This is a genomic window from Haloprofundus sp. MHR1 (assembly GCF_005155585.1).
GTDB classification, from domain to species: Archaea; Halobacteriota; Halobacteria; order Halobacteriales; family Haloferacaceae; genus Haloprofundus; species Haloprofundus halophilus.
The window spans coordinates 618,539-673,251 of sequence record NZ_CP039833.1 but is presented as its reverse complement, the minus strand read 5'-3'; the positions used below and the strand labels follow the sequence as shown (position 1 = coordinate 673,251).

General features: G+C 66.3%; 59 protein-coding genes, 3 tRNA genes and 1 pseudogene. 27 read left to right on the top strand and 36 right to left on the bottom strand.

Translation table 11 applies throughout. From position 1 onward, the window contains the following. Positions 1–94 precede the first annotated feature (94 nt). Entirely contained in the window at positions 95–829 is a 735-nt protein-coding gene (locus tag FCF25_RS03310) for a molybdopterin-binding protein (protein WP_137047320.1), read from the top strand. 166 nt (positions 830–995) lie between these two features. Here the strand turns inward: FCF25_RS03310 and FCF25_RS03305 are convergent, their stop codons facing one another. Beyond that, on the bottom strand, positions 996–3,224 hold the full coding sequence (locus FCF25_RS03305; protein WP_117594751.1) for a CDC48 family AAA ATPase: 2,229 nt from the start codon (positions 3,222–3,224) through the stop codon (positions 996–998). 231 nt (positions 3,225–3,455) lie between these two features. Between FCF25_RS03305 and larC the strand changes: the two genes are divergently transcribed. After that, positions 3,456–4,919, top strand: a complete 1,464-nt coding sequence (gene larC / locus FCF25_RS03300) for a nickel pincer cofactor biosynthesis protein LarC (RefSeq protein ID WP_137047319.1) — start codon at positions 3,456–3,458, stop codon at positions 4,917–4,919. On the opposite strand, the gene FCF25_RS03295 is transcribed toward larC, so the two are convergent. After that, on the bottom strand, positions 4,920–5,693 hold the full coding sequence (locus tag FCF25_RS03295) for a hypothetical protein (RefSeq protein WP_137047318.1): 774 nt from the start codon (positions 5,691–5,693) through the stop codon (positions 4,920–4,922). Positions 5,694–5,858: 165 nt separating this feature from the next. Between FCF25_RS03295 and radB the strand changes: the two genes are divergently transcribed. Continuing rightward, positions 5,859–6,560, top strand: a complete 702-nt coding sequence (gene radB / locus FCF25_RS03290; protein WP_137047317.1) for a DNA repair and recombination protein RadB — start codon at positions 5,859–5,861, stop codon at positions 6,558–6,560. Between the two features lie 426 nt (positions 6,561–6,986). On the opposite strand, the gene FCF25_RS03285 is transcribed toward radB, so the two are convergent. Further along, positions 6,987–8,129, bottom strand: coding sequence for a CBS domain-containing protein (locus tag FCF25_RS03285; RefSeq protein WP_137047316.1), 1,143 nt, complete (start codon positions 8,127–8,129; stop codon positions 6,987–6,989). Between the two features lie 83 nt (positions 8,130–8,212). On the opposite strand from FCF25_RS03285, the gene FCF25_RS03280 reads away from it, so the two are divergent. Together FCF25_RS03280 and FCF25_RS03275 are read left to right on the top strand one after the other, a co-directional pair. Next, the gene (locus tag FCF25_RS03280) at positions 8,213–8,587 is read left to right on the top strand and encodes a lycopene cyclase domain-containing protein (protein WP_198665717.1); all 375 of its coding nucleotides are present in this window, start codon (positions 8,213–8,215) and stop codon (positions 8,585–8,587) included. A 167-nt stretch (positions 8,588–8,754) separates the two neighbouring features. Continuing rightward, entirely contained in the window at positions 8,755–9,282 is a 528-nt protein-coding gene (locus FCF25_RS03275; protein ID WP_137047315.1) for a hypothetical protein, read from the top strand. A gap of 10 nt (positions 9,283–9,292) precedes the next feature. On the opposite strand, the gene FCF25_RS03270 is transcribed toward FCF25_RS03275, so the two are convergent. Further along, positions 9,293–10,411 carry a GNAT family N-acetyltransferase gene (locus FCF25_RS03270; protein ID WP_137047314.1) on the bottom strand — a complete coding sequence of 373 codons (1,119 nt, stop codon included), beginning with the start codon at positions 10,409–10,411 and terminating at the stop codon, positions 9,293–9,295. 281 nt (positions 10,412–10,692) lie between these two features. After that, positions 10,693–10,767, bottom strand: a tRNA-Val gene (locus FCF25_RS03265). Between the two features lie 209 nt (positions 10,768–10,976). On the opposite strand from FCF25_RS03265, the gene trpD reads away from it, so the two are divergent. Genes trpD through trpG form a run of 4 tightly spaced genes read left to right on the top strand, consistent with a single transcriptional unit; the run spans position 10,977 to position 14,903 of the window. Beyond that, on the top strand, positions 10,977–11,996 hold the full coding sequence (trpD, locus tag FCF25_RS03260) for an anthranilate phosphoribosyltransferase (RefSeq protein WP_137047313.1): 1,020 nt from the start codon (positions 10,977–10,979) through the stop codon (positions 11,994–11,996). Beyond that, positions 11,996–12,658, top strand: coding sequence for a phosphoribosylanthranilate isomerase (locus FCF25_RS03255; RefSeq protein ID WP_117594740.1), 663 nt, complete (start codon positions 11,996–11,998; stop codon positions 12,656–12,658). Before trpD ends, FCF25_RS03255 begins: the two co-directional genes overlap by 1 nt. After that, positions 12,655–14,271 (top strand): anthranilate synthase component I, encoded by a 1,617-nt coding sequence (trpE, locus tag FCF25_RS03250; protein ID WP_137047312.1) that lies wholly within the window; start codon positions 12,655–12,657, stop codon positions 14,269–14,271. The genes FCF25_RS03255 and trpE overlap by 4 nt, the downstream gene beginning before the upstream one ends. Then, positions 14,268–14,903, top strand: a complete 636-nt coding sequence (gene trpG / locus FCF25_RS03245) for an anthranilate synthase component II (RefSeq protein ID WP_137047311.1) — start codon at positions 14,268–14,270, stop codon at positions 14,901–14,903. The genes trpE and trpG overlap by 4 nt, the downstream gene beginning before the upstream one ends. Before the next feature lie 14 nt (positions 14,904–14,917). On the opposite strand, the gene FCF25_RS03240 is transcribed toward trpG, so the two are convergent. Then, positions 14,918–15,127, bottom strand: coding sequence for a hypothetical protein (locus FCF25_RS03240; protein ID WP_137047310.1), 210 nt, complete (start codon positions 15,125–15,127; stop codon positions 14,918–14,920). 398 nt (positions 15,128–15,525) lie between these two features. Here FCF25_RS03240 and FCF25_RS03235 point away from each other — a divergent pair, with 398 nt between their 5' ends. Further along, entirely contained in the window at positions 15,526–18,651 is a 3,126-nt protein-coding gene (locus FCF25_RS03235) for an adenosylcobalamin-dependent ribonucleoside-diphosphate reductase (RefSeq protein ID WP_137047309.1), read from the top strand. 286 nt (positions 18,652–18,937) lie between these two features. Here FCF25_RS03235 and FCF25_RS03230 read toward each other — a convergent pair whose 3' ends face one another. After that, positions 18,938–20,392: a Cdc6/Cdc18 family protein gene (locus FCF25_RS03230; protein ID WP_217353090.1), complete on the bottom strand. Its 1,455-nt coding sequence runs from the start codon at positions 20,390–20,392 to the stop codon at positions 18,938–18,940. 815 nt (positions 20,393–21,207) lie between these two features. Here FCF25_RS03230 and secY point away from each other — a divergent pair. The 4 genes from secY to FCF25_RS03210 all read left to right on the top strand — a co-directional run bounded on the left by secY (position 21,208) and on the right by FCF25_RS03210 (position 25,943). After that, entirely contained in the window at positions 21,208–22,713 is a 1,506-nt protein-coding gene (gene secY / locus FCF25_RS03225) for a preprotein translocase subunit SecY (RefSeq protein WP_137047308.1), read from the top strand. A 247-nt stretch (positions 22,714–22,960) separates the two neighbouring features. Then, positions 22,961–24,004 (top strand): metal ABC transporter substrate-binding protein, encoded by a 1,044-nt coding sequence (locus tag FCF25_RS03220; protein WP_137047307.1) that lies wholly within the window; start codon positions 22,961–22,963, stop codon positions 24,002–24,004. Between the two features lie 140 nt (positions 24,005–24,144). Then, the gene (locus tag FCF25_RS03215; protein WP_137047306.1) at positions 24,145–24,945 is read left to right on the top strand and encodes a metal ABC transporter ATP-binding protein; all 801 of its coding nucleotides are present in this window, start codon (positions 24,145–24,147) and stop codon (positions 24,943–24,945) included. Then, positions 24,942–25,943, top strand: a complete 1,002-nt coding sequence (locus FCF25_RS03210) for a metal ABC transporter permease (RefSeq protein WP_137047305.1) — start codon at positions 24,942–24,944, stop codon at positions 25,941–25,943. The genes FCF25_RS03215 and FCF25_RS03210 overlap by 4 nt, the downstream gene beginning before the upstream one ends. A 78-nt stretch (positions 25,944–26,021) precedes the next feature. Here the strand turns inward: FCF25_RS03210 and FCF25_RS03205 are convergent, their stop codons facing one another. Then, positions 26,022–26,450: a CopG family ribbon-helix-helix protein gene (locus FCF25_RS03205; protein WP_117594730.1), complete on the bottom strand. Its 429-nt coding sequence runs from the start codon at positions 26,448–26,450 to the stop codon at positions 26,022–26,024. Positions 26,451–26,656: 206 nt separating this feature from the next. Here FCF25_RS03205 and FCF25_RS03200 point away from each other — a divergent pair, with 206 nt between their 5' ends. The 7 genes from FCF25_RS03200 (at position 26,657) to FCF25_RS03170 (ending at position 33,452) form a co-directional block, all read left to right on the top strand. Continuing rightward, on the top strand, positions 26,657–28,732 hold the full coding sequence (locus tag FCF25_RS03200) for a prolyl oligopeptidase family protein (protein WP_137047304.1): 2,076 nt from the start codon (positions 26,657–26,659) through the stop codon (positions 28,730–28,732). A gap of 76 nt (positions 28,733–28,808) precedes the next feature. Further along, on the top strand, positions 28,809–29,192 hold the full coding sequence (locus FCF25_RS03195) for a hypothetical protein (protein ID WP_117594729.1): 384 nt from the start codon (positions 28,809–28,811) through the stop codon (positions 29,190–29,192). Continuing rightward, entirely contained in the window at positions 29,189–30,166 is a 978-nt protein-coding gene (locus FCF25_RS03190) for an alpha/beta hydrolase (protein WP_137047303.1), read from the top strand. Before FCF25_RS03195 ends, FCF25_RS03190 begins: the two co-directional genes overlap by 4 nt. 176 nt (positions 30,167–30,342) lie before the next feature. Next, complete coding sequence (locus tag FCF25_RS03185) at positions 30,343–31,587, top strand: TIGR00300 family protein (RefSeq protein WP_137047302.1); 1,245 nt, start codon at positions 30,343–30,345, stop codon at positions 31,585–31,587. A gap of 165 nt (positions 31,588–31,752) precedes the next feature. Then, a complete protein-coding gene (locus FCF25_RS03180; protein ID WP_137047301.1) occupies positions 31,753–32,766 on the top strand; it encodes a PGF-CTERM sorting domain-containing protein in 1,014 nt (337 codons plus the stop codon). A 29-nt stretch (positions 32,767–32,795) separates the two neighbouring features. Continuing rightward, positions 32,796–33,098: a hypothetical protein gene (locus FCF25_RS03175; RefSeq protein WP_137047300.1), complete on the top strand. Its 303-nt coding sequence runs from the start codon at positions 32,796–32,798 to the stop codon at positions 33,096–33,098. Between the two features lie 87 nt (positions 33,099–33,185). Next, positions 33,186–33,452: a hypothetical protein gene (locus FCF25_RS03170; RefSeq protein WP_117594724.1), complete on the top strand. Its 267-nt coding sequence runs from the start codon at positions 33,186–33,188 to the stop codon at positions 33,450–33,452. Positions 33,453–33,458: 6 nt separating this feature from the next. Here the strand turns inward: FCF25_RS03170 and FCF25_RS03165 are convergent, their stop codons facing one another. Beyond that, entirely contained in the window at positions 33,459–34,283 is an 825-nt protein-coding gene (locus FCF25_RS03165) for a ZIP family metal transporter (RefSeq protein ID WP_137047299.1), read from the bottom strand. A gap of 97 nt (positions 34,284–34,380) precedes the next feature. Next, entirely contained in the window at positions 34,381–35,073 is a 693-nt protein-coding gene (locus FCF25_RS03160) for an SDR family NAD(P)-dependent oxidoreductase (RefSeq protein WP_137047298.1), read from the bottom strand. Between the two features lie 92 nt (positions 35,074–35,165). Here FCF25_RS03160 and FCF25_RS03155 point away from each other — a divergent pair, with 92 nt between their 5' ends. From FCF25_RS03155 to cruF, 4 genes and pseudogenes are all read left to right on the top strand, one after another. Further along, positions 35,166–35,600 (top strand): hypothetical protein, encoded by a 435-nt coding sequence (locus tag FCF25_RS03155; RefSeq protein ID WP_117594721.1) that lies wholly within the window; start codon positions 35,166–35,168, stop codon positions 35,598–35,600. A gap of 99 nt (positions 35,601–35,699) precedes the next feature. Then, a pseudogene (locus tag FCF25_RS03150) lies at positions 35,700–37,304 on the top strand (phytoene desaturase family protein); the annotation flags it as partial. A gap of 131 nt (positions 37,305–37,435) precedes the next feature. Beyond that, positions 37,436–38,269 carry a prenyltransferase gene (locus FCF25_RS03145; RefSeq protein WP_137047296.1) on the top strand — a complete coding sequence of 278 codons (834 nt, stop codon included), beginning with the start codon at positions 37,436–37,438 and terminating at the stop codon, positions 38,267–38,269. Between the two features lie 4 nt (positions 38,270–38,273). Further along, the gene (gene cruF / locus FCF25_RS03140; protein ID WP_137049346.1) at positions 38,274–39,134 is read left to right on the top strand and encodes a bisanhydrobacterioruberin hydratase; all 861 of its coding nucleotides are present in this window, start codon (positions 38,274–38,276) and stop codon (positions 39,132–39,134) included. Between the two features lie 37 nt (positions 39,135–39,171). Here the strand turns inward: cruF and FCF25_RS03135 are convergent, their stop codons facing one another. The 26 genes from FCF25_RS03135 to FCF25_RS03015 all read right to left on the bottom strand — a co-directional run bounded on the left by FCF25_RS03135 (position 39,172) and on the right by FCF25_RS03015 (position 53,618). Next, entirely contained in the window at positions 39,172–40,125 is a 954-nt protein-coding gene (locus FCF25_RS03135) for a phytoene/squalene synthase family protein (RefSeq protein WP_137049345.1), read from the bottom strand. Positions 40,126–40,302: 177 nt separating this feature from the next. Continuing rightward, positions 40,303–40,476, bottom strand: coding sequence for an HVO_2523 family zinc finger protein (locus FCF25_RS15485; RefSeq protein WP_168191196.1), 174 nt, complete (start codon positions 40,474–40,476; stop codon positions 40,303–40,305). Positions 40,477–40,587: 111 nt separating this feature from the next. Beyond that, on the bottom strand, positions 40,588–41,091 hold the full coding sequence (locus FCF25_RS03130; protein ID WP_137047295.1) for an uL15m family ribosomal protein: 504 nt from the start codon (positions 41,089–41,091) through the stop codon (positions 40,588–40,590). Further along, positions 41,091–41,555: a 50S ribosomal protein L30 gene (locus FCF25_RS03125; protein WP_117594715.1), complete on the bottom strand. Its 465-nt coding sequence runs from the start codon at positions 41,553–41,555 to the stop codon at positions 41,091–41,093. Before FCF25_RS03125 ends, FCF25_RS03130 begins: the two co-directional genes overlap by 1 nt. Continuing rightward, entirely contained in the window at positions 41,555–42,199 is a 645-nt protein-coding gene (locus tag FCF25_RS03120) for a 30S ribosomal protein S5 (RefSeq protein WP_117594714.1), read from the bottom strand. The genes FCF25_RS03125 and FCF25_RS03120 overlap by 1 nt, the downstream gene beginning before the upstream one ends. Next, complete coding sequence (locus FCF25_RS03115; protein WP_117594713.1) at positions 42,196–42,750, bottom strand: 50S ribosomal protein L18; 555 nt, start codon at positions 42,748–42,750, stop codon at positions 42,196–42,198. Before FCF25_RS03115 ends, FCF25_RS03120 begins: the two co-directional genes overlap by 4 nt. Then, positions 42,751–43,212 carry a 50S ribosomal protein L19e gene (locus FCF25_RS03110; RefSeq protein ID WP_117594712.1) on the bottom strand — a complete coding sequence of 154 codons (462 nt, stop codon included), beginning with the start codon at positions 43,210–43,212 and terminating at the stop codon, positions 42,751–42,753. After that, on the bottom strand, positions 43,209–43,916 hold the full coding sequence (locus tag FCF25_RS03105) for a 50S ribosomal protein L32e (protein ID WP_117594711.1): 708 nt from the start codon (positions 43,914–43,916) through the stop codon (positions 43,209–43,211). Before FCF25_RS03105 ends, FCF25_RS03110 begins: the two co-directional genes overlap by 4 nt. Next, entirely contained in the window at positions 43,917–44,453 is a 537-nt protein-coding gene (locus tag FCF25_RS03100; RefSeq protein WP_117594710.1) for a 50S ribosomal protein L6, read from the bottom strand. Between the two features lies 1 nt (position 44,454). Next, a complete protein-coding gene (locus FCF25_RS03095) occupies positions 44,455–44,847 on the bottom strand; it encodes a 30S ribosomal protein S8 (protein WP_117594709.1) in 393 nt (130 codons plus the stop codon). Positions 44,848–44,849: 2 nt separating this feature from the next. Further along, the gene (locus FCF25_RS03090; RefSeq protein WP_117594708.1) at positions 44,850–45,026 is read right to left on the bottom strand and encodes a 30S ribosomal protein S14; all 177 of its coding nucleotides are present in this window, start codon (positions 45,024–45,026) and stop codon (positions 44,850–44,852) included. Beyond that, positions 45,023–45,538, bottom strand: a complete 516-nt coding sequence (locus FCF25_RS03085) for a 50S ribosomal protein L5 (RefSeq protein ID WP_117594707.1) — start codon at positions 45,536–45,538, stop codon at positions 45,023–45,025. The genes FCF25_RS03090 and FCF25_RS03085 overlap by 4 nt, the downstream gene beginning before the upstream one ends. Beyond that, positions 45,535–46,269 (bottom strand): 30S ribosomal protein S4e, encoded by a 735-nt coding sequence (locus tag FCF25_RS03080; RefSeq protein ID WP_137047294.1) that lies wholly within the window; start codon positions 46,267–46,269, stop codon positions 45,535–45,537. Before FCF25_RS03080 ends, FCF25_RS03085 begins: the two co-directional genes overlap by 4 nt. Continuing rightward, positions 46,266–46,619 carry a 50S ribosomal protein L24 gene (rplX, locus tag FCF25_RS03075; RefSeq protein WP_117594705.1) on the bottom strand — a complete coding sequence of 118 codons (354 nt, stop codon included), beginning with the start codon at positions 46,617–46,619 and terminating at the stop codon, positions 46,266–46,268. Before rplX ends, FCF25_RS03080 begins: the two co-directional genes overlap by 4 nt. Position 46,620: 1 nt before the next feature. Then, positions 46,621–47,019 carry a 50S ribosomal protein L14 gene (locus FCF25_RS03070; RefSeq protein ID WP_117594704.1) on the bottom strand — a complete coding sequence of 133 codons (399 nt, stop codon included), beginning with the start codon at positions 47,017–47,019 and terminating at the stop codon, positions 46,621–46,623. Next, positions 47,019–47,408 carry a 30S ribosomal protein S17 gene (locus tag FCF25_RS03065; protein WP_137047293.1) on the bottom strand — a complete coding sequence of 130 codons (390 nt, stop codon included), beginning with the start codon at positions 47,406–47,408 and terminating at the stop codon, positions 47,019–47,021. The genes FCF25_RS03070 and FCF25_RS03065 overlap by 1 nt, the downstream gene beginning before the upstream one ends. Further along, entirely contained in the window at positions 47,399–47,953 is a 555-nt protein-coding gene (locus tag FCF25_RS03060) for a ribonuclease P protein subunit (RefSeq protein WP_137047292.1), read from the bottom strand. The genes FCF25_RS03065 and FCF25_RS03060 overlap by 10 nt, the downstream gene beginning before the upstream one ends. 1 nt (position 47,954) lies before the next feature. Further along, positions 47,955–48,161: a 50S ribosomal protein L29 gene (rpmC, locus tag FCF25_RS03055; RefSeq protein ID WP_117594701.1), complete on the bottom strand. Its 207-nt coding sequence runs from the start codon at positions 48,159–48,161 to the stop codon at positions 47,955–47,957. Further along, positions 48,162–49,136: a 30S ribosomal protein S3 gene (locus tag FCF25_RS03050; RefSeq protein WP_137047291.1), complete on the bottom strand. Its 975-nt coding sequence runs from the start codon at positions 49,134–49,136 to the stop codon at positions 48,162–48,164. Next, entirely contained in the window at positions 49,136–49,597 is a 462-nt protein-coding gene (locus FCF25_RS03045) for a 50S ribosomal protein L22 (protein WP_137047290.1), read from the bottom strand. The genes FCF25_RS03050 and FCF25_RS03045 overlap by 1 nt, the downstream gene beginning before the upstream one ends. 4 nt (positions 49,598–49,601) lie before the next feature. Next, positions 49,602–50,024, bottom strand: a complete 423-nt coding sequence (locus tag FCF25_RS03040) for a 30S ribosomal protein S19 (RefSeq protein ID WP_117594698.1) — start codon at positions 50,022–50,024, stop codon at positions 49,602–49,604. Further along, complete coding sequence (locus tag FCF25_RS03035) at positions 50,021–50,746, bottom strand: 50S ribosomal protein L2 (protein ID WP_117594697.1); 726 nt, start codon at positions 50,744–50,746, stop codon at positions 50,021–50,023. The genes FCF25_RS03040 and FCF25_RS03035 overlap by 4 nt, the downstream gene beginning before the upstream one ends. Further along, a complete protein-coding gene (locus tag FCF25_RS03030) occupies positions 50,747–50,998 on the bottom strand; it encodes a 50S ribosomal protein L23 (RefSeq protein WP_117594696.1) in 252 nt (83 codons plus the stop codon). Beyond that, positions 50,995–51,738, bottom strand: coding sequence for a 50S ribosomal protein L4 (gene rpl4p / locus FCF25_RS03025; protein WP_117594695.1), 744 nt, complete (start codon positions 51,736–51,738; stop codon positions 50,995–50,997). The genes FCF25_RS03030 and rpl4p overlap by 4 nt, the downstream gene beginning before the upstream one ends. A 7-nt stretch (positions 51,739–51,745) precedes the next feature. Next, a complete protein-coding gene (locus FCF25_RS03020; protein WP_117594694.1) occupies positions 51,746–52,762 on the bottom strand; it encodes a 50S ribosomal protein L3 in 1,017 nt (338 codons plus the stop codon). 4 nt (positions 52,763–52,766) lie between these two features. Further along, positions 52,767–53,618, bottom strand: coding sequence for a putative RNA uridine N3 methyltransferase (locus tag FCF25_RS03015; protein WP_117594693.1), 852 nt, complete (start codon positions 53,616–53,618; stop codon positions 52,767–52,769). A 222-nt stretch (positions 53,619–53,840) separates the two neighbouring features. Between FCF25_RS03015 and FCF25_RS03010 the strand changes: the two genes are divergently transcribed. Beyond that, positions 53,841–53,911 (top strand) — tRNA-Gly (locus FCF25_RS03010). Between the two features lie 260 nt (positions 53,912–54,171). Next, positions 54,172–54,245, top strand: a tRNA-OTHER gene (locus tag FCF25_RS03005). Positions 54,246–54,713 lie beyond the last annotated feature (468 nt).

Genomic DNA, 54,713 nt, shown 5'->3' with positions numbered 1-54,713 from the left:
GAACACATGCGCACCGTACAGCACCGCCCCGCGACTGCACTACCCCGCCTGCCGCCGGACCAACGCTTAATCGGCCGTAGCCCACAGTACGGACATGGACGTGGCGATTCTCACGGTCGGCGACGAACTGCTGGCCGGAGATACGGAGAACACGAACGCGACGTGGTTAGCGCGGCAGTTGACCGAGCGAGGCGCGACGGTGACGCGCATACTCACCGTCCCCGACGTGGAGTCGGTCATCGCCGACGCCGTCAGGAGGTGGAGCGACGACTACGACGCCGTCGTCGTAACCGGCGGCCTCGGCGGCACCCACGACGATTTGACGATGGACGGCGTCGCCGAGGCGTTCGGTGTCTCGCTCGTCGTCGACGAGGAGGCGAGAGAGGATATCTTAGAGACCGTCGCCGCGTTCCGCGAGGCGAATCCGGAACTCGCCGAGAACTACGACCTCCGGATAGACGCCGACGCACAGGCGTCGATCCCCGACGGCGCGCGACCGCTTCTCAACCCCGCCGGGCTCTCGCCGGGCTGCGTGATGGAGAACGTCTACGTCCTCCCCGGTATCCCGGACGAGATGCGCGCGATGTTCGACCGCGTCGCCGACGAGTTCGGCGGCGACGTCACCTCCGAGACGCTCCGGACACCCGCCCCCGAGGGCGCGGTGACCTCACAGCTCGCGCAGGTCCGCGACCAGTACGACGTCGCCGTCGGCAGCTACCCCTCTCGCGGCGAGGAGTACAACCGAATCAAAGTCACGAGTCAGGACCCCGGGGCCGTCGACGCGGCGGTGACGTGGCTTCGCGAACACGTGGGAATCGTCGAAGAGTAGCGGCGTTAGCGCTGTTACAAGCTGTTGTACCGCGAGCGAACGCAGCGAGCGAGCGGGCCGAGGAGAGAATGGAGCGAGTGAAACGAGCGAAATGAGCGACGAGTGCTTTTGGTGAAGCTTTTGCCGAGGGTGCGCGCCTACGGCGCGCGCCCGTAGCGCAAAAGCTTCATTGGAAGCCGATACGACCGCCGCCGCGTTCGGCGAACTGGTCGCCGCGGCCGCCGCCCTTGAACTGGTCCTGCATCTGCTCGTAGTAGTCCATCAGGTCGTCGGTGATGGTCGGGCGAACGTTCTCCATCGCCTTGCGGAAGTGCCGCATCTCGATCTCGTCGGCGTCGTCGTCCTCGCGGAGCGCCTCGATAGCCGCCTCGCGGGCGATGCTCTCGAGGTCGGAGCCGACGTAGCCGTCGGTTATCTCGGCGATCTCGCGGAGGCTCACGTCGGGCGCGAGCGGGCTGTTCTGCGTGTGAATCTTCAGAATCTGCTCGCGGCCCTCCTCGTCCGGTTCGCCGATGAGCACGAGGCGGTCGAACCGCCCCGAGCGGATGAGCGCCGGGTCGATCATGTCCGGCCGGTTCGTCGCGCCGATGACCATCACGTCGCCCATCTCTTCGAGGCCGTCGAGCTCCGTCAGGAGCTGGTTGACGACGCGCTCGGAGACGTTGTTGCCCATCTCCTGCCCTCTGCTGGGCGCGAGGCTGTCGAGCTCGTCGAAGAAGATGACCGTCGGGTTCACCTGCCGCGCCTTGCGGAAGGTCTGGCGGATGGCTTTCTCGGACTCGCCGACCCACTTCGACAGCAGCTGCGGGCCGCGCACCGAGATGAAGTTCGCGTTCGTCTCGTTGGCGACCGCTTTCGCCATCAGCGTCTTTCCGGTCCCGGGCGGGCCGTACAGCAGCACGCCTTTCGGCGCTTCGATGCCCATCCGGTCGAACTTCTCGGGCGTCGTCAGCGGCCACTCGACGGACTCCTTGACCGACTGCTTGGCGTCGGAGAGGCCGCCGACGTCGTCCCACGATATCTTGGGCAGTTCGACGAGCACCTCGCGCATCGCACTCGGTTCGACTTCGCCGAGCGCGCCGCCGAAGTCCTGGCGCTTGACGATCATCCGGTCGATGAGACTCGGCGGGATGTCCTCCTCGTCGAGGTCGATCTCGGGGAGGTATCTGCGGAGGGCTTTCATCGCCGCCTCCTTCGTGAGGCTCTCGATGTCCGCGCCGACGAAGCCGTGGGTCTCGTCGGCGAGGTGGTCGAGGTTCACGTCGTCGGACAGCGGCATGCCGCGCGTGTGAATCTGGAGTATCTCCTTGCGGCCGACTTCGTCCGGCACGCCGATTTCGATCTCGCGGTCGAACCGGCCGGGGCGGCGAAGCGCCGGGTCGACGGAGTCGACGCGGTTCGTCGCCGCGATGACGATGACCTGACCCCGCGCTTCGAGGCCGTCCATCATCGTCAGCAGTTGGGCGACGACGCGGCGTTCGACCTCGCCGGTGACGTCCTCGCGTTTGGGCGCGATGGAGTCGAGTTCGTCGATGAAGATGATGGCCGGCGACTCCTCTTTGGCGTCCTCGAAGATTTCGCGGAGCTGTTGTTCGCTTTCGCCGTAGTACTTCGAGATAATCTCGGGACCGGCGATAGAGAAGAAACTCGCGGAGGTCTCGTTGGCGACTGCCTTCGCCAGCAGGGTCTTCCCCGTCCCCGGCGGACCGTGCAGGAGCACCCCTTGCGGCGGTTCGATGCCGAGTTTCTTGAAGATCTGCGGGTGCTTCATCGGCAGTTCGACCATCTCGCGGACGCGCTGAATCTCGCCCTGGAGGCCGCCGATATCCTCGTAGGTGATGCCGCCCTGGGCGCGCTCGAAGCCCGAAATCGGCTCCTCGCGGAGTTCGACCTCGGTGTCCTCGGTGATGAGACAGACGCCAGACGGGTCGGTCTCGACGGCGATGAGCGGGATCGCCTGTCCGGGCGAACGCATGAACGGGTGGTTCGTACTCGACATCACGGGGACGATGTCGCGTTCGACGACCGGCCGTTTCAGAATCTGGCGTTTGACCATCCCGGCGGCGTCGGAACCGAACTGGACGCTCGCCTCTTCGGGCGGTGCGAGTACCAGTTTGTTCGCCTTCTTGGCTTCGGCTTTCCGGATCGTCACGCGTTCGCCGATACCGACGTCGGCGTTCTGTCGGGTGAAACCGTCGATGCGGACGGTGTCGGTGTTCCAGTCCTGGCGGTCGGCGCGCCAGACCTTCGCGGCGGTCGTCTCACCTCCTTCGATTTCGATGATGTCGCCCGGTGAGAGCTTCAGGTGGAGAAGCGTGTCCGGGTCGAGACGGGCGATGCCGCGCCCCGAGTCGTTCGGGTACGCTTTCGCCACTTCGAGTTGGACTTCGTTCATAATGTACTCGCGGGGATACGTGCAATTCGGCGGTCACACGGGATAAGTTCTTTGCTCCCGGGGGTTTCGGCCGTACTCAGCCGAACCGAACGTACCAATGTCATTGTGTGTCACGGTACTACGTCGTCGTACAAATCGCTACCGCCTGAACAGGTCGTCTGTCGCCTCGGAGACGGCGAGCGAGCCGCCGGACGACGGGAGGTTTTTCTCTCTCCGAGAGGCTCACTCTGCATGGACACACTCGCGTTCGACGGCCGGATGGGTGCCAGCGGCGACATGATTCTCGCCGCGTTGGTAGCCGCTGGCGCAGATCCCGCGGCGCTGTCGCCCGTCGAGGCGGCGCTGGACGTTCGGTACGAAATCGGGGAGACGGTGAAAAACGGCATCAGTTCGACCACGGTCGACGTGTTGCTCGTCGGTGACAACGGAAACGAGGACGGAGACCAGAGCAGTGACGGTTCGCGCGACACCGAGGACCCTCACCAGCACGAACACGACGATGGTGACCACCATCACCACGACCACGGCGACGGACCCAGCGGACATCATCACGACCACAGCGACGGCGAAAACGGCGAACACCACCACCACCACCACGATGAACACCACCACCACGATGAACACCACCACCACCACGATGAACACCACCACGAACACGACGACGGACACCACGAACACACCCACGCCGAGGGAGCGGGGCCGCACCGCAAGTACACCGAAGTCGTTGACATCGTGGAGTCGATGGACCTCCCGAGCGACGTGGAAGCCGACGCGTTGGCGGTCTTCCGCATCCTCGGCGAGGCGGAGGCGGCGGTTCACGACACCGACCTCGGCGAGACGCACTTCCACGAGGTCGGCGCCGACGACGCCATCGCCGACATCGTCGGCGCGTGTCTGTTGATACACGATTTGGGCGTCGAACGGGCGGTCACGACGCCGCTTTCGACCGGCGGCGGCGAGGCGTCGATGAGCCACGGTGTCTACCCCGTGCCGACGCCCGCCGTGGTCGAAATCGCCGAGCGCGCCGACTGGTCGCTGAAGGGCGGCCCCGTCGAGGCCGAACTGCTGACGCCGACGGGGGCGGCGATTCTCGCCCACTACGCCGAGGGCGTCGACCACTTGCCGCCGATTCGGGTTCGAGCGTCGGGCTACGGGGCGGGCGGATACGACTTCCCGGAGCACCCGAACGTGCTCCGCGCGCTCGTCGGCGACGGCGGCGGCCGACTCACGCGAGAGGAGATCACCGTCTTGGAGACGAATCTCGACGACGCGCCGCCCGAGGTTCTGGGCGGTCTGCAGGAGACGCTCGCCGACGCGGGCGCGCGAGACGTTTCCATCCTCCCGGCGACGATGAAGAAGTCGCGTCCCGGACATCTGGTGAAGGTCATCGTCCGTCCCGCCGACGCCGAGCGCGTCGCCCGTAAATTGGCTGAAGAGACGGGGACGCTCGGCGTGCGCGAACACGGCGCGGGTCACCGCTGGGTCGCTTCCAGAGCATTCGAGACGGCGACGCTCGAGATCGGCGGCGAGGCGTACGAGGTGAGCGTGAAGGTCGCAAGCGACGCCGACGGCGTCGTCTACGACCGGAGCACCGAGTTCGACGACGCGCTGGCGGTGGCGCGAGAGACGGATTTGGCCGTTCGAGAGGTGATGCGGCGCGCGGAGAACGCGGTGTCCGAACGGTCCGAGGAGTAGTCAGTTCTCGTCGTCGGCGACCGATTCGGCGTCGTCGGCCCCGCCGGTTCGGTGCTCCTCTAACGCCTCCTCGACGCTCAGTTCGCCGGCCGCGACGCGGCGCGCCAGCGACTCGTCGATGCTCCGATTCTCGGGCGACTGTTCGCGCGAGCGGTCCTTGATGATCTGCAGTTCGCCGGCCGTCGGCTCTATCTCCCGGGAGTCGACGCGTTCGCCCTCCAGATGGGCGATGTTGACCGCCGCGAGCACGTCGCCCATGCCGCGAGCGCCCGACCCGAGGTACGGCGTCGTCCCCGTCTCGTCGACGAGTTCCACCGGCACGTCTTCGAGGTCGTTGACGATCTGGGCGCTCTGGAGGCGCGCCCCGTCGCCGACGCGGACGAGCGGGTCGACGGCGTCGTCGGCCTCGCGGCGAATCGCCTCCACCGCCTCCGAGAGCGGGACCTGAAACGCCGCGACGACCATCTCGCCGGAGAGGACGGCGATTCCGGGCCGCGTGCCGGGGTCGACGCCGATGACCGTCCGTCGGTCGCCGCCGCGGAGGACGGCGAGCGCCTCTTCGACGGCTTTCCGGACGTCGTCGGCGGTCGTCCGAATGTGGGTCACCTCGGCCGGGAGCTCGCCGACGGCGTCGTCCGACGCTGTGACGAGGACGTTCGTAGCGCCCGGGAGTTCCTCGCCCGGTCGGACCGTGGTGAACGTCACGCCGCGCTCGCGCAGCGCGGAGACCGCCTCGTGGTACAGCTCGAAATCCTCCGTCGCGACGACTATCACGGGTCTCGTTGGACCGCGAGGGAGTAAAAAGTGCAGTTCCGGGTCTGCATCGAGGCGCTCTGGAGAACGCGGTTCGCCCCAGTCGGCCGCCTCGTCGGACACCGTATATCGCGTGTCTCGGGGCCGGACCGGGGTCTTTTTCCGGGGACCGCGCCAACGCCGAGTGTGACCGAAACACTCTCGACGGGGTGTGCGCCGCTCGACGACCTGCTCGGGGGCGGTCTCGAACGCGGGACCGTGACGCAGGTGTACGGCGCACCGGCGGCGGGGAAGACGAACGTCGCCCTGTCGGCGGCCGTCGACGTCGCCGCCGCCGGCGGCACCGTCGTCTACATCGACACCGAGGGGCTCTCCATCGACCGATTTCGCCAATTAGTCGAGGCCCGAACGGACGACGAGCAAGCGTTCGAGGACGTCGCCTCCCGCGTCATCGTCACCGAGGCGTACGACTTCGCCGAACAGGAGGAGGCCGTCCGCGACGCCGAGGAGTTCGCCGACAGAGCCGACCTCGTCGTCCTCGACAGCGCCACCGGGTTCTACCGCCTCGAACGTACTATCGAGGGCGGAGAGAGCGGTGAGTCGCTCCGTCGCGTCGCCCGGCAGGTGACGCATCTGCTCTCTCTGGCACGGAAACACGACATCGCCGTCGTGCTGACGAACCAGGTGTTCACCGACCCCGACACCGACCGGACGCGGGCGCTCGGCGGCAACACGCTCGAACACTGGACCGGCGTCGTCGTCCGCCTCGACCGCTTCCGCGGCGGCAACCGCCGGGCGACGCTGGAGAAACACCGAGCGAAAGCCGCCGGTGAGAGCGTGACGTTCCGGATTACGGGAACCGGGTTAGAGGCGACAGAGGAGTTCTGAGGCGGCTGTTCGACGCTGTTTGGCTTTGTCAAAACCTTCAATCGACGATAGGTTTCGGCGGTCGTGCTGAATAGAAGGCGCGACCTTTTTCCGCCTCGGGTTCGCCTTCGGCGAACCACTCGGCGCAAAAACGTCGATGAAAAAGGCGGACTGCTCGGCCTTCGGCCTCGCCGTCCGAGAACCGCGCTCGCTCTGCTCGCGCGGATACTGGTGCTGAATACACTCTCTGTATCCATCACGGCGTTTCTGTTACCAATTGAGGGTTTCGAGGGAGCCCAACTGTTCTACCGCGAGCGAACGAAGTGAGCGAGCGGGCCGACGACTAAGTGGAGGTGCGAAGCACCGAAACGAAGGAGGAGTGCTTTTGGTCGAGCTTTTACCGAGTGAAGGCGGCGAAGCCGCCTTCACGCAGCGTAAAAGGTCGTTTTATAGCTCGCCGAGCTTCCGCAGCAACTGGCCGCGGTACTGCTCGTCGGCGTTGATGCCCTTCAGTTCTAGGACGTTGCGTTCGAGCTTGTCGAGGGCGACGCGGAAGGCGTGTTCGGCACCGTAGCCCTCTCCGGAGCCCGCGACCTGTCCGTGGCTCGTCCGGAGCCTGATCTGCGCCTGGATGAGCGGCGTCCCGCGGAGCTTCTCCTTGTGTTCGTGGAACCGGAGGTGCGCGTGGTGGACCTGCATCTCCTGGTACTTGTCGACGACCTGCGTGAGGCTCTCGACCAGTTCGGTCCGAGAGGCGGTGTCGAGCAGGTCGACGTTCGTGATCTGGACGTCCATCTGCTCTTCCTCGGTGTAGGTGAGCGCTCGGAGCACGTCCGTCTTCGTGAGGACGCCGAGCACCTCCGAGTCGCTGTCCGACGGCGTGACGACCAGCCCGGCGATGTCGTTCTCGAACATCCGGGAGACGGCGTCTTTGACCGACTCGCCGGGGTTCGTCGTGAACACCGGGCTCGTCATCAGGTCGTACACCGGCAGGTCGAGCATCCGTTCGAGGTCGCCGCTCCGGTCCCCGGTTCCCTGACGGGCCTCGTTGCGGACGACGAACTCGGTGATGTCGTGCGTCGTCAGCACGCCGGTGAGTTGGCCGTTCTCGTTGAGGACGGGCAGTCGAGAGATACCGTTCTCGCGGAGGCGGTTTATCGCCTGCCCGTTGCGGTCCTCCTCCCGAATCGTCACCACGTCCTCGGTGTAGATCTGCTCGACGGTGAGCGCGTCCAGGTTGTCGTGGACGGCTTCGAGAATCGCGTCGCTCGTGATGATGCCCCAGAGCTTCTCGCCCTCGTAGACGGGGGCGATCTGGGTGTCACCCTCGATGAGCATCCGCGACGCCTCGCGGACATCCTCGTGACGGTCGATGCGCGGCGCGGAGCGCATCAACGCGGCGGCCTTCGTGTTGTCTTCGATGTGCGACTGAATCAACTGCTTCTCGCCGACCACCCCGACGTAGTCGCCGTCGTCGGTGATGATGATACCCTTCGGGTTCTCGCGCTCGAACGCAGACCGGACCTTCCCGAGTCGGGTGTCGGCCTCCAGCTCCACGAAGTCCTGGAGTACTATGTCAGTAATGTCCATGGTCCAATTTTTACGTACACCGTCGGAGGGCTTGAAGGTTGTTCACCCCCCGCTGCTTTCCGATACCGCGTCGTATAGTAGGTATGGTGTGCTATAGCATGGGGATACGGGCGGTCGGCGGTGCTCGGCTGGTCGGTACGACACTTCCGGATATCGGCGTCTTCGGACCGTACACGTACTTACTAACCGAAGTGTTGTTCGGAAGCTTCGCGGCCGTCCTCCTCTGGCGGGCGAACGCGTTCCGCCGGGCGGGCAAGACCGTCGCCGTGCTCTACCCCATCGCCTACGTCTGGGACTGGTACACGCTCGAAGTGGGCGTCTTCTCGATTCCGCTGCGGACGGGCGTCGAACTGCTCGGCATCCCCCTGGAGGAACACATCTTCATCGTCGTCGTGCCGTCACTCGTCGTCGGTATCCACGAACTCGTGCACGGACCGCCGAGCGAAGAGACCGAGTGAACGCGGGCGAGGCGGTCGTCTCCCGTCGGTTCGACTCCCGTCGAGGCCGTCGGAAGGCGGAGCAAACCATCCGGTAACGAGTGGCTATGGTCTCGGTAGGCGGCGTATGTCGATAAGGGAGGCCGTTTTACGAGGGAGTACGCGGCGGCGACGCCGCAGGATCTCCAATGGCTCTCGACGTAGATGTGAACGCGACGAACGCGCCGGCGCCGGGCGAACAGACGCTCGTGCGCACTGCCGACCCCTTTCCCGCGGCGGCACTACCACGAACCGACAGACTCCTCGTCGTCAGCGCCCGTCTCCACCCGCAGCGGCTCGAACGCCTGCTGCGCGAGTCGGGGTTCGACCCCGCGAGCGCGACGCTGCTGTCGGTCTGGCCCGTCGAACTCGACTACGACGGACCCGTGAGTCTCTCGGGCGTCGTCCACCCCGGCGACGTGACGGGTGTCGGGATGCGTCTCGTCGACGCGCTCTCGACGCTCTCGGAGGGCGATTGCGTAGTCACCGACGCGCTCGGCGTCTTAGAGATGTACTGTGAACCGGACATCGTCTCTCGGTTCTTCTCGGCGGTACTGCAGAAGACGGCGGGTCGACGGCTCCACGGCGTCCACGCGGTCCAGCCGGGCGTCGCTGTCGACGGGGCACTGAAGGCGCAGTTCGACCGAGTGGTCGACGAACCGGCGCGGTCGTTCTGAGGCGGTCGTCTCAGTACGTCGGGTCCCGTTCACTGAGCATGAGTTCCCAACTGTCCGGGTCGGTGAGCGGTAATCCGTTCAGCCGCCACGGCCGACCGGTCGTCGAGACCGGACGGGCCACCATCTTCGTCGACGGTTTCCGGACCTTCGAGAGCGGGAGTTCGTCGTCGGGGAGGTAACCCGAACGCAGCGCCGCCCCGCGAGGAAGCGTCGCCTTCGTCGCCCGTATCAGGTCGCTCTCGGGGTGGTCGGCCGCTATCGCGTCCAGTAGCCGCTCGAACGCCGGATCTCTGTCGTCGACGCCCATCGGCTGCGCCTCCATCACGTTGGTGAGAACGAGTCCGTTCGACGTCCGCTCGGTGCACGTGATGGCGCCTGCGACCGGTTCGTCGCGCCGAGCGACGTAGACGCAGTAGTCGCGCTCCGGCGCGTCGTAGCGCCAGCGATAGAACGCGGCGTCACGAGCGACGTGAATCGCGTTCGGGATGTTCTCGGCGTACAGCGACTCGAACTCCTCCGCCGGTACCGTCGAGTGATGGGTGACGGTCACACCGGATTCGTCGGCTCTAAACTGCCGGCTGCAGGAGAGGTGAACTTTCGAGAGCGCGTCCAGCGCCACGTCTCCGAGGGCACCGAGTTCTCGGCCGCGCGCGCGCAAGAGCGCGTTCGGGTGTTGGACGCGGAAGTACGAGGTCAGCGAGAGTATCTCCCTCCATCCCAGTTTCTGGAGACCCGGACTGATGGCCTCGTTCGGGAAGTTGAACAACACCGATGCCTCGGTCCCTTCGTAGGTCTCGAACAGCCAGGTCGCGAGTTTGGTCAACAGTCCGCGCCTTCGGTGGTTCGCGTCGATGACGACGCCCGCAGGTTGGAGCGCGAGCGTTCGTTCGCCGTTCGCCCGGAGCGGAAAGACCATACACGGGAAGAACCCGACCGGTTTCCCGTTCGCCGTGGCGACGGCGATCGCCTTCTCGTCGAGGTACGGACTCGAATACCGCCACTCGAACCACTGTTCGTCTATCTCGAACCACTCCTCGCCGAAGAGGTCACAGAACGTCTTCCGGTCGGACTCGGCGTACCCTCGGACCCGATACGTCTCCTGTGTTTGACCCATCCCGTCCAGTGTCACTCCGCAACTACTTTGTTTTTCATCGGTTGAACTTTTGAATTGTGACGTTTATCGGAGAAACATAACGTTCGTGCGGTATGTGTCTCTCGGCTGTCAGTCAGCGGATTCGGAGAGAAAGGGCGGGAGGCCGGGCCGCGAACGACGGGCGCAGAGGGACGATACGCTGTCGAGGCGGTCGTCGGGCGTCGTTTTACTCCGTCGTTTCTCGGTCGAACGGCGGATTGGAGAACTGACTGTCGTATCAGTTCAGAGCAGAGACGCGGGGAGTTCGAAAACGGTAGTGGGTTTGGGCAGATTTGAACTGCCGGCCTCCTCCATGTCAAGGAGGTGTCATAACCAGACTAGACCACAAACCCAGTCCGGCGCTCACCTGCTGAACGCACTATCACGTATCCCCGCCGAGTAATTGAAGGTTTCGGAACGCGGTTCCGTCGGCGACTTTCGACGCCCTCAAATAGGAGCGCTCGGCGTGCGATGGACCCGCTGGCCGCGGTTCTCGGCGACAGGCTTATGCCGATGTACTGATTTGTACACTATAACACGAATACGTACATTGGTGTCCACCATGCAGGAATACATCGAACGCGTCACGGAGGGGGAGAGTCTGAGCGTCGAGGAGGCCCACGGAGCCGCCAGCGCGGTTTTCGAGGGTGCAACGGAGGCACAGATCGGTGCGCTGCTGGCCGCACTCAGAGCGAAAGGCGAGACGGAAGCCGAAATCGCCGGGTTCGCGCGGGGGATGCGCGACGCCGCGCGGACGATTTCGCCCGACCGAACGCCGCTGGTCGACACCTGCGGTACCGGCGGCGACGACTACGACACGATCAACGTCTCGACGACGAGCGCCATCGTCGCGGCCGGTGCGGACGTCGCCGTCGCCAAACACGGGAACTACTCCGTGTCGTCCTCGTCGGGGAGCGCCGACGTGCTCGAAGTCGCCGGCGTGGAGATCGACGCCGAACCGCCGGCGATCGAACGCGCCATCGAACGCGACGGCATCGGGTTCATGCTCGCGCCGGTGTTCCACCCGGCGATGAAAGCCGTCATCGGCCCGCGGAAGGAACTCGGGATGCGGACGCTGTTCAACGTGCTCGGCCCGCTGACGAACCCCGCAGGGGCCGACGCGCAGGTGCTCGGCGTCTACGACGCGGAGCTCGTCCCGGTCATCGCACGCGCGGTGTCGCACATGCCCGTCGAGCGAGCGCTCGTCGTCCACGGCGACGGCCTCGACGAGATCGCGCTCCACGGCGAGACGACCGTCGCCGAAGTCGACGGCGACGACATCACCGAGTACGCGCTCACGCCCGAGGAGATGGGGCTCGACTCGGCACCAATCGCGGCCGTCTCCGGCGGTACCCCCCAGGAGAACGCCGCCGACCTCCGCGGTATCGTCGAAGGCGACGTGACCGGTGCGAAGCGCGACATCGTCCTCGCGAACGCGGGCGCGGCCGTCTACGTCGCCGGCCTCGCCGACAGCATCGAAGACGGTGTCGACAGAGCGCGCGAGGCTATCGACTCGGGCGCCGCCGCCGAGAAACTCCGACGGCTTACGGAGTCACCGGCCGAACCCGCCCGGAGCAACTGATGACGCGCGTCAAACTCTGCGGCTTCACCCGCGCCGCAGACCTCCGAGTGGCCGCCGACGCCGGCGTCGACGCCGTCGGCGTCATCACCGAACTCCCGTCGGACGTCGAGAGCCCGCGGGAGGTCACGCCCTCCTCGGCGGCTGACCTCGTCGCCGCCACGCCGCCGTTCGTCACGACTGTCCTCGTGCTCATGCCCGAGACGCCGGAGCGTGCCGTCGAACTCTCGCGTCTGGTCGACCCCGACGTGCTCCAGCTGTACGGCGAGTTCACCGTCGACGAACTCCAGTACGTCCGCGCCGAGGCGGAGACGAAGCTCGTCACCGCGGTCGACGCCGAAGAGCCCGAACGGGCGCGGGAACTCGACCCCGTCGTCGACGCGGTGCTCCTGGATTCGGTGACCGACGAGGGCGCGGGCGGAACCGGCGAGACTCACGACTGGGAGGCGACCGCCGAACTCGCGAAGCGGCTCTGCTCGCCGGTCGTCCTCGCCGGCGGGCTGACGCCGGAGAACGTCGAGGCGGCCGTCGAGACGGTCGACCCGTACGGCGTCGACGCCGCCAGCGGTGTCGAACTCGCCGGAGGTATCAAGGACCGCGACGCGGTTCGTGAGTTCGTCTACCGGGCGAAGGCGGCGACGTTCCGCGAGGAGGTGTCGGCGTGAGTTCGCTCGACCGGACTCGGGCGTCCTTCGCGTCGCTGTTCGACGGCGTCGACGGCCCCGCGGTGGCCCGAATCACGGCGACGCTCGACCTCCCGTCGACCGCCCCGCTGTCGGCGTACGCGGCGCTGTCGGACGAGAACGACTACGGCTTCCTGTTGGAGAGCGCCGAGAAGACGCCGTCGAGCGACCCCGACGGGGCGTTCTCGCCCGGGACGGCGACCGACCGCCACGCCCGCTACTCGTTCGTCGGCTACGACCCGGAGGCCGTCGTCACCGTCGACGCCGACGGGGCGACGGTCGAGTCGCTCGGCGGGCGCGCGTCGGACTACGTCACGCCCGACGACGGCGACGTGCTCGACGCGCTCCGCGGCGCGCTCCCGGACGTCGAACGCGTCGGGTTCGACGAGGGCGAGGGGACTGCCCGCCAGCGCCTCGACGGCGGCCTGGTTGGCTTTCTGGCGTACGACGCCGTCTACGACCTCTGGTTGGAGGAAGTCGGCGTCGAACGGCCCGCGGCCCGCGCCGAGGAGTCTTCGACGCCCGACGCGCAGTTCGTCCTGACGACGAAGACGCTCGTCTTCGACCACGCCACCGACTCGGTGTCGCTCGTCTTCACGCCCGTCGTCGGCCCCGACGACGACCCCGAGGCGGTCTACGACGAACTCGAGGCGGAGGCAACGCGCCTGCGCGAGAAGCTCGCCGGGGCCGAGACGCCCGACCACGGCGGGTTCGAGAAGCGCCGCGAGACGGCAGAATCGCGGGAGGCGTACGAGGCGGCGGTCCGCGAGACGAAACAGCACGTCCTCGACGGCGACATCTACCAGGGCGTCATCTCCCGAACCCGAGAGCTCAGCGGAGAGATCGATCCGCTCGGCCTCTACGCGTCGCTGCGCGAGGTGAACCCCTCGCCGTACATGTACCTGCTCCGCCACGGCGACCGAACCGTCGTGGGCGCGAGTCCGGAAACGCTCGTCTCGGTGCGCGGCGACCGGGTCGTCGCGAACCCCATCGCGGGGACCTGTCCGCGCGGGAACAGCCCCGTCGAGGACCGTCGACTCGCGGGCGAGATGCTCGCCGACGCCAAGGAGCGCTCCGAGCACACGATGCTCGTCGACCTGGCGCGAAACGACGTGCGCCGCGTCTCCGAAGCCGGCAGCGTCCGCGTCGAGGAGTTCATGAACGTCCTCAAGTACAGCCACGTCCAGCACATCGAGTCGACTGTCTCGGGCACTCTCGACGGCGAATCGGACGCGTTCGACGCCACCCGGGCGTCGTTCCCGGCGGGGACGCTCTCGGGGGCACCGAAGGTCCGCGCGATGGAGATTATCGACGCGCTGGAGACCACTCCTCGGGGACTGTACGGCGGCGGCGTCGGCTACTACTCGTGGACCGGCGACGCCGACGTGGCTATCGTCATCCGGACGGCGACTATCGAACGCGACGGCGACGAGGACACGGTCCGTGTTCGGGCGGGAGCGGGCATCGTCGCCGACAGCGACCCGGCCGCCGAGTACGAGGAGACCGAACAGAAGATGGGCGGCGTGCTCGACGCGCTCGAACGCATCGAACGCGGAGCGAACGACGAGAAAGCGCCAGCGGAGGCGACGCGATGAAGGCGCTCGTCGTCGACAACTTCGACTCGTTCACCTACAACCTCGTCGAGTACCTCTCGGAGGCGCGGGTCGAACGCGGAGGGACTTCCGAGAGAGTCGACGTGGAGGTACTGAAGAACACGGCGTCGCTCAACGAGATTCGCGGCGTCGGCGCCGACGCCATCGTCCTGAGTCCGGGACCGGGCCACCCCGAGAACGACCGCGACGTCGGCGTGACGCTCGACGTGCTCCGGGAACTGAGCCCCGAGGTGCCGACGCTCGGCGTCTGTCTCGGGCTCGAAGCGGCGGTGTACGCCTACGGCGGCGAGATCGGCCACGCCCCCGACCCCGTCCACGGGAAAGCGTTCGCGGTCGACCACGACGGACGAGGCGTCTACGCGGAACTCGAACAGGGGTTTCCGGCCGGGCGGTATCACTCGCTCGTGGCGACGGACGTACCGGACTGCTTCGAGGTCACGGCGACGACCGACCACGACGGGACGGAACTCGTCATGGGCGTTCGCCACTGCGAACACCCCATCGAGTGCGTCCAGTTCCACCCCGAGAGCGTGCTGACGGCCGTCGGTCACGACGTCGTCGAGAACTTCTTGCGGAACTGCGTCGCCGACGCGCCGCGGTCCGCGGCCGACTGAGACTGAGAGCGCTCTTACAGCAGTCCCGGTGCGACCATCGAGACGACGACCAGCAAGCCGACGACGACGATTGCGATGGTTACGAGTCGCCACGCGAGACGCAGGAGGACGCGGCCGACGAGGACGACCGCACCGAGCGTCAGCAGTCCGACGAACAGCGAGCCGTACGGCGTCTCGCTGAGTGCGGTCTGGAGCAGCAGTTCGGCGACGGGGAGGGCGTCCATACACCCCGATAGCATCTCCGACCTCATAAGCCTGTGTCGGACACTAATTCGAGAGCCGACAGGTCTCCGCCGCGGACGGCGGGAGGCGACGCCCGAAACCCCCCTTCTGTTCCGCTGGACATCGCCGCGCCCGCTGGTGGTTCGGAGCACCTGATAATCACTTTCACCACACTCTGCACATCGTTATGTCGTCGCCGACTCGATAGGCGAGTGAAGGCGAGTCGAGCCGACGGAACACTCACATATCACATAAGTCATTTAGTTGGTAATACCCGGCTTCGAAAGCATTAATGGGTCACTGCCGTATCAAACGTTCCGTCATAGATGACGAGCCGGAGTCGACAACATGCCCTATACGCAGCCACTTACACGCCCACGAACGGAGGAGAGAGCGACAGATGAGTAACGCCAACTTGAGCGCGGACGAACTCGTACTTCCGGTCAAACGCACCGAGGGCGACACCCTCGAAGCGCGGATGACCTCGAACGCGTACAACAACATCCTGCCAGCGCGGTATCTCCGCAAGGACGCCGACGGCAACCTCACCGAGACGCAGGGGGAACTGTTCGCCCGCGTCGCGAAGAACATCGCGCTCGCGGAGGCCGTCTACGAGGCCGAGCGGGCAGGCGAGTCGGTGACGGTCACGCCCGACCAGTTGAAGCCGGACCACCCGCGCCGCGACGAACTCGCCGCCGAGGTGTTCGGCAAGGGCGTCACCGCCGACAGCGACGCGGAGACGACGCTCTCCGTCTACAACGTCAACAAGTTCGCCTACGACACCGTCGTTCCCGAACTCCCCGAGGCGGTTCGGTCGACCGTCGAAGCTCGGCGCGAGCAGTTCCAGAGCCTGATGGAGCAGCTCTCCTTCATCCCGAACTCGCCGACGCTGATGAACGCCGGCGACGAGCTCCAGCAGCTCTCGGCGTGTTTCGTCGACTCGCCGGGCGACGACATCACCGACATCCACCAGACGATGAAGGAAGCCGCCGAGGTGTTCCAATCCGGCGGCGGGATGGGCTACGCGTTCTGGAAGCTCCGCCCGTACGGCGACGCGGTCGGCTCCACCGGCGGCATCGCCTCCGGCCCCATCACGTTCATGCGGACGTACGACCAGATGTGCGAGACCATCGCGCAGGGCGGCGCGCGCCGCGGCGCGCAGATGGGCGTCATGCGCGTCAGCCACCCCGACGTTATCCAGTTCATCCACGCGAAGAACAAGGACGTCTCGCTGGCGCACTCGCTCCGCCTCAACGACCCCGACGACTACACGCACACGAAGTTCGCCGACGCGCTCGACGAGGCGCGCGAGCTCATCGACGAGGAGGGTCGGGTTCCCAAACACCTCCGCAACGCCGTCGAGGGCCACCTCTCGAACTTCAACATCTCCGTCGGCGTCACCGACGACTTCATGGAGGCGCTGTACGACGACGAGGAGTTCGTCTTCACCAATCCTCGAACCGAGGAACCGCACGTCGCCACGCCCGAGACGAAGGAGCTGTACGAGATGTTCGGCCTCGGCGAGCACGTCGAAGTCGGCGAGGTGCTCTCGATTCCGGCCGCCGAGCTCTGGGACCACATCGTCTCCGGCGCCCACGAGAACGGCGAACCGGGCATCATCTACCTCGAACGCGTCAACAAACAGCACTCCTTCGACGTCGAGAAACACCCCGACCACCGCATCCTCGCGACGAACCCGTGCGGCGAGCAGCCGCTCGAGGAGTACGAGGCGTGCAACCTCGGCCACATCAACCTCTCGACGCTGGCGTCGCTCGATGCGCCCGACTGGCGCGTCTGGTCCGACGAGCACCTCGACGAGTACGACTCCCACCAGGAAGCCGTCGAGGCGTTCCTCGCGGAGGCCATCGACTTCGAGGAGTTCGACCGCCGCATCGACCTCGGGACGCGCTTCCTCGAGAACGTCGTCACGATGTCTGACTTCCCCGTCGAGAAGATCGAGCAGAAGGTGCGCGAGATGCGCAAGATCGGCCTCGGCGTCATGGGCCTCGCCCAGTTGTACATCCAACTCGGCATCCGCTACGGCTCCGACGCGGGCAACGAGGTCGCGAGCCAGCTGATGACCCACATGAACCACCAGTCGAAGTGGGCGTCGCACGAACTCGCCGAGGAGCGCGGTTCGTTCGACGACTGGGACGACTCGAAGTACGCCGACCCGACCGAGTACCGCCAGTGGTTCGAGCACCACACGGGCCTCGACGCCGACGAGTGGGCAGACGGCTTCCCCGTCCGCAACCACAACACGACGACCATCGCCCCGACGGGCACCACGTCGATGGTCGGCAACACGACCGGCGGCTGCGAGCCCATCTACAACGTCGCCTACTACAAGAACGTCTCCGACGACGTCCAGGGCGACGAGATGCTCGTCGAGTTCGACGACTACTTCCTGCGCGTGCTCGAGGCAAACGACATCGACGTCGACGAAGTTAAACGCGAGGCGCAAGAGCAGATGGCGAACAACGAGTTCGACGGCGTCGACTCGCTGTCGACGGTTCCGGACGCCATCTCCGAACTGTTCGTCGTCACCGCCGACCTCTCCGGCAAGGACCACGCCGCGGTTCAGTGCGCCTGCCAGCAGGGCGTCGACTCCGCCATCTCGAAGACCTGCAACTTCCCGAACTCCGCGTCGAAGGAGGACATGGACGAAGTCTACAGGTACATCTACGACCACGGCGGGAAGGGCGTCACCGTCTACCGCGACGGCACCCGCTCGAAGCAGGTGCTGACGACGCGCGCCGACAACGCGGAGTTCGCCGACGAGGACGAAGCCGCGGAGGTCATCGCCGACCAGATTCGGGAGGCGTTCGGTGGACTCGACGCGTTCCTCGAAAACGAGGGCGTCCGCGAGGCCCTCGGCGGGGACGTCGAGGCGTTCGTGGAGGCGACCCGCGAGGGTCGCGCCTACGCGCAGGAGCGTCCGCGTCCGGACGTGCTCCACGGCATCACCCAGCGCATCGACACCGGCTACGGGAAACTCTACGTCAACATCAACGAGGACGAGGACGGCGAACCGTTCGAACTGTTCGCCACCATCGGAAACTCCGGCGGCTTCACCAACTCCTTCACCGAGGCGTTGGCGAAAGTCATCAGCTACTCGCTGCGCTCGGGCGTCGACCCGCGCGAGATCGCCGCCGATCTGCAGGGCATCCGCAGTCCGAAAGTCGCCTGGGACAAAGGCGAGCAGATCAACTCCATCCCGGACGCCATCGGCGTGGCGATGCGGCGCTACCTCGACGGCGAGATCGAGAAGCCGTACCCCAAGCAGAAGAGCCTCACCGAGATCGAAGAAGAGGCGACGGACGCCGACGCGAAAGCGGACGCCGAAGAGGCTCCCGAACCGGACGGCGGCGCGTCGGTTTCACCTTCCGACGGTTCGAAGTCGGACGCGATGGACGACCTCTTGGCCGCGGGCGAGAGCCCCGAGTGCCCCGAGTGCGGCAACCTGACGCTGTACTTCTCGGAAGGCTGCAAGACGTGCGAGTCCTGCGGCTGGTCGGAGTGCTGAGATAGCAGCGCCGTAGCGACTCTCCGATTCTTCTCTTCGTCTCGTTTCTTCTTTTCTCGCTCCCTCTTTTCTCGTTTCGTTCGACGCCGCGAGGTTCGCCGGAGCGAAGCGGCGGTACCGGAGCAGAGCGTCGGAACAAAGCGTCAGAACTGAGGCAAACTGCTAGTACTGGAACAGAGCGTTAGTATCGAGGCAAACTACCAGTACTGGAACAGAACGCCAGTACCGAAACGGAGCGGCGACGCCAACACGCTTCGTTTCGGTGCGGGAGCGACGAAGCGTCCGACTACAGTTCAGAGCCCGAGTCTAGTGCCTTCAGTACGATTTCGGGATCGCGGTTCAACGAGTGGACGCGGTAACTTCCCTTCTCGTAGCCGCCGCCGGTGTGGCGACTCTCGGTGATGCCGAGAAACGACTGCTCTTTCAGCAGGCGGGAGACGCGGTCCCACGAGATGGGGTCGGAGCCCTCGTTCGCGCAGACCCGCTTGTACGTCGAGTAGATGTCCTGTTTGGCGAACTCCTCCTCGTCGCGGTGTATCGTCAGCGACGCGAGCGCGACGAGGATGAACTTCACGTGGGGCGTGCTGCCGGAGACGAGTTCGGCGAATCGGTCGGCCTCCGCGCGCTCCATCGCGCTGTCGATGTGCTCTTCGAGCACCTGCGCACTGTCGGACTCCTCGGCTATCGCGCCCGCGTAGCGGAGGATGTCGATCGCCTTCCGCGCGTCGCCGTGTTCGCGGGCGGCCAGCGCGGCGACCTTCGGGATGACGTCCGCCGAGAGCACGTCCGGTTGGAAAGCGTCGCGCCGGTTTTCGAGTATCTGTCGCAGTTGCGTCGCGTCGTAGGGGTGGAAGACGAACTCGCGGTCCTGCAGCGAGGAGTCGACGCGCTCGCCCATGGACTCGCGGTACTGGATCTTGTTGCTGATAGCGATGATGCCGACGTACGAGTCGGTCTTACCCGACTCCTCGGCGCGCGAGAGCGTCATCAGGATGTCGTCGTCGCCGTCGAGTTTGTCCACCTCGTCCAAGATGACGATGAGCGAGCGCACGTCGTGGTCGTCGAGCAGGTCCCAGACGTGTCTGAAGTACTCGGCCGCGCCGATTCCCTTCCGCGGAATCGAGAGGTCCGGTTCGAGCGTGTCGCGCACGCCGAGCGCGAGTTCGCGGGCCGCCCGCGTCTCGGTGTCGTCGTTCGAGCAGTCGACGTACTGGTAGATGAGGTCGACGCCGTTCTCGCCGGCGCGCGCGCCCGCCTCGCGGGCCATGTGCTTGGAGACGAGCGACTTTCCGGTGCCCGTCTTGCCGTAGAGGAGGAGGTTTCGCGGCGGACCGCCCCTGACGGCCGGACCGAGCGCCTTCCCGACCGCGCGAATCTCGTCGTCGCGGCCGATGATGCGGTCCCGGTCGGGAACGTAGCCGACGCGGAGCAGTTCCTCGCGCGCGAAGATGGAACCGACTGCGAACGGGTCCCCGTACGAGTCGTCGTCTCGACGCGGGTCCCCGCCGTCGGTCGTCACTGCGGTGGGTGTGTCAGTTCTAGCGGTTTCTACACCTTTGCTCGTCTCCGTATCTTCGCTCGTCTCCGTATCTTCGCTCGTCTCCGTATCTTCGCTCGTCTCCGTATCTTCGCTCGTCTCCGTATCTTCGCTCGTCGCGTACGACCGGAGGTCGGCGTCGTACTCACCGCCTCGTCGTCTCCGGTCACGACGCTCTCGTCCTCCGGCCTCCGAGTCGGTCATCGACTCACGTAGCTACACGGCAGTGAGATAAAACTGCCGACCTCGTACCGAGTGAAGTTCGACCCATTCCAAACGACGGCACGGGAACGCCGTCCGAGTCGGAAGCCGCGGGAGCGGTAATCCCCCACCCCCCGTACCGAGTGAAATGGTGGGTGAGGGGGGTGGGAGAGTCGTCGAGAACCCGAGCGAACGCCGTTCGTATATATACTCCGTGCCCCACACTGTCACGGTGATGAGAAAAACCTCTGTTTTGCGGTTCGAGTCGGCGAACTGTGAAAATTTCTGTTGTTGTTTTTGCTTGTATAGATAAATATATAGTATACGCGAGAACCCGGTACTGTTTCGGCTACAGTCGTGGTGCGCTCGTGAAGCGTTTCACTCGGTTCGAGGGGTGACGGCGGTCGCAGAGCCTGAGCGTCACCGAGGTCGTCGCCGTTCGTCGACGCGGTCGCGAAACCGCGCTCCGAGTACGGTGTTCCGGACGTGGTGTTCCGGACGTGGTGTTCCAATTGCAGTATTTCGAATGTAGAGTTCCGAATGTAACGCCCCGAGTGCAGTACTCTCGGTAGGAGACACCGGTACATCCCGCCGAGCGCAGACGACGACTACCGTTCGGTCGAATTCACTCGGTATCGGGGGCGTGCGTCGCTGACGGGTCGACTCGCCTCCCGTAGTTCGGCGAACGACTCGGCGAACGGCTTCCAGTCTACCGATTTCGGCGTCTGATTCTCGTTACTCGGCCGATGATACCAGTCCACAACCGACCGGCAACAAAAGCGAAGAACATACAAATCCCGATGCGAAGTAGCCGGTATATGGGTTGGAAAGAGACGGCCGAACCAGTTTTAACGCGGATGCCCGCAGTCGAGCGTCCGGAGGGGCACGTACCCTTCCGGCGCAAGCTCGGCTGGACCGCCGGGATTCTCGTGTTGTACTTCTTCCTCACGAACGTCACCCTCTTCGGGTTAGACGTTTCGACGCAAAGCGACCTGTTCGGACGCTTCCGGTCTATCCTCGCCGGGGCGCAGGGGTCGATTCTACAGTTGGGTATCGGTCCCATCGTCACCGCGAGCATCGTCCTCCAGTTGCTCGGTGGTGCGGACCTGCTGGGACTCGACACGAACGACCCGCGCGACCAGATCCTCTATCAGGGACTGCAGAAGTTCCTCGTCGTCGTGATGATCTGTCTGACGGGCATCCCGATGGTGTTCGCCGGGAACTTCCTCCCGCCGAGTCAGGCCGTCGCCGAGGCGCTCGGAATCTCGGCGACCGGCGTGAGAACGCTGCTGTTCGCCCAGATCTTCGTCGGCGGCGTCCTCATCCTGTTCATGGACGAGATCGTGAGCAAGTGGGGCGTCGGCTCCGGTGTCGGGCTGTTCATCATCGCCGGCGTGAGCCAGCAGCTCGTCGGCGGGCTGTTCGCGTGGCCGTCGCTCGGCGGCGCGCCCGGCTTCATCCCGACGTGGATCGGTATCCTCACCGGCTCGCAGCAACTGGCCGACGGTCAGTTACTCACCGGTGCGGGTATCCAGGCGCTACTGTTCCAACCGGGACAGATTCTCGCCTTGTTCACGACGGTGCTCATCTTCGCCATCGTCGTCTACGCCGAATCCGTCCGCGTCGAGATTCCGCTCAGCCACGCCCGCGTGAAGGGCGCTCGCGGGCGCTTCCCCGTGAAGCTCATCTACGCGTCCGTCCTGCCGATGATTCTCGTCCGCGCGCTGCAGGCGAACATCCAGTTCCTCGGCCGCATCCTCTACTCGCAGAGTCCCGCCGGCGCTAACGCGATTACGCTGTTCGGGACGTCGATGCCGTGGCTCGGTCAGTACGGCTCCGACGGACAGCCCGTAGGCGGACTGTTCTACTACTTCGCGCCGATTCAGGCCCCGCAGGACTGGCTCTGGTTCCTCGCCGGGACGGCGGCGGAGCCGTGGCAGATTCTCATCCGGGTCGCCATCGACCTGACGTTCATGGTCATCGGCGGCGCGATATTCGCCATCTTCTGGGTCGAGACGACCGGGATGGGCCCGGAGTCGACGGCGCGACAGATTCAGAACTCCGGGATGCAGATTCCCGGCTTCCGTCGTAACCCGCAGGTCATAGAGAAAGTGATGGAGCGCTACATCCCGCAGGTGACGGTCATCGGCGGCGCGCTCGTCGGCCTGCTCGCCGTCATGGCGAACATGCTCGGTACCATCGGCCAGGTCTCCGGGACGGGTCTGCTGCTGACGGTCTCCATCACGTACAAACTGTACGAGGAGATCGCCGAGGAGCAGCTCATGGAGATGCATCCGATGATGCGCCAGATGTTCGGTCGGTAGACGAGCGGCTCCTCCTCTTCGACTCCCTCTCGTGTGTGCACTCCTCTCGGTAGTTACCTCCGGATGTCTCGCTGGTCACCGAGAGTCCGTCGCCGGTGTCGATTCTTTCCCGCCCAACAGTGTCGGCTCGGTCCTCGTCGCGTCGTTCTCCGCCCCTCTTCTCATACACTTTCGCCACCAGCTAACAACAGTTCACAACTGGATAGTAGAACTTATTAACCAGAGAGGGCGGATTAGTAACCAGAGCATGAGTCTTCACAACCGCAGAGATGTCCTGGGGATGGGCGCCGGGCTCCTGACCGCGGCACTCGCCGGGTGTACGGATACGAACGCGAGCGGGGGGTCCAGCGGGGCGAACGGGGAGGACGAGCCGACGGCGCAGGCGTCTTTCTTCGTCCTCTCGGATTTCGCGTCGAGCGTCGCCGGCGACGCGGCCGCCGTCGAGAACCTCGTTCCGTTCGGCCAGCACGGCCACGGATGGGAACCCGGACCGGACCTCCAGCGAACGGTGTTGCAGTCGGACGCGTTCGTCTACATGGGCGAGGGGTTCCAGCCGTGGGCGGACAACGTCGTCACGAACCTCGAAGACGCAGAGAGCGACGTGGCTGTCATCGAAGCGCGTCATGGGGTCGACTTGCTCGGTGCTCCGAGCGACGGCGACGACCACGGCGACGAAGCGCATCAGAACGAAACTCACGAAGAGGAGCATCACAACGAGTCCGAGGACAGTGGCGGCCGCGAACACGAGCACAGCGATGCGGACCCCCACTTCTGGCTGGACCCCACGCGCGCGGCGACTGCAGTCGAGACCATCAGAGACGGCTTCGCCGAGTTCGACGAGTCGAACGCCAACGTCTACGCCGAGAACGCCGACGCTTACGTTCAGACGCTCGAAGAACTCGACGCGACGTTCGAGGAGAGGCTGTCGGGACGACAGCGCGACGACGTCCTCGTCGCCGGACACAACGCGCTCCAGTATCTCGACGACCGCTACGGGTTCCACGTCCACGCGCTGACCGGCCTCTCGCCCGACGACCAACCGTCGGCGCAGGACATCACACGGGCACAGGGGCTCGTCGAGGAGCACGGTATCACGCACGTCTTCGCGCCCGTGTTCGAGTCCGACCGCGCCGCTCGACAGCTGGTCGAAGAGACCGACGCCGAGGATACCCTCCCGGTCACGTCGATTCCGGGCGTGACCGAGGAGTGGAACGAGAAGGGGTGGGGGTACGTCGAGGTGATGCGAGAGGTGAACCTCGGAAGCCTCGAGACCGCACTCGGGGCAGAATGAACGCCGGTCGACACGGCCGTTCCGTCAGACGCCTCACCCGCGGCACCGTCGGAGCGGACGGAGAGACGGGTGAACGCAGAGATGGAGAGACGGGTGAACGCAGAGACGATTGCCACCGAGGGGACGGACGCCAGTAACGTATGACCGCAATCGAGCTATCCGACGTCACGTTCGGCTACACCGACACGCCGGTCGTCGAAGACGTGTCGCTCAGCGTCGAGGAGGGCGAGTTCCTCGGCCTCGTCGGGCCGAACGGCTCCGGTAAGAGCACGCTCCTGCGACTGATGCTCGGACTCGCCAGCCCCGACGCGGGGACCGTCGAACTGTTCGGCGAGTCCGCGCGGTCGTTCGACGCGGGGGAGCGCCTCGGCTACGTCGCCCAGGACGTCGCCAACGCCGCGACGGAGATGCCCATCACCGTCCGCGAAGTCGTCGAGATGGGTCGCTACCCCCACGTCGGCTTCGGTCGACTCGGCGCGGAAGACCGCCGCATCGTCGCCGACGCGCTCGACACCGTCGGCGTCGCCGAGCTCGCCGACCGCCGTCTCGCGCACCTCTCGGGCGGGCAGCGACAGCGCGTGTTCATCGCTCGCGCGCTCGCGGGAGAGGCGGACCTGCTCGCGCTGGACGAACCCGCCGTCGGCGTCGACGCCGACTCCAGAGAGGCGTTCTACGACCTCCTCCGGGACCTTAACGATGACGGCCTGACCGTCGTGCTCATCGAACACGACATCGGCGTCGTCACCGAGCACGCGACCACCGTCGCCTGCCTGAACCGTCGGCTGTTCTTCCACGGCGAGCCTTCGGGCTTCGCCGAGAGCGACGCACTCTCGCGGGCGTACGGCGCGAACCAGCGGATGCTGGAACACGACCACAGCCACGACCACGCCCACGACAGCACCCACGACCACAGCCACGACAGCACCCGCTTGCAACCATGACCGCCGCGCTGCTCCCACAGAGTTCGACCGTGCTCCTCTTGGAGTTCGTGAACCGGTTAGTGCAGCTGTTCGGCGACGGGATGTGCGCGGCGACGCGACCGCTCGGTTTCGAGATTCTCTGCTATCAGTTCATGCAACAGGCGTTCGTCGCCGGCCTCTGCGTCGGCGTCGTCGCGCCGCTCGTCGGCAGTTTCCTCGTCCACCGCGAGATGGCGTTCATCGGCGACACGCTGGCGCACACCGCCTTCGCGGGCGTCGCTATCGGGCTGTTTCTCGGGTCGGCGTTCGAAATCGGCGTCTCGCCGTACGTGACGGCGCTCGTCGTCGCCGTCCTCTCGGCGCTACTCATCGAACTCATCGCCGACTACACCGACGCTTACGGCGACGTCTCGATGGCCATCGTCCTCTCGGGCGGCTTCGCGCTCGGAACGGTCGTCATCAGCCTCACCGACGGCGGTATCGCCGTCGGTATCAGCCAGTACCTCTTCGGCAGTCTCTCGACGGTGACGCTGGAGAACGCCTCGGTGCTGCTGTTGCTCAGCGCGCTCGTCGTCGGCGTCGTCGGCCTGACGTACAAACAGCTCCTGTTCGTCACGTTCGACGAGACGGCCGCACGCGTCGCCCGGGTGAACGTCCCGCTGTACAACCGCCTGATGGTGATGCTGACGGCGCTCGTGGTCGTCGCCGCCATGCAGATTATGGGCGTCATCCTCGTCGCGGCGATGCTCGTCGTCCCCGTCGCCGCCGCGGCGCAGGTCGCCCGCAGCTTCCGCGAGTCGGTGCTCGTCGCCGTCGTCGTCGGCGAACTGGCCGTCCTCCTCGGCCTCGCGGCCTCCTACCAGTACGGCGTCGCCGCCGGCGGGGCCATCGTCCTCGTCGCCATCGGCCTCTACGCTGTCGCCGTCGTCGGCGACCGGGTCGCCCCCCGGCGCTCCGAGACGGCGACCGAGGCCACCGCCGACGGCGGGGACGTCAGAAACGCAGAGGGCCGGCCGTAACATCGCTGCGACGCGGTCGGCTCTCTACCGCAACCGCCTCACTACCGCGACCGGACACCGCGCAGGAAAGCGACCGCCTCACTCGACGTCGGCCAGCGGGCCGAACTTGTCGACGGGCATCACCGAGTAGTCGACGGAGAGCGTGTCTCTGGTCGCGCGGACCTTGCCGACGAACGTCGAAATCTCTTCGAGCGTCCCTTCGAGGACGAACAGTTCCATGCAGTAGTGCGCGCCGACGTGGCTGTGGAAGTTCGAGGCGACGAGACTCTCGTGTTCGTGGCGCAGATGCATCATCCGCTCTTCGACGCTCGTCGTCTCGTAGTCGAAGACGACGGTGACGACGCCCATGAGTTCGCGGTCTTCCAAGCGCGTGTCCTCGAACTCGCCGAGGAGGTTGCGGGAGGCTTCGCGGACGACCTCGCTGCGACCGGTGTAGCCGTGGTCCTCGGCGAACGCGTCGATGCGTGCCAACAGTTCCTCCGGCATGGAGACGCTGACGACGGTCATGTATTAACTCACTGCCCTTGAGCTATTAATCGTTATTATTCGAAGGCCGCCCGCCGTCGAACGAGTTGCCGACGAGCCGCCGACGGGCCGCCGACGAGGGCGCGACGAAACGGCCGCTCGAACGCGTCGAACCGCAGTACGCGCCGGCCCCGGCGGAGAATCACCGACGCCCACAGTTATATAACGAGCGTCCGCAACCGCGAAGTATGCACGAACCTCCGCAGACGCCGCGCCGTGAGGTGGTCGACACCCTCCACGGCGAGGAGGTTACCGACCCCTACCGCTGGTTGGAAGCCGAGTCTGCCGAAGTCAGCGAGTGGGTCGAACGACAGAACGCCTACGCCGAGTCTATGCTGGACGTTCCGGCGAGACGCGTTCTCGAAGCGCGGTTCGACGAACTCGCTCGCGTCACCGACTACGAGGCGGTGCGGCCCGCGGCCGGCCGCTACTTCCAGCGCGTGAAAGCCCACGACGACGAACAGCCGGTGTTGTGCGTCCGGGACTCGCTCGACGGCGACCGACGGACGCTCGTCGACCCCAACGAGTGGTCCGACGACGGCACCGTCTCGATGGACTGGTTCGTCCCGCACCCCGACGGCGAGTTCCTCGCCTACGGCGTCGCTACCGGCGGCGACGAGCAGTACGACGTTCGTATCATCGACGTCGTCTCCGGCGACCTGGTCGACGAACTCGTCGGCGTCGGGCGCATCTCCGCGACCGGTTTCGCGTGGACCGCCGACGGCTTCTACTACGTCTCTACCGGCACCCGAGAGGGAGACGGCGTCCGACAACTCGACAAAGAGATCAGACACCACGTGCTCGGGTCGCCGAGCGACACCGACGCGCTCGTCGTCGACGACTTCGAAGAGCAGGTCTGGCCCGTGCTCGAAACCGACGACGACGTCCTCGTCGTCCAGTACTACGAGGGCTGGGACCGCTCCGAGGTGTACGCGCTCGACGAGACGCCGGACGCCGGACGCACCGAACCGGTGGACCTCGTCCCCGTCGTCACGGAGTTCGACGCGACGTTCGAGCCGACGCTCCGCGACGGCTACCTCTACTTGCTCACCGACTTCGACGCGCCGCGTTCCCGACTGCTCGGCTGCGACGTGGAGACGGCGCTCTCTGGCGACGCACACCCCGACGAGATGGACGTCGTCGTCCCCGAACACAAGGAGATTCTCCGCGACATCGCCCTCGGCGACGACCGAATCGTCGCCCACTACCACCGAAACGCGCACTCGGCGCTGTCGACGTTCACCCGCGACGGCGAGCGCGTCGGTCGCATCGACCTCCCCGAGTACGCCGCCGTCGCCGGGACGTACGCGTGGAACGGCGAGCTGTTCTACACCGTCGAGTCGTTCGAACGACCGCCGCGGGTCTGCTGTGCGGACCTCGAAACCGAGGAAACGCGCACGCTCGACGAACCCGAGGTCGGAATCGAAGCCGACCTTGAGGTGAAACAGGAGTGGTTCGAGTCCGCCGACGGCACGCGCATCCCGGCGTTCGTCGTCCACCGCTCGGACCTCGACCTGGACGGCGACAATCCGACGGTTCTGACGGGCTACGGCGGCTTCCGAGTCAACCGCACGCCGACGTTCAACCGTTTCGCCGTCCCGTTTCTCGAAGCGGGCGGCGTCTACGTGTCGGCGACGCTGCGCGGCGGCGCGGAGTTCGGGGAACAGTGGCACGAGGCGGGTCGACGCGGGAACAAACAGAACGTGTTCGACGACGCCACCGCCGTCGCCGAGGGCCTCGTCGAGCGCCGGTACACGAACCCGGACCGCCTCGCCGTCTCCGGGGGCTCTAACGGCGGCTTGCTCGTCGGTGCGCTCATCACGCAACGCCCGGACCTCTTCGGCGCGGCGCTGTGTCTCGTCCCGCTGTTGGACATGCTGCGCTTCCACAACTTCCTGCTCGGTCCGTCGTGGACGACGGAGTACGGCAGCCCCGACGACCCCGTCGACTACGAGTACATCCGCGCGTACTCGCCGTACCACAACGTCGAGCGGACCGAGTACCCGGCGACGCTGTTCACGACGGCGGCCGGCGACACCCGCGTCCACCCGAGCCACGCCCGGAAGATGACCGCGCGACTGCAGGCGGCCAACACCGGCGACGAACCGGTGTTGCTCCGCACCGAGGAGAAAGCGGGACACGGCCTCGGCAAACCCACCTCGATGTACGTCACCGAACAGGCCGAGCAGTGGGGCTTTCTCTGTCGCTCCCTGGGGCTCGACGCCGACGACCTGCGGTCGACGGAGCGGCCGCCGTCGGCGTAGTCGCCGGTCGGGTTCTACCCCGAACCGAACTGTCCGCGCGGCAAGCGTTTAGCCCCCCGCGCTCGTATCCCGTCCTATGACCGACCCGAGCGTCATCGAGGAGGAACTCCGGGGCAACGGAATCAGCGTCGAATCGGTGGACGTCGACGACGGGGTCGACGAGACCGGCGGCGTCGACCTGACGTACATGACGGCGTTCCCCGCCGCCCACGTCAATCGCCGCGAAGTCGGCCAGGCACTGACCGCCTTCATCGACCTCGCGCGGGAGGGCGCGTGGAGCCCCGAACCGGTCCGCGCGACGTCGATTCGAATCGACGACGACGTGCAGGGTCGCTGGCGGGTCGAAGCCGGCTGGTTCGAGGACTACCTCTCGTACAACCTCTCCGACGAGGACTTCTCGGAACTCGTCCTCGACACGCTCGAAGAGGAGCCGTCGATGTTCGCCGGAGGCGACAGATGAGCCGAGAGGAGAGCGCGTGGCGACACCGCGAAGGCGTCGACGCGACGACGGGCGAGCAGCGTCGTCCCTCCCGCTACGAGTTCTCGACGGTCAGCGTCCGATTCGACAGCGACGACGAGCGCTGCGTCGGGACGTTGTACCGCCCGGACCGACCGAAGAACCCGCCGCTGGTTCTGATGGCGGCCGGGTTCGGCTCCGACCGCGAGTTCGGCCTCCCCGTCTACGCCGAGCGGTTCGCGGAGCGAGGCTACGCCGTCTTCCTCTTCGACCACCGCCACTTCGGCGACAGCGAGGGGATGCCGCGAAATCTGGTCAGCCCCGCGAAGCAGATCGCCGACTGGCGGGCGGCCATCGAACGGGCCGACGAGTTAGACGGCGTCGACGCGGACCGACTCGTCCTCTGGGGGTCGTCGTTCGCGGGCGGTCACGTCCTGGAGGTCGCGGCGGGCGAACCGCACGTCGCGGCGGTCGTCTCGCAGGTTCCGTTCGTCGACGGCCGGTCGATGACGCTCGGCAAGGGCCTGAAGTTCGCCGCCAAGTCGCTGCCGCTGGCGCTCGCCGACAAACTCCTCTCGTTCGTCGGACGCTCGAAGACGGTTCCCGTCGTCGGCACCCCCGAGGAGTTCGCCGTCATCAACGAACCGGGCGCGAAGACGGGCTTCTTTGACCTCGTGCCGTCGGGCTCGGACTGGGAGAACGAGACGCCCGCGCGGGTGTTCCTCTCGATTCCGGGCTACCGACCCGGGACGAAAACCGACGAGGTCCACTGTCCGACGCTCGTCGTCGCGGGCGAACACGACGAACTCGTCTCGCTCTCGGACGTCGAGAGCGCCGCGTCGAAGCTCCCCAACGGGACGTTCCTCCGACTTCCGGTGGGGCACTTCGACGTCTACGGCGGGGAGACGTTCGAGGAGGCGCTGGCCCACCAGTTCGCCTTCCTCGACCGCGTCGTCGGCGACCCGGCGGACGACTGATGGCGGAAGCGGACGACTGATGGCGGAAGCGGACGACTGACGCCAGACGGTGGAGGCGGACGGCGACCGGCGCCAACTGACGGCGAGAGCGGACGACCGACGACCCGGCTCACCGCTCGCGTCGCAAGCTTCCCCCGCGACGCAACTCTCTTTTCGGTCTCCCGCGTCTCTCCGCTATGACCGTCTCCCGCACCGTGGAACTGGAGGGCCACATCATCGACTCGGGGATGATGGGCCAGTGTTTCGGCATCGTGATGGACCTCGGCGGCTCGTTCGAGGTCGAGGAGTTCGAGGTCGGCCGCCACAAAGACGCCACCACCTACTGCCGGATGCGCGTCTCCGCCGACACCGAAGGCGACCTGCAGACCATCGTCCACGAACTCCACCAGAACGGCGCGAACCCCGCCGACCCGCGCCCGGCCTCGGTCGAACCCGCCCCCGACGACCGGGTCGTCCCCGCCGGCTTCTACTCGACGACGAACCACCCGACCGAGGTGTTCTACCGCGACGAGTGGATTCCCGTCGACGACATCGAGATGGACTGCGCCGTCGTGATAGAGGAGGGTGCGGACGGCGAACGCAGCGCCCGGACGAAAGTGCTGAACGCGATTCGGGAGGACGACCTCGTCGTCGTCGGCGAGTCGGGAATCAGGGTCAAGCCGCCGGAGCGCCCCCGCGACGCCTCCGGGCCGTTCGGCTTCATGCAGGGCGGCGTCTCCTCGGAGCGCCCCTCCGAGTCGCTCATCCGCGAAGTCGCCGAGGCGCTCGTCGAGACGAAGCGCGACGGCGGCAACGTGCTCGTCGTCGCCGGGCCGGCGCTCATCCACTCGGGCGCGGGCGACGCGCTCGCGGACCTCGTCCGCGAGGGGTTCGTCGACGGGCTCTCGGCGGGCAACGGCTTCGCCACCCACGACATCGAACGCGGCCTCTACGGCACCTCCCTCGGCATGGACATGGAGACGATGGAGCACCCCCGAAAAGGGCACAAACACCACATCTACACCATCAGCGAGGTCATCCGCGCGGGCGGTATCCCCGAGGCCGTCGACGCCGGACTCATCCAGGAGGGCGTGATGTACGAGTGCGTCCGGAACGACGTGAGCTACGTGCTCGCGGGCTCCATCCGCGACGACGGCCCGCTGCCGGACACCATCACCGACGCCGTCGAGGCGCAGAACGCCATCCGCGAGCAGGCCCACGAGGCCGACCTCGTGTTGATGCTCTCGACGCTGCTTCACTCGGTCGCCGTCGGTAACTGCCTCCCCTCGACGACGAAAACCGTCTGCGTCGACATCAACCCCGCGACGGTCACCCAGTTGCTCGACCGCGGGTCGTCGCAGGCCATCGGCATGGTGACCGACATCGGGACGTTCGTCCCGACGCTCGCCGAGAAAGTGTTCGAAGCCGAGGCCGAGCAGTAGCGCCGGAGGCGGGGCCGAGAGACGAGTCCAGTATCCCAACCGAGCAGCGTCCGAAACCGAAGTCGAGCGGTCGCCCGCCCGAGACGCCACCCGGGTTCGTGCCTTCTTCTCTTTTCACGCCGGAACTACACAAAACATTTAACTTCGGCACGTAACCGCCGTGACATGAACCGTGAAACGACGTTCGTCGCCGCGGCCGCCGTCGTGGCCGTGGTGTCGCTCGTCGCCGCCGCGGTGGTCCCCGGTGCCCTCGCCGACCCGACCGACGACGGGCCGCTCCGTCCCGGCCCCGTCCAGGTCGAGGAGGTCCCCATCACGCCCGGCGCTGTGACGGGTGAGACGGCCACGCTGGCCGTCGAAACCAGACTCGAACACCGAGGCAACCCCACCGACAACGTGACCGTACTGTTCCGCGCCATCGACAGCGAGTCGAACCTCGTCGAGACGAGTCGCACCGTCGACGTCGGCGAACTGACGGGCGACCGCGAGACGCCCGTTCGCGCGAATCTCACCGTCGCCCGCGAGGGCGGTTACGAGATAGAGACCGTCGTCTTCCGCGACGGCGAACGCGTCGACACCGCCAGTCGGCGCGTCAGCGGCCTCGAAGCGCTCACCCCCGCCTACGCGCGGTCGAACGTCGAGTTCGCCGAGTCGACGGGGCTGCAACCCGTCTCCGTCTCGGTCGGTTCCGCCGACGGCGACCAGGTGACACTGGACCTCTCGGCGGCGCTGACGAACGGCGGCGACGCGCCGACCGGCGACCTCGAAGTGACGTTCGTCGTCCGGCAGGCCGAGTCGAACGTCGTCGCCGACCGGGTCACGGTCCCCGTCGACGAGATCCGCGCCGGGCGAACCTCGACCGCCGACGCCTCCGTGACGGTGCCCGCAGAGTACAACTACTACGTCGACGCCATCCTCTGGCGCGACGACGTCCACGTCGACTCCGCACAGAGCGTGGCGAATCTCGACCCGACCGAGCGCATCAGCGCGGACGTCACCGAACAGGAAGTCGAGTTCGAGGTGGAGGACTTCGAGTCCGACGACGAGGAGCCGCCCGCCGCCGAAGACGGCGGCGTGAACAGGGGAACCACGCAGTCCGACACGCCCGGGTTCGGCGTCGTCGTCGCCGTCGTCGCCCTGCTCTCGACGGCGCTTTTCGCCCGGAGGCGCTCGGAATGAACGCGAACGACGAACCGACGACTACAGCGATGAACACAGACACCAGCGCGACAGCACGAACCGACGGCGGAACGACGAACAGCAAGACGAATCCGAGCGACGACCGCGACCGGTCGGGTCGAGACGTGCGGACGCTCATCAACTACGCCGCACTGGCCGTGTTGGTGCTGTTCGCGCTCGTCACCGCGGTCCAACTGTACACCGCAGTCGGCGGCGTCATCGACCGCTGGGTCGCCCCCGACTACCGCATCTTCTTCCGCGCGGCGTTCAACCTCGTCGTGCTCCTGCTCTGCGTCGGCGGCATCTCGCTGCAACTGCGGCGATTGGACTGACGGCGTCGACTCCGACGCGTCTCCGGTTACGTCGCCGACACGAGACGGTTCAGAAGGCCTATGAGTGGGCCGCCGACCCAAACCACCATGGACCCGACGACGGGGGCGATGGACCCGAAGACGAAGCGACAGCACGAGTGCGCTATCGCCGTCCCCAGAACGGAGAGAGACGCCGCAGTCGAACTGATTCGAGACGACATCCTCTCGGAACTCACCGAGGAGTGTCCCGAGTGCGGGCACTACGCGACGCTCTCGACGTACGAACCGACGTTCTTCGAGGGGCGCGACCCCGAGAAAATCTCGGTGGCGTTCACCTGCCCCTCCTGCGAGTGGCCCATCGGCCTCAACCTCTGATTCGGTTCACAGCGCGACCCACGCGGCGAAGACGACGAGGCCGCCGAGACTCGTACTGACGACGGCGTGCAGCCGGAGTCGGTCGAGCAGCGCGTGGGCGTCGCCCTCGACGCTGAGCGTCTCGTGAATCTCGCTGCCGAGTTCGCAGCGGGGCAGGAAATCCATCGCCACGTGGAGGAAGACGCCCGCAGCGAACCCGAAGACGACACCCCGGACCGCGGCCGTCGCCGGGAGGACGACGACGCTCGACAGGATGGCCGCGAGACCGACGCCCGCCGCGGGCAGCAGCAGCACCGACCACTCCCGACCGGCGCGGCGCAGTCGCGTCGCGGCGGCGTACCCCGCCGGCCCCTTGTGCGAGACGATGGCCAGTCCGAGCGTCAGGCCGACCTCCATGTTGCCGTAGACGATGCCGATGATAGCGCCCGCCGAGAGCGCGTGCGCCGATAGCTCCGTCGCGGTTCGGTCCAACGGGAAGTCGAGATGGGCGAGGCGGTGGCCGACTGTGTGCGAACCGAAGCCGACCAACAGTCCGAGTGCGACGCCGAAGCCGCCGTACTGGGGAACCTCGCCGCTGACGCCGATGGCCTGCGGGAGCAGGAACACCGCCGCGCTGGTTATCATCGCGCCGCTGGCGAGGCCGTAGCCCCAGACGAGAACGTCCGCTCGCTCGTCGGTCCGCCGCGCGCCGAACCACCCCGCGACGGCCATCGCCAGAAACGCCACCCACGAGATGACGAGGAGGTCTCTCGCTCCGCGTTGGAGCGCGACGGCCGAGAGAGCGACCAGCAGCGCGACCGAACCGATGCCTATCGCCGAGCGTCGTTGCACGTTGTGAACTGGACGGCTCGGATTAATATGGTCGTCGGTCCGCGGACAGATTCCTCCACGACGGACCGCTTCCAGCCGCCTTCGGTGTGAATCGGGTCTACCTCGTCGCCTCCTTCCACGTCCGGAGGTCGAGAATCTCCCCGTCGAGTTCGCTCGCATCCGCTTCCGTCGCCGCCCAGACGAACATCGACGCCGCGTCGTCGGGGTCGCGGCCCCGTCCGTCGGTGAGGTCGGTGGCGACGAGGCCGGGGTCGACGACGCCGACGGTCTGTGAGAGGTCGGCGGCGAATCCGCGCGCCAACGCCTCGGCGGCGGCTTTCGAGACGGCGTACGAACCCATCCCGGCTTTCGCCTCGCGGGCGACTGACCCGGACGGGACCAGCACACGGGCGTCGTCGGCCATGTGTGGGACTGCCTCTTTGACCGCCGCGAACACGCCGCGGACGTTCGTCCGCATCGTGTCGTCGAAGCGCGCGTACGACTCCTCGGCGGTCGGCATCTCGCCGGGCGTTCCGTGGCTGACGCCCGCGCACGCGACGAGGACGTCTATCGGCCGACCCTCCCGCGCCGCGCGCTCCATCAGACGCTCCACGTCGAACTCGTCGCGCACGTCGGCTCGCTGGGTGAGTATCGCGCCGCCGCTCTCGTCGACCGCTGCCGCGAGTTCGTCCAGCGCCTCGTCGTCGCGGGCGCAGGCGACGACGCGTGCGCCCTCCGCGGCGAACGCTGCGGCGACGCTGCGACCGATTCCCCGACTCGCACCCGTGACGACGACCGTCGTATCGTCCATACCCTCGGTTAGGGCGAATCCGACCTAAAGGTGCGTCTCCTCGCCCGAGCGGAAGCGTACAGACTTTTGTCGGTGGCTGTCTCTGTGGGAGTATGACACACGGTTCCGATGTCGTGACGTTCGACGCGGACGCTGCGCTCGGGGCGGCCCGGGAAGCCGTCGACGGGCCGCTCTACTCGTTCGCCGTCTACACGCCGGACGTGTACGAACTGCTCCACGTCGAAGACGCTACACAGACGTTCTACCGTGACCGCGAGCAGATGGTCGCTCACTTCGACCAGATACACAGCTACGCCGGTATCGACTTCGCGGAGATAGACCTCCTCACCGAGGAGCTGTTCCCCGTCGCCGACCGCGTGAACTACGTCACGACGGCGATGGACTACCTGAAGTTTCTCCGCATCTACTTCGACCAAGAGGGTATCTTTCTCGCGCTCTCGCCGGACGAAGCAGTGACGGCCGTCGTCGAAGCCGTCGAAGCCGCCGTCGACGGGACGACAGTCGACCCCGAAGACGCGGAGCCGTAGTTCGACGGTAGCCCGCCGTCGAGAGCGGTCGACGACGACAGACTGCGAGACAGTGACACAGTCAGTCGTTTTATGCTCCGAACGCCCCTAGTGCGTGTCATGACCTTTCCAACGAACGGCGACGGCACCGGCGACGCCGTCGGCGACGTCGAGGCGGACACCCCGGCCGCGGACGTCGGGCGACGGTTCGGGTCCGGTCTCGACGGCGACCGCGAGGGCGTCCGCGAGGCGCTGTCGGCGCTGTCGGGCCAATCCGTCGTCGTCGTCGGCAGCGGCTTCGGCGGTCTCTCGACGGCCTGCTACCTCGCCGACGCCGGAGCCGACGTCACTGTGTTGGAGAAAAACGAGCAGCTCGGCGGGCGCGCCAGCCGTCTGGAGGCCGAGGGGTTCCGCTTCGACATGGGGCCGTCGTGGTATCTGATGCCCGACGTGTTCGAGGACTTCTTCGGCTACTTCGGGAAGCGACCCACCGAGTACTACGACCTCGAACGGCTCGACCCTCACTATCGGATTTTCTTCAAAGACGGCGACCGCGTGGACCTCGTCCCCGACATGGAGACGAACAAACTGCTGTTCGACTCCTACGAGGAGGGCGCGGGTGAGACGCTCGCACGCTACCTCGAGAAGTCCGAGCGCAACTACCGCATCGGGATGGAGCACTTCGTCTACAAAGACCGTCCCCGCCTCCGCGACTACGTCGACACCGACGTGCTCCGGCACGCGTGGGGGCTCTCGCTCGTCGGGTCGATGCAGGGCCACGTCGAGGAGTACTTCGACAACCCGAAGCTCCAGCAGATAATGCAGTACACGCTGGTGTTTCTCGGCGGCGCGCCGTCGAACACGCCGGCGCTGTACAACCTCATGAGCCACGTCGACTTCGAACTCGGCGTCTACTACCCCGACGGCGGCTTGGGTGCCGTCGTCGACGCGATGGTCGACCTCGGCGAGGAACTCGGCGTCACCTTCCACACCGGCGACGCCGTCACCGAAATCCGAGGACGCGAGGGCGGGTTCGTCGTCCGCACCGAGTCGGGCGAGGAGTATCTCTCGGACCTCGTCGTCTCCGACGCCGACTACGCGCACACCGAACAGGAACTCCTCCCGCCGGAGAAGCGACAGTACGACGCCGACTACTGGGACTCCCGAACCTACGCCCCGTCGGCGTACCTCCTCTATCTCGGCGTCGAGGGCGACGTCGAGGAACTGGCCCACCACACGCTCGTCCTCCCCACGGACTGGGAACCGCACTTCGACACCATCTTCGGCGACCACTCGTGGCCCGACGACCCGGCGTACTACCTCTGTGTCCCCTCGAAGACCGACGACTCGGTCGCCCCCGAGGGCCACAGCAACCTGTTCGTCCTCGTTCCCATCGCCGCCGGACTGGAGGACACCCCCGAACTCCGCGAGTCGTTCCGCGAACTCGTTCTCGACGACGTCGCCGAGAACACCGGCGTCGACCTGCGCGACCGAATCGTCTTCGAGAAGTCGTTCTGCGTCGACGACTTCGCGGAGCGCTACAACAGCCAGCAGGGGACGGCGCTCGGGATGGCACACACGCTCCGCCAGACCGCCCTGCTCCGCCCGCCGCACCGCTCGAAGGAGGTGTCGGGACTGTACTTCACGGGGTCGTACACGACGCCCGGCATCGGGGTGCCGATGTGTCTCATCAGCGGCCGACTCACCGCCGAGTCGATGGCGAAGCACTCGGGGCGCGAGGAGCCGCGGCCGCCGGTCGAGGACGAGACGGTCCGGGCCGACGGGAGCGTGACCGAGTCCGGCGGTGCCGACGACGAGACGACACGCCGAGAGCAGGCGAGTCGAACGGACGACTGATGGGTCGCCTCGGCTACCTGCTGAAGCTCTCGCGCCCGCGCTTCTGGTTCTACCTCGCGGGCCCCGTCGTCGTCGGCGTCGCCTTCGCCGCCGAGTCGGTTTCGGACCTGTTCGCCCCCCTCGCGCTGGCGCTGTTCGGCTACTTCCTCGTCCCGGCGAACGTGTTCCTGTACGGCGTCAACGACGTGTTCGACGCCGAAATCGACGCCGAGAACCCGAAGAAGGAGGACAGGGAGGTCAGATTCGGCGGCGACCCCGTCGTCGTGGCCGTCGTCGTCGCCTCCGGACTCGCGGGGCTGGCGCTGTTCGCCGTGACCCCGCGAGTGGCGTGGGTCTGGCTGGCGGCGCACTTCCTTCTCGCCGTGGAGTACAGCGCGCCGCCGCTTCGGTTCAAGACCAAGCCGCTCTTAGACTCCGTCTCGAACGGGCTGTACGTCCTACCGGGCGTCGCCGCCTACGCCGCCGTCGCGGGCGAACAGCCGCCGCTCGCGGCAGTCCTCGGCGGCTGGCTCTGGACGATGGGGATGCACACGTTCTCGGCGATCCCCGACATCGAACCCGACCGCGAGGCGGGCATTCGGACGACTGCGACCGTGCTCGGCGAGACGCGGACCTACGCGTACTGCGCGGGGTGTTGGCTCGCGGCGGCGCTCGCGTTCGGTCTGGTCGACGTCCGCATCGGTCTGTTGCTCCTGGCGTATCCGGTCGTCGTCTTCGCCATCTATCTGTCCGACGTGGACGTCTCGCGGGCGTACTGGTGGTACCCGGCGCTGAACACGGGTGTCGGGATGGTGCTCACGATGGGCGCACTCTGGAGGTTGCTGCGTGGCTGATTCGATGTCGACGGTCTCCGAGTACGTTCCCTCGAACCGCACGGAGATGGAGGCCCGTCTCGACCGTCTGGTCCGCGAGAACCGCTTCACAATCTCCGTGGTGTTCCCGGTCGTCGGCGGCGTGCTGCTCGTCGCCAGTCGACTCGAACTGCTCCCGCCGCCCTTGGCGTTCAACGCCCTCCTCATCCTCCTCGGGACGTTCGTGATGCGCTCGCCGCTCGTCGTCGGCACGCTCCCGCTGTTCGACCGTCGGGCCGTCGTCGGCGTCTCGGCGCTCGCGCTGTACGCCTACGCCATCGAGTACACCGGCGTCGAGACGGGGTGGCCCTACGGCGAGTTCTACTACGGCGTCGACCTCGGGCCGACAGTCGAGGGGATTCCGCTGGGGCTCCCTATCTTCTTTCTCCCGCTGGTGATGAACTCGTATCTGCTCTGTCTGCTGTTGCTCGGCGACCGCGCGGACAACCCGGTCGTCCGCCTCTTTTCGGTCATCGTGACCGTGCTGGCGATGGACGTGGTACTCGACCCCGGTGCCGTCGCGCTCGGCTTCTGGGTGTACCCGGACGTCCCGCCCGGCGGCGGCTTCTACGGCGTCCCGCTGTCGAACTACGCGGGGTGGGTCGTCAGCGCCACCGTCGCCGTCGTCACGCTCGACTGGGCGTTCGACCGCCGGGCGTTGCTCGCGCGACTCTCGCGCTGCGAGTTCATGCTCGACGACCTCGTGAGCTTCGTCATCCTCTGGGGGAGCGTCAACGTCGTCTTCGGCAACTACGTCCCCGCGCTGGTCGCGGTGCTGTTCGGAGTCGGTCTGCTGCGAACCGAGCGGTTCGACGCGGGGCTGCTGCGGCCGTCGTGGCTTCGGTGAGTTCGAACTGGAAGCAGAGGAGAGGAGTGCGGTCCACTCAGCGCGCCGGAAGCCCGTCGTGGCGTCCCGCCCCCGCCGTCGGCGACCCGCGTTTCGACACCGAGCTGACGCGCCAGAACACCGTCTCGGGGTCTTTCGTCCACATCCAGTGGTAGCGGGTGCGGGCGAACAGGCTCAGTTTTCGGAGTCGACTCAACTGCGGCGTCGCCGAGAGCACGTCGTAGTTCCGGTCGCGGATGAGGCGGTGGTGGTCGGCGTACAGCACGGCGGCCAACAGCACCGAGAACTGGCAGTCCTCGGGGAGGTACTTGATGCCGGCGACGCCCTCGCGGTAGAGCGTCTCCGTTCGGTGGAGCTCCGACTCCATGGCGGTGGTGAAGCCCTCGGTGAGCTCGTAGCGCCGGAGCTGCGCCTCCGTCACGCCGTGCTCGTCGAGCGTCGTCTGCGGGAGGTAGATGCGGTCGCGCTCGTCGATGTCCTCGCGCACGTCGCGCAGGAAGTTCGACATCTGGAACGCCTCGCCGAGCTTCGTCGCGTGCGGGAGCGCCCGCTCCTTCTCTTCGGGGTCCATGACGGCGGTCATCATCCGACCGACCGCAGCCGCGGAGCCGTCCATGTACGCCTCCAGTTCGGCGTACGTCTCGTAGCGGCTCTTGGCGATGTCGGTCGCCATCGCGTCGACGAACGTGTTCACGTCCGCGTCGTCGATGCCGTACTCCTCGCGCATCTCCGAGAACGCCGACAGCACCGGGTTGTCGGTCTCCGCCTCCCCGAGCGCCGCGGCGCGGAGCCGTTCGAGTTCCGCGCGCTGTTCTTCGGGGCTCGCGTCGCCGGCGTCGTCGACGACTTCGTCGGCCAGCCGGAAGAACGCGTACAGGACGTACGTCGCGTGGCGAACTCGCTGGGGCAGGAGTCGCGTGGCGAAGTGGAACGTCTTTCCAGTTCGCTGTTGTATTGCTTTGCTCCGGGCGACTTGCTCGTCTCTCACCATGGGCTCGCTTCCCGCGGTTGCCCTGTCCATCGTCTACTCGGGTCACAACAGCGCATGAGCTACCATCTCTAGGGAGTGCAGGCTCATAATCGTTAGTACCGATACAAGTTGGAAACCAGTCGGCGCTCCTCCTCTCGTCGCTCGGTTGGCCGCCGCCGCGGCACCGACGGGACCTGGCTACCAGAACGTGTCGCTGCAGTCGTAAACGACGCCGTGGGTCGGACAGACGTACTTGCAGTGGCGGTGCTGCATCGACGCGCCGCAGAACGGACAGGGTCGCCCGCGCGGCGTCTCCTCGGAGTCCGTCTCCGAGCGACTCTGTCGGGTCGACTCCTCGGTCGTCTCGGTCACGGCAGCAGGTCGGCGTGCCAGGGGTTTGATTGTTACTCTCGGCGCGACGTCGTCGACGGCGCAGTCGCTCGCGAGAGCGATAACGCGAGAAATCGCGCGTGGACGACGGAGTTACTCGTCGTCTTCGGCGTCTTCGTCTTCCTCGGCCGCTTCGGCCTCGGCGACGAGATGCTCACCGTACTCGGAGAGGACGGCGCTGCCGCCGTTCTCCTCGAGGTCCTCGACGGCCGTTGACGTGAATGCGTCGGCGACGATGTGCAGTTCGTTGCGGACCTGCCCGCCGCCGAGCACTTTCACGACGTCCGTGTCGCTTCGCGCGTCGACGACGTCTCGGGCGTCGAGACGGTAGCCGTCACCCTCCTCCTCGGCGAGGTCCTCCGCGGCGTAGAGCGCCGCGTCCTCGTCGAGCTTCTGGAGTCGAACCTCGACGACGTCGAGTTGCGTGTCGTCGGGACGGGTGAAGCCGTGTTTGCCGAGCGGTTCGTAGTTGTGGAACTCGTGTTTCGCGCGTCCCGCGCGGCCGCGGCCGCCGCGGTGACCGGCGCCGCGCCGGTTCTTGTGCGTGCCGCCGCCGTGGGTTCGGGAACCGCGCTGTCGACGTTTCTTGGATGTCATTATCGCATCGCCTCCAGGAGTTCGTCGATGTCCTCGGCCTCGTGTTTGCCGAGCTGGCCGCCTTCGGTGGTCGGGTGCTTGAGACCCTTGTGCCCGCCGCGCGGCGGGTGGAGCCGAAGCGACGGGGAGAGACCCTGCTCGCGCAGCGTCGTCTCCTCGTCGACGAGCGCCTCCGCGAGCGCGCCGAGGTCGTCGTAGTCGGTGTTGTCGGCGACGTAGTCGTCGTCGACCGTCGCGTCGCCTTCGAGCGGCTCCGCGCGCTTGCGCAGCAGCGTCTCGACGACGTCGGCGCTCGGTTCGCCGTGTGCGACGTACTCGTTGACTTTCGTCACCATGCCCTCGTAAGTGTCCGTCTCAGGGACGAACGCGCAGTGGTTGACGCCGTGGATGTTGAGCATCTTCAGGGTGTCGTGCACCGCTTCGCTCATGTTGACGTCACCGCGAATCTGAACGACTGCGCGCATCACTCGCTCACCTCTTGCTGGACTTCGCGGGCGTGCCGCGGCGTCCGGGACTGCGAGGCGTTCCGAAGCGCGTTGTACGTCGCCTTCGCGAGGTTGACCGTCGTCCGCGTGTTGCCGTCGGACTTCGTCCACGCGTCCTGCACGCCCGCGAGTTCGAGGATGCTGCGGACGGTGGGCGCGGCCGCGAGGCCGAGACCCATCGGCGCGGGGATGACCTCGACGGTCACCGACCCGGCTTTGCCCTCGGCTTTCCGGGTCAGAGAGTGGGTACCGCCCGCGCGGTCCTCCCACGAACCGGAGCCTCGGTCGACCTTGATGATGTTCAGCTTTGCGACGTCGATGGCCTTCTGGATCGCCGAGCCGACCTGGTCGTCGCGGGCCTCGGCGTAGCCGAGGAACCCGTCGCGGTTGCCGACGGCGACGACGCACCGGAACTTCACCCGGCGGCCGGAGTCGGTCATCCGCTGGACCATGTTGATGTCGAGCACGTCGTCGTCCAGTCCGGGGAGGAGCTGGTCGACGATCTCGGGCTCTTTCAGCGGCAGGCCCGTGTCGAGCGCCTGCTCCATCGACGTGACGTCGTCGTTCTGGACCATTCGGCCGAGGCGCGTTCGCGGCTCCCAGCCGTTGTTGTTTCTGCTCATTCGTCGTCCTGTAGTTGTTCGAGCACGTCGTCGAAGTGCTCGGGTAGTTTCGTGGCGTCGAACTCCCCGCCGTACAGCGGCTCGTCGAGCTGTTCCGCGTACTCGGCGATGTGCTCGCCGCGGTTACGCGACCAGTCGGCCAGCACGCTGTCGTTGTGCGGGATTTCGAGGCCAGCGTCTATCGCTCCTTCCTGAACGGCGAACACCTTGTTGCCGGGCGTCGCCGTGTTCAGGCCGATGTCGAGGACGGCCTCTTCGAGGCCGGCTTCGACCGCTCGCTTGCCGACGAGGTAGCCCGTCAAGTACGCGCTCGGGAGGTTGCCCGTGGGGGCTTCCCAGCCGTACTCGGCGAGTTCCTCGGAGGAAGCGGCGGCGTGTGTGTTGTCGCCGTCGGGTCCGGGGGTTACCAGCTGCGCCCTGACGTGCTTGTTGCTGACGCGGGCTACGAGCCGCGGCTTGCCGGATTTCAACAGGCGCAACCGCTGATGGTAGTCGGTCCGGACCTCGCGACGGCGTCGCATCGGTACCTTGTATCGTGGTCCTGTCGCCATCTATTGGTCCTCCAGTTCGATTTCGTAGTTGTTCCGTGCGTACGCTTCGAGGCGGTCGACGCTGTCGAACTCCCCACCGCTGGCCTTGTTGTACAGCTCGCGGTACTGGGTTCGGTTCAGCGGACCGTCGTCGCGCAGCTCCTTGAGTCGGGCTCGCTGGGCGCGAATCCGGCTCATCCACTCGTCTTTCGAGTCTCGCCGCGCACCGGCTTTCCCTTTGCGGGTGCCGGGGCCGCTGCGGTGGCCGTACTCTCGTTTGGCCTGCCGCTCGCGGGCGCGTCCGCGCGAGTTGGACTTGGCGTCCTTCGCGCGGATGGTGCCACTGTCGACGAGGTCGCGGATGTCCTCGCGCGTGATGGCTTCGGCGATCTCGGCCTGTTCGTCCGGGTCGAACCAGACGCGGCTCTTGCCGACGTCGAGGACGTCGGCGGCCATGCGTCGCTGTGCGCTCAGATCCGTCATTGGTCGACCTCCACTTCGACGTAGGTCGGGTTGAGGACGCGAATCTCGCGGTCCTCACAGACGTCCTCGATGCGCTCGCGCTTGCGAGCGCCGACTTTGCTGGCGATGCGGACGGCCTGCGTGTCGCCGTCGACGTCTTCGAGGTCGCCGACGTTGTGGACGTAGACCTCCTCGAAGCCGCTCGGGTGCAGACCGCGGGCGGCCTTCGGCGTGCGGTAGCCCGCTTCCACCATCGAGCCTTTGCCCTTGATGCCGCGTCGCTGCTTGGAGAGTCCGCCGCGCGGCTTGCGCCACGACTCGGGGACTCGCTTCTTCGCGTGGTACTTCTGGCGGCGGAACGCGGGCATGCCCTCGCGGTGCTTCTGCCCGAGCGCGCGCGCCGTCTCGTCGTCGAGGCTCGGCGTCTTGTCGGCGTGGCCGCGCGGACGGAGCTCCGTCTCGACGTCCTCGTCGGCCTCGTCGGCTTCGGGTTCGCCCTCGTCTTCGACTTCGGCCTCGGTCTCCTCGGAGACTTCGAGTCCGCCGACGTCCGCTTTGATGCGGGCCGCCAGCGCGTTGCCGATGCCTTCGACGTCGGCGAGCTCCGACTGGCTCGCCGCCTTCACGTCCTCGATGGACTCGTAGCCGGCTTCCTGCAGCGCCTCGGCCTTGCTCGGCCCGACGCCGCTGATCTCTTCGAGCGTCTCCGGTTCGTCGTCGGCCATTTATGCACCACCTGCCTGTGGCTTCTCGGTGATGTAGACGCCGTCTTGGAACACGCGGGTGTCCTTGTCGGTGACGCGCGTCAGCTGTTCGATGGACGCGGCGGTCTGCCCGACGGCTTCCTTGTCGGAGCCGGTCAGGATGACCTCCTCGCCGTCGATCTGTACGTCGGTGTCGCCGCGGATCTGCGCGCGGCGCGGTGCCTTCTCACCGAGGAAGTTCTCGATGACCACTTCGTCACCCTCGACGCTGACCTGCATCGGGAAGTGAGCGTAGTAGACCTCCATCCGGTACTCCCAACCGTCGGTGACGCCGTGGAGCATGTTTCGGATGTGGCTCTCGAACGTTCCGATGGTCGCGTTCGTCTTCGCGTTCTCGGCGTCGCTCTCGACGACCACGCGGTCGTCGTCGACGCTGACGGAGACGTTCGGGTACCAGAGTCGTCGCGTGACGGACCCGTTCGGTCCCTCGACGGTGAGGTCGAGGTGGTCTACCTCGGCGGAGGCGTCGTCTGGAATTTCGATTTCGACTCGACTCATATTAGTAGACGTATGCGATTACTTGTCCACCGATGCCCTGTTCGCGGGCCTCGTAGTGGCTCATGACGCCGTGGCTCGTCGTGACGATGAGCGCCCCGTAGTCACGGGCGGGGAGGAATCGCTTCTCCCATTTCTCGAATTCGCCAGCGCCCGCCGAGTAGCGGGGCTTGACTGCGCCACAGTGGTTGATAGCGCCTTTCAGTTCGACCTCGAACCGACCGGCTCTGCCGTCGTCGACGAACTCGAAGCCGTCGATGTACCCGCGGTCGTAGAAGACCTCGAGAACGGAGCCGATGATGTTCGAGGCGGGTTGTACCTCGTGGGACAGATGCCCGACGCTCTCGGCGTTGTCCACGCCGGAGAGCGCGCTGCTGAGTGGGTCGTTGTCAGCCATTGTTATCGATACTTCTTGAATCCCATCTCGCGGGCGATCTCGCGGAAGCACTGCCGGCAGAGGTTGATGTCGTACTTGCCGACGAGCGCCTGTTTGCGACCGCATCGGCGGCACTCGTGGCGCTGGCCGGTGCGCTGCGTGGCGTGTTCGCCCGTCACGTCTGATTCACTCTCGCTCATTGTTCAACCTCTACGTCGAACGACTCCTCGAGGAACGAAACGGCGTCCTCGGGGGTCAGGCGGTGACTGGAGGGGATGCTCCGCGTCACCTGGTCTCGCTTCGCGACACGGTAGCCGGGGCGGACGAGGTTGACCGTCACGTCCAGCCCGTAGATACCGATCTCGGGGTCGTACTCCTGACTCGGGAACTCGGTGTGTTCTTCGACGCCGAAGCTGAAGTTACCCGTGTCGTCGAAGTTGCTCTCCGAGAGGTCTGCCAGCGGCAGCGCCGTCTCGAGGAACTCGTGGGCCGTCTCGCCGCGAAGGGTCACCTTCGCGCCGACCGGCGTACCGATGCGGACGCCGAAGTCCTGTCCGGCACGCTTCGAGGTGGTGCGGACGCTCTGTTGGCCGGTGACGGCCTCGATGATGTCCTCGGCGTTGGCGAGTTCGCGGCCACCCTGGCCGATGCCCATGTGGACGACGACCTTCTCGACGCGCGCTTGGCGCATCTCGTGGACGGACTCGCTCATTCGTCGTCACCTCCGGTGGTGGTGACTTCCGGCTCGCCGCCGGTGAAGTTCTCGTCGATGACGACGACGTAGTCGGCGACCGTCTCGAAGCTCTCGCCGTCTTCCTGCTCGACGGTGACGGTGTTGTCGCCGCTGCCGAGCGTGACGGTGATCTCCGTGATCTCGCCGATTTCGCCGGAGTGGCCCCCGGCGACGGCCGTCACGAGCGCACCTTCCTCGTACGGGAAGTGCGCGACGATCTCTTTCGACTCGTTGTCGACGACGACCGAGTCGCCGCTGCTGTACTCCGAGGCGTCCTCGAGGTTGACGTTCGTTCCGTCGTGCAGCGTCAGCTGGAACGCGCCGCCGGCGACCTGCCGCTTGCCGACGATTTTGCCGAGGCGGCTCGACGCCGCGTCCTCGTCGATAGCGGTCAGCGCGAGGCGACCACCCTCGTCGGGGAAGACGCGGTAGTACTCGTCTCGGGCGGTGAACGCCAGGATGTCGAACATCCCGATGGGACGACGCTCGTCGGCGACGTTGTCGCCGTTGACGAGGACGGTCCCCTCGTTGAGCGCGTAGCGCGCTTCCTTCTTCGTGTTGACGTAGCCGAGAACGTCCCGCAGCAGGATGAGCAGGGGGACACCCTGTTCGCCGTGCGGACCGGCGCCGGCTTTGACCGTCCAGACCTGTTCTTTCCGTTCGACCGGCCACGAGTTCGGGACCGAGAGTCGCTTCTGATGCTTCGTCATTCGTCACCCTCCAGACGCGCTTGACGGCGCTCGTCTTCGAGGTCCAGTTCCGTCACGCGGACGTTCGAGGTGTCGAGCGGCCGGGGGACTTCTTCCCCGTCGGCCTTCTCGACGACGACGCCCTCGACGGTGATGACCTCGCGCTTGAGGTCGACGTCGACGACTTCGCCGGTCGTTCCGGCGTCGTCGCCGCGGAGCACCTCGACGGTGTCGCCCGCGTTCACGCGGACGTTGCGTCGACCGTACTCCTCGCGGAGGTCGCTCGACAGCGTCGCGCGGACCTGCGTGTGTCGCTCGTGCAGCGGCGCGTCGCGGTTCTGGATTCGCTGTTTGCGTGGTTGCTTGCTCATGCTATACGATCATCGTAGCCGTGGATGCGATGCTCCCGAAGCGCTCGGCGACTTCCCGCGCGATGGGACCCTTGATTTCGGTCCCGCGAGGCTCGCCGTTCTCGTCGATGATGACGGCGGCGTTGTCCTCGTACTTGACGCGCGTGCCGTCGGGCCGGCGGATGGATTTCCGCTGGCGAACGATGACGGCTTCGAGCACCTGTCGACGCATCTCGGGGGTGCCCTTCGTGACCGAGACGGTCACTTTGTCGCCGACGCCCGCTTTGGGGTGTCGGTTCTTCGTTCCGGAGTAGCCGGCGACGCTGATCACTTTCAGCTCGCGGGCTCCGGTGTTGTCGGCGCAGACGATGAGCGAGCCCCGTTCGAGGCCCTGCGTGACGTCGGCTTTCAGCGCCTCCATCACGCCTCACCCTCTTCGTCCGACTCGTCGCTGACCGTCTCCGGGGCCGCGAGGCCCTCGGTGACTTCCAGCGACGCGATTTTCTCGACGACCACGTGCGATTTCGTCTTCGACAGCGGTCGTGTCTCTGCGATGCGAACCGTATCGCCTTCCTCGAGCTCCACGCACGGGGGTGCGTGGGCGGGAACGCGACTACGCCGCTTCATGTAGCGGTCGTACTTGGGAACGCGAACGTCGTATTCGCGCTCCACGATGACGGTTTTGTCCATGTCTGTGGAGGCAACGGTGCCCTCGAGCGTCTGTCCTCGCACGGCAAGCGAGCCGTGGAACGGACAGTTCGCGTCGGAGCAGCTCTCCTCCGGTTCTGGTACGTTCAGTCCTATCGCCATGTAGATTCACCTACGTTTTCGGTGCGCAATGCGGGTCGTGAGAGCAGCTTTGCACCATCCACCGTAACGTAGACTGCGCCCTCGCAGTCGTCCGACAAACCGTCGTCGGACGAGCCCTCGCGGGTCGACCCAGACTGACCGGCTAAATCACCGGCAGTTTCCGACTCCCGTTTGGACGCAGACCCCGGGGCCTTGCGGCGTCGTCGGCGCGTGTCCGACGACTCGTCGAGGTTGTCTCGACGGTTCCCGGCGGCTTCATTTGTGCGCGACGGCCCGGTTGTCGGGCCGCCGTCCGTTCGTTCGAGCGCGAACTCGAACGTCGTTCCGCGTTTCGGCACCTGAACGACCCGAGCGCCTCGCTCGGCGACTTCGTCGCCGAACAGTCGAGCGGCAGCGGGCACGTCGCAGTCGACGTGCAGCGTCTGCATCGTCTCGACGACGACACGGCCGGCTATCCCGACGAGGTCGGGGTTGTCGGCGGCGGCCACCCGGACGGGCAGGCCGTTGAGTTCGTGTCGCGCGAGGCGTTCGGGCGTCAGGGCCATCTTACTCGTCGTCGCCCTCTTCGTTCTGGATGGTCTTGATTCGGGCGATGGTCCGGCGAATCTCGCCGATTCGGCCGGGGTTCTCCGGCGCGCCGCCCGCCGCTTGCACGGCGCGGGCGTTCAGGAGCTCCGTCTCGAGTTCCTCGATCTCCGCCTCGCGCTCTGCGGGCGTCATGTCGCGGATCTCGTCGGGGTAGAAGATGGCCATCTACTGACCCTCCTCCTCGTCGGCTTCCATCTCGGCGACGAGGTCGGCGGCCTCCTGCTCGACTTCCTCGTCGAGTTCGGAGAGCTCCGTCTCCACGTCGTCGGTGGCTTCCTCGTCCTCGTCGAGCGCGTGCTCGTCGTCGTCGACGTCGCCGGTGGCGACCGGTTCCTCCTGCGCGTCGGCCGTCTCGCCGGTCTCCTCGACCACTTCTTCGACGACTTCCTCGTCGATGGCCTCCTGCGCGTCGTCCTCGCCGGCGTGTTCGGCGGGCACGTCGTCGGCATCTTCGCCGACGTCCGGCACTTTCTCGTCTTCGGGCTCTTCGAGGAGGTCCTCGACGCCCTCGGTCTCGGCGATCTGTTCGACCGCTTCGACCTCGACGTCCTCGGCGACGGAGAAGTCGTCGGGGAGCTGCGCTCCCGGCGGGATGATCTTCACCGTCACGCCGATGGTGCCGAGCTTCATGACGGCGACACCTTGGCCGGTGTCGACGACTTCCTCGGCGGGTTCGCCGTTGTGCTTGATGTAGCCGCGGTTGAACTTCTCGTCGCGCGAGCGGGCGCCGGTGACCTTGCCGTTGAGCTTGATCTCCGCGCCGAGCGCGCCGGCGTCCATGATGCGGTCGATGGTCGTGTGGCCGGCCTTACGGAAGTACCAGCCGCGTTCGAGCGCGTTGGCGAGGCGGTCCGCGACGATGCGCGCGTTCAGGTCGGGCTCGTCGACCTCCTGAACGTCGATCTGGGGGTCGTCGAGGTTGAACCGCTCTTCGAGCTGGCGGGTGACCTTCCGGATGTTCTTCCCGCCCTTACCGATGACCATGCCGGGCTTCTCGGCTTTCAGGACTATCTGCGTCCCCATCGGCGTTTTAGCGACGTCCATGCCGCCGTAGCCGGCGCGGCCGAGCTCTTCGGCGAAGAACTCGTCTATCTGCGAGCGCTGGAGTCCGTCTTCGATGAACTGGTGTTCGTCTGCCATTATTCTTCGACCTCCTCGATGATGAGCTCCACGTCGACGAGCGTCGTGTTCCACGGGTCCGCTCGTCCGAACGCGCGGGGCTTGCGCCCCATCTGCTCGTCGACCTTGTGGGGGGCGACGTGTTTGATGACCATCGATTCGCCGTCGAAGCCCTGCTCGTTGGCGTTGTTACGCGCGTTCTCGAGCAGCTTCAGGAAGTCCTTTGAGGCTTTGTTCGGGTAGCGACCCGCGTCCCACCCGTCGATGTCGCCTTTGTGGCCGACGCCGGAGTTGTGCTGCTTGAACGGCACCGACTGCTTCTCGTCGATGACGTTCTGCAGGTACGACTCGGCGTCGTCGACGCGCTCGCCTTTGATGGCGCGCGCGATGGCCTTGCTGTGCTTCAGGCTGATGGGCCGCTCCCGGAGCATGGCTTTCGCCGTCGTGTCGGGGTCGGCCTCGACGCTGTAGTTGATTCCCATGGTGTTACTTGAGTGGCACGAACTTCGAGGACCGGGTCGCACCGATGCCGGCCTGCCCGTGTTCGACCGAGTTGCGGGTGAGCTGGAACTCGCCCAGGTAGTGGCCGATCATCTCGGGCTGAATCTGGACGCGCTCGAAGCTCTGGCCGTTGTAGACGGCGAACGTCAGTCCGACGAACGCGGGCACGACGGGCATGTCGCGCAGGTGCGTCCGAATCGGGTTGTTCGCGGTCTCCTCTTCGGTCTTGTTCCGGGCTTTCTCGAGCAGTTTCTCCTGCTCGACGCCCAGACCACGGTTGATGGTTCGCCGCATGCGCGCGGGGAGCAGTTCTGCGACCTCTTCGAGCTCCATCTCCTGCAGCTCGTCGAGCGTGTGGCCGCGGTAGGTGAACTCGCCCTCGCGGCCGGTGCGGTAATCTGTGCTCATTTGTTACGACCTCGTCCGGTACGTTTCGATGCGATGTCTCCGACCTTCCGTCCCGGCGGCGCGTTGCGCGAGACGGACTTCGGCTTGCCGGGGTGCTGACGACCGCCGCCACCGAACGGGTGGTCGACGGCGTTCATCGCGACACCGCGGACGCGCGGGTACTTGGTACCGCGGGCGCGCATCTTGTGGTGCTTCTTCCCCGCCTTGACGAACGGCTTCTCCGTCCGACCGCCACCGGCGACGACGCCGATGGTGGCGCGGCACTGCGGGTTGAGCCGCTTGACCTCGCCGCTGGGCAGCTTGACGGCCGCGACGCGCTTGTCGTGGGTCAGGAGCTGCGCCGAGACGCCGGAGGCGCGGGCGAACTTGCCGCCGTCGCCGGGCTGGCGCTCGACGTTGCAGACCGGAACCCCCTCGGGGATTTCGGCCAGCGGCAGCGTGTTGCCGGGCTTGATCTCGGCGGAGACACCGACCTGGATGGTCTCGCCGACCGTGACGCCCTCGGGGGCGAGCACGAGCCGACGGTCGCCGTCTTCGAACTCGACGTCGGCCAGCGGCGCGGCGCGCGCGGGGTCGTGTTCGATGTCGACGACGGTACCGGAGATGGTGTCGCCGTCCTTCGATTCCTTCTTGTGCGTGAGTTCGGCCTTGTAGCGGTGCGACGGCGCACGGAACGTGGACGTGCCGCGTCCGCGACGTTGGCCTTGGATTCTACGTCCCATCTAGAACACCCCGATTCGGGAGGCGATCTCCTGTGCGTCGTCGTCCTCGGACAGACGCACGGTCGCCTTCTTCGTTCCTTTCGGCGTGACCTGCGTGTTGATACTCGAGACGGTCACGTCGTAGCGCGATTCGACCTCCTCCTTGACCACGGGCTTCGAGGCGTCGAGGTCGACGATGAACTGGAGCTTGTTGTCGAAGTCCATCTCGTTCATCGCCTTCTCGGTGACGAGGGGGTGGCGGATGACGCTCATCGGTCGGCCACCTCCTCGACGGCGCTCTCGGTCCAGACGGTCAGGCGACCGGCGTGGGTGCCGGGCGCGAGGTCCTCGGTGTTGACCTCGGCGGCGGTGACCACGTCGGCACCGGCGAGGTTGCGAGCCGCCTTCGACGGCTCCTCGCTGGTGACGAAGAGGATGGATTTGGGTCGCTTGTACTTGCGACCGCGGGCCTTCCCCTGTCCGGCGCGGACTTTGCGGTCCTCGGCGCGCTCGATGTCGGCGTCGACGCCGAGTGCTTCGAGCAGCGAAACGACTTCCTGCGTCTTCACGAGCTCCTCGAACTCGTCGCTGACGACGAGCGGGAGTTCGACGCCGTCGTCGAACTGGTGGCCGCGCTCCGCGACGACTTCCGCGTCGGTCGTCGCCGCGATGGCCGAGCGGACCGCCAACTGGCGCTCCTTCTTGTTGATCTTCTTGCCGTGCTCCTTTTCGGCCTTCGGCGGGTGCGCTTTGCGACCGCTGACGGCCTGCGGGACACGACGTGCGCGCCCGTTCTCTCGGGGCACGTGCGCCATACCGCGGCCGCTGCCGAGCGACTCGGCCGGGGTTCGCATCCCGGCGAGGGGGTCGGCTCCGTAGGCCTGCGTTCGGTTCGCCTGTGCGGCGAGGACGGCGCGCTTGATGAGGTCCGGACGGTACGTCGTCTCGAAGACCTCCGGAAGCTCGAGCGTGCCGGCATCGTCGCCGTTCAGGTCCTTGATTGTTGCTTCCATTCGTTAGTCACCCCTGGTTGGACGCGGTGGAGACGTAGCGCACCTCGGGGTCGAGGCGCGGCTGTTCGTTCGGTCGGATGGCCGGGCGGAAGCGCAGGAGGCGCTTGTTGGGGCCCGGGAGCGAGCCCTCGACGAGCGCGTAGTCGCCGTCGACTTCGCCGTAGTTGACGAAGCCGCCGTCGACGGACGCGTCGTCGCCGTCGCCCATCGCGACGAGGCGTTTGTTCAGTTCGGTGCGCTGGTGGTAACCGGTCTGCCCCTGCTGGGGAACCGTCGAGCGGACGCGGCTCGGGTTCCACGGGCCGAGGTTACCGATGCGACGCCGCCATCCCTGGCGGGCGTGCTTGCCCTTGCGCTTCTGGACGCCCCAGCGCTTGACGGGACCCTGCGTCCCCTTGCCTTTGGTGACGCCGGCCGCGTCGAGGTACTCGCCCGCGCGGAAGACGTCGGCCATCGCGTGCTCGCCGCCCGCTTCGAGGAGGTCGAGCGCGAAGTCGGCGCGTTCGTCGAGCGAACCGCCGCCGACGCGAGTCTCCATCACGTCGGGTTTCTTCTTCGGGACGTTCTTCAGGCCGCTCGGGACGGTGTGGGTGATGACGCGAAGGTCATCGACCTCGCCGTCGTCGAGCAGCGAGCGGAGGTCGTCTGCGTCCTCCTCGAACGTGTCTTCCGACGGCAGGTCGAGGACGCGGTCGAGGTCCTCGTCGAGGTCGGTCGCCCAGACCTCGGTCGTCGGTTTCTGTCCGTACGGCGTGTTCTGGTAGGCTCGGAGTGCAACGGCGCGCATTGGCGGCGTCTCGACGACCGTGACGGGGACGGACTCTTCCATCCCCTCGCGGGCCGAGTTCGCCGTGTCGTTGACCATGACGACGTGGGTCATCCCGGCTTTGTAACCGGCGAAGCCCTGCAGTGCAGGGGAGCCCTCGTCGTCGGGCCACGACTTGATGCGCGGAACCTCTTTGGCTGCGCGCGTACGCGGGCCGAAGCCCATCGAGCCTTTTCGTGGTCTGCTTGGTTGTGGCATTGTTTCACTCCGTGAGTGTTAGGCAGGCGAGTGAGGCGAACATCGCTTCCTCCGTTCGCACCACTTCGCTGCCCTGTCGCGGAACCGTATTGAGCCAGAGGTCGAACCCCGGACCGGGTTCGACTCGTGTGCCCGCCGACTCCTCGTCGGCGACGGCTTCGGGCGGAAACCCGAAGATGTCCGGAAGCCCTCTCTCGGGCGAACCGAAGGCGACGGTCATTCCGTCGGCGGTTCGTCCGGCCAGCGTCGACAGCCGCCCGATGGACAGTTCCTGTCCGAATCGGGAGGTGGCGATTTTCACGCCGGCGTCCTCACGGCCGAGCGCTTCCGACAGGTCCATGCGCTCGACGACGAACCCCGGTGGGGTCTCGTCGACGATGCGCGCACGGACCGGTTCTCTCGAAGAGATCCTGACGGTGACGCGCTCTCCCTCCTCGGCCTCCATCTCCGGAGGCGTGTAGAGCGAGATCGGGTGTTGCAGTCCGCAATTGACCCGGACGCGACCTTCAGGTCCGACCTCGGTCACGATTCCCTGTGTTAACGACCCCGAATCGTCGGATTCGGAGCCGGTCCGTGGCGAGACACGGAGCGGCGGCAGCACGCCGGCGTACCGTAACTCGTCGCGCTTGCCCCACGCCTCTTGTCGGAGGTAGGGGGGCGTCGCGGCGTATTCGAGTACGGTAGCGACGAACTCGCCGCCCCATCGGCGCTCGCCTTCCCCGTCGGGGAAGACGACCAGCCGGTCCGCCCGGAACACCGTCGCCGCGCGGGCGACGTAGCCGATTTTGCGAGTCGCCTCGCGTTGGTCCTCGGCTTCCCGGACGAGCGACGACGGCACGCATACGGTGAGTGTCATGCCGTCGTTTGGGTGTCTCGCCACTAGACTGTGACGTTGCTATCCGACACGCACTAAAAAGGGTAGCGGAATACAAATGCCCGTGAGACGCGCTCACATGACTGCTGACGACACATTCAGCCTGTTTTTGGGATGCGAACTACCCCCACGCCCGCTGTCGATTCGAGGCTGATTCGCAAGCCTTATCAACAAATGCCGCGATTGTGGAAATGCAGCAGTCAGGCGCTGGTAGTGTAGTGGTATCACGTGACCTTGCCATGGTCACAACCTGGGTTCAAATCCCAGCCAGCGCACTCCCTTCGGTCGCGCTCGGTGAATCCCCAGTCAGTGTGTTCTCTCCACGGAAAGTCATCTCTCCGAGAGTCCGTCCGCCGAGAGTGGACCCTGCGGACGAGAAAACTCCTCCGTAGCGCTGTCGAACACGGTTACACAACTCGAATCTGAGATGCGGCTTCACCACCCGCATCTCTTCTAGTGCCAGTCTCGCGACGTGATAAGGGAGAAAACGCCTTTACTACTGGCGCGTGTTGGTGAGAGTGCAGACAGTCACCCTGCGCTGGTAGTGTAGCGGTCAACACGCGGTCGTTTCCACGGCCGCAACCCAGTGTTCGAATCCTGGCCAGCGCACTTCCTTCGATTCCAACACCTCCGAGCGGCGCGTTTCGTCGCACTGCGAGGCTCTGAAGCGGTAAATTCGATGTGCAGGATTTGAGCCGGTCAGTCGCAGCGCACGCGCGCAGCGAGTGCGACCGTCTGACCCAGTTCGAATCCTGGCCAGCGCACTTCCTTCGGTCGTACGCTGCCCAACCCTCGCAGACCTCCGGTCTGCTCGGTCCTGGCCGGCGCACTTCTCCGATTCCAATACCTCCGAGCGACGGGTTCCGTCACGGAGCACACAGACTCTCGTTCGGCTCACACTCTTCCGAACGGACGGGTGGCCCACAAGTTGATAACGACATCTCGCAAGAGGGTAATCGCTGCCGACGAACCGAAATCGGGCACGCGACTGTGGCACCGAGAGTTCTGTAGCGAAGCAGAGAGTCGACGCTTCGTCGGCACGCCGTACACCGCATCGTGGGGGAAGTCCACCGACCG

Excerpts from the sequence above, each read along its gene's own strand:
- FCF25_RS03280 (WP_198665717.1), top strand. The coding sequence starts at position 8,213 with ATGGTGTGCTATAGCATGGGGATACGGGCGGTCGGCGGTGCTCGGCTG.
- FCF25_RS03045 (WP_137047290.1), bottom strand. The coding sequence starts at position 49,597 with ATGGGAATCAACTACAGCGTCGAGGCCGACCCCGACACGACGGCGAAA.
- FCF25_RS03090 (WP_117594708.1), bottom strand. The coding sequence starts at position 45,026 with ATGAGCGAGAGTGAATCAGACGTGACGGGCGAACACGCCACGCAGCGC.
- FCF25_RS03170 (WP_117594724.1), top strand. The coding sequence starts at position 33,186 with ATGGACCCGACGACGGGGGCGATGGACCCGAAGACGAAGCGACAGCAC.
- FCF25_RS03100 (WP_117594710.1), bottom strand. The coding sequence starts at position 44,453 with ATGAGTCGAGTCGAAATCGAAATTCCAGACGACGCCTCCGCCGAGGTA.
- FCF25_RS03095 (WP_117594709.1), bottom strand. The coding sequence starts at position 44,847 with ATGGCTGACAACGACCCACTCAGCAGCGCGCTCTCCGGCGTGGACAAC.
- FCF25_RS03155 (WP_117594721.1), top strand. The coding sequence starts at position 35,166 with ATGACACACGGTTCCGATGTCGTGACGTTCGACGCGGACGCTGCGCTC.
- trpD (WP_137047313.1), top strand. The coding sequence starts at position 10,977 with ATGCAGGAATACATCGAACGCGTCACGGAGGGGGAGAGTCTGAGCGTC.
- FCF25_RS03175 (WP_137047300.1), top strand. The coding sequence starts at position 32,796 with ATGAACACAGACACCAGCGCGACAGCACGAACCGACGGCGGAACGACG.
- FCF25_RS03285 (WP_137047316.1), bottom strand. The coding sequence starts at position 8,129 with ATGGACATTACTGACATAGTACTCCAGGACTTCGTGGAGCTGGAGGCC.
- FCF25_RS03160 (WP_137047298.1), bottom strand. The coding sequence starts at position 35,073 with ATGGACGATACGACGGTCGTCGTCACGGGTGCGAGTCGGGGAATCGGT.
- FCF25_RS03110 (WP_117594712.1), bottom strand. The coding sequence starts at position 43,212 with ATGACGGATCTGAGCGCACAGCGACGCATGGCCGCCGACGTCCTCGAC.
- FCF25_RS03305 (WP_117594751.1), bottom strand. The coding sequence starts at position 3,224 with ATGAACGAAGTCCAACTCGAAGTGGCGAAAGCGTACCCGAACGACTCG.
- FCF25_RS03065 (WP_137047293.1), bottom strand. The coding sequence starts at position 47,408 with ATGGCGATAGGACTGAACGTACCAGAACCGGAGGAGAGCTGCTCCGAC.
- larC (WP_137047319.1), top strand. The coding sequence starts at position 3,456 with ATGGACACACTCGCGTTCGACGGCCGGATGGGTGCCAGCGGCGACATG.
- FCF25_RS03115 (WP_117594713.1), bottom strand. The coding sequence starts at position 42,750 with ATGGCGACAGGACCACGATACAAGGTACCGATGCGACGCCGTCGCGAG.
- FCF25_RS03210 (WP_137047305.1), top strand. The coding sequence starts at position 24,942 with ATGACCGCCGCGCTGCTCCCACAGAGTTCGACCGTGCTCCTCTTGGAG.
- trpG (WP_137047311.1), top strand. The coding sequence starts at position 14,268 with ATGAAGGCGCTCGTCGTCGACAACTTCGACTCGTTCACCTACAACCTC.
- FCF25_RS03220 (WP_137047307.1), top strand. The coding sequence starts at position 22,961 with ATGAGTCTTCACAACCGCAGAGATGTCCTGGGGATGGGCGCCGGGCTC.
- FCF25_RS03080 (WP_137047294.1), bottom strand. The coding sequence starts at position 46,269 with ATGACGAAGCATCAGAAGCGACTCTCGGTCCCGAACTCGTGGCCGGTC.
- FCF25_RS03205 (WP_117594730.1), bottom strand. The coding sequence starts at position 26,450 with ATGACCGTCGTCAGCGTCTCCATGCCGGAGGAACTGTTGGCACGCATC.
- FCF25_RS03125 (WP_117594715.1), bottom strand. The coding sequence starts at position 41,555 with ATGCGCGCAGTCGTTCAGATTCGCGGTGACGTCAACATGAGCGAAGCG.
- FCF25_RS03200 (WP_137047304.1), top strand. The coding sequence starts at position 26,657 with ATGCACGAACCTCCGCAGACGCCGCGCCGTGAGGTGGTCGACACCCTC.
- FCF25_RS03130 (WP_137047295.1), bottom strand. The coding sequence starts at position 41,091 with ATGACATCCAAGAAACGTCGACAGCGCGGTTCCCGAACCCACGGCGGC.
- FCF25_RS03240 (WP_137047310.1), bottom strand. The coding sequence starts at position 15,127 with ATGGACGCCCTCCCCGTCGCCGAACTGCTGCTCCAGACCGCACTCAGC.
- FCF25_RS03015 (WP_117594693.1), bottom strand. The coding sequence starts at position 53,618 with ATGACACTCACCGTATGCGTGCCGTCGTCGCTCGTCCGGGAAGCCGAG.
- FCF25_RS03135 (WP_137049345.1), bottom strand. The coding sequence starts at position 40,125 with ATGGTGAGAGACGAGCAAGTCGCCCGGAGCAAAGCAATACAACAGCGA.
- FCF25_RS03255 (WP_117594740.1), top strand. The coding sequence starts at position 11,996 with ATGACGCGCGTCAAACTCTGCGGCTTCACCCGCGCCGCAGACCTCCGA.
- FCF25_RS03215 (WP_137047306.1), top strand. The coding sequence starts at position 24,145 with ATGACCGCAATCGAGCTATCCGACGTCACGTTCGGCTACACCGACACG.
- FCF25_RS03060 (WP_137047292.1), bottom strand. The coding sequence starts at position 47,953 with ATGGCCCTGACGCCCGAACGCCTCGCGCGACACGAACTCAACGGCCTG.
- FCF25_RS03235 (WP_137047309.1), top strand. The coding sequence starts at position 15,526 with ATGAGTAACGCCAACTTGAGCGCGGACGAACTCGTACTTCCGGTCAAA.
- FCF25_RS03275 (WP_137047315.1), top strand. The coding sequence starts at position 8,755 with ATGGCTCTCGACGTAGATGTGAACGCGACGAACGCGCCGGCGCCGGGC.
- rplX (WP_117594705.1), bottom strand. The coding sequence starts at position 46,619 with ATGAGCAAGCAACCACGCAAACAGCGAATCCAGAACCGCGACGCGCCG.
- FCF25_RS03040 (WP_117594698.1), bottom strand. The coding sequence starts at position 50,024 with ATGAGCACAGATTACCGCACCGGCCGCGAGGGCGAGTTCACCTACCGC.
- FCF25_RS03195 (WP_117594729.1), top strand. The coding sequence starts at position 28,809 with ATGACCGACCCGAGCGTCATCGAGGAGGAACTCCGGGGCAACGGAATC.
- FCF25_RS03190 (WP_137047303.1), top strand. The coding sequence starts at position 29,189 with ATGAGCCGAGAGGAGAGCGCGTGGCGACACCGCGAAGGCGTCGACGCG.
- secY (WP_137047308.1), top strand. The coding sequence starts at position 21,208 with ATGGGTTGGAAAGAGACGGCCGAACCAGTTTTAACGCGGATGCCCGCA.
- FCF25_RS03180 (WP_137047301.1), top strand. The coding sequence starts at position 31,753 with ATGAACCGTGAAACGACGTTCGTCGCCGCGGCCGCCGTCGTGGCCGTG.
- FCF25_RS03310 (WP_137047320.1), top strand. The coding sequence starts at position 95 with ATGGACGTGGCGATTCTCACGGTCGGCGACGAACTGCTGGCCGGAGAT.
- rpl4p (WP_117594695.1), bottom strand. The coding sequence starts at position 51,738 with ATGGAAGCAACAATCAAGGACCTGAACGGCGACGATGCCGGCACGCTC.
- FCF25_RS03120 (WP_117594714.1), bottom strand. The coding sequence starts at position 42,199 with ATGAGCAGAAACAACAACGGCTGGGAGCCGCGAACGCGCCTCGGCCGA.
- FCF25_RS03230 (WP_217353090.1), bottom strand. The coding sequence starts at position 20,392 with ATGACCGACTCGGAGGCCGGAGGACGAGAGCGTCGTGACCGGAGACGA.
- FCF25_RS03035 (WP_117594697.1), bottom strand. The coding sequence starts at position 50,746 with ATGGGACGTAGAATCCAAGGCCAACGTCGCGGACGCGGCACGTCCACG.
- FCF25_RS03030 (WP_117594696.1), bottom strand. The coding sequence starts at position 50,998 with ATGAGCGTCATCCGCCACCCCCTCGTCACCGAGAAGGCGATGAACGAG.
- FCF25_RS03105 (WP_117594711.1), bottom strand. The coding sequence starts at position 43,916 with ATGGCCGACGACGAACCGGAGACGCTCGAAGAGATCAGCGGCGTCGGG.
- FCF25_RS03085 (WP_117594707.1), bottom strand. The coding sequence starts at position 45,538 with ATGAGCGAGTCCGTCCACGAGATGCGCCAAGCGCGCGTCGAGAAGGTC.
- rpmC (WP_117594701.1), bottom strand. The coding sequence starts at position 48,161 with ATGGCCATCTTCTACCCCGACGAGATCCGCGACATGACGCCCGCAGAG.
- FCF25_RS03020 (WP_117594694.1), bottom strand. The coding sequence starts at position 52,762 with ATGCCACAACCAAGCAGACCACGAAAAGGCTCGATGGGCTTCGGCCCG.
- cruF (WP_137049346.1), top strand. The coding sequence starts at position 38,274 with ATGTCGACGGTCTCCGAGTACGTTCCCTCGAACCGCACGGAGATGGAG.
- FCF25_RS03050 (WP_137047291.1), bottom strand. The coding sequence starts at position 49,136 with ATGGCAGACGAACACCAGTTCATCGAAGACGGACTCCAGCGCTCGCAG.
- FCF25_RS03145 (WP_137047296.1), top strand. The coding sequence starts at position 37,436 with ATGGGTCGCCTCGGCTACCTGCTGAAGCTCTCGCGCCCGCGCTTCTGG.
- FCF25_RS03070 (WP_117594704.1), bottom strand. The coding sequence starts at position 47,019 with ATGGAGGCGCTGAAAGCCGACGTCACGCAGGGCCTCGAACGGGGCTCG.
- FCF25_RS03185 (WP_137047302.1), top strand. The coding sequence starts at position 30,343 with ATGACCGTCTCCCGCACCGTGGAACTGGAGGGCCACATCATCGACTCG.